Here is a 57,671-nt window from a genome sequence, read left to right on the forward strand (position 1 = left end):
CCGAACTAATCATTCTCGATGAGCCGACCAACCACCTTGACCTGGAAATGACTGAATGGCTGGAAGGTTACCTGAGCCGTGCCAACATCAGTATCCTGATGGTTACGCACGACCGTTATTTCCTGGACCGTGTCTGCAGCGAGATTATCGAAATAGACCGTCAGCAAATTTACCAGTATAAAGGTAATTACAGCTATTATCTGGAAAAACGTCAGGAACGGATGGAGACGATGAACACAGAAGTGGAACGTGCCAACAACCTGTTAAGGAAAGAGTTGGAATGGATGCGTCGTCAGCCGCAGGCACGCGGTACGAAAGCTAAATATCGTATCGATGCTTTTTATGAGCTGGAAAAGAAAGCCAAGCAGCAACGGGATAACGGTAATGTGAACCTGGATGTGAAAGCATCCTATATCGGATCAAAAATATTTGAAGCGGAGCATGTTACGAAAAGCTTCGGCAGTATCAAGATTGTAGAAGATTTCAATTATATTTTTGCCCGTTACGAAAAGATGGGTATCGTAGGTAACAACGGGACAGGGAAGTCTACCTTTATTAAAATGCTGATGGGCGAAGTAGAACCGGATAGCGGACGCTTCGATGTCGGCGAAACAGTCCGTTTCGGCTATTACAGTCAGGATGGTCTGCAGTTTGACGAGCAGATGAAAGTGATCGATGTCGTGCAGGATATAGCTGAATATGTCGATCTTGGAGACGGTAAGAAGTTGGGAGTTTCCCAATTCCTGAATTATTTCCTGTTCACTCCCGAAAAGCAACATAGCTATGTCTACAAGCTGAGTGGTGGAGAAAAACGCCGTTTATATCTATGTACCGTCCTGATGCGCAACCCGAACTTCCTGGTACTGGATGAGCCGACCAATGATCTGGATATCGTGACCCTGAATGTATTGGAAGAATATCTGCGTAACTTTAAGGGTTGTGTAATCGTTGTTTCGCACGACCGTTACTTTATGGATAAAGTAGTCGATCACCTGTTGGTATTCCGTGGTAATGCCGATCTGAAGGATTTCCCCGGCAATTATACTCAGTACCGTGACTGGAAAGAGGTACAGGATCAGTTGGAGAAAGAGGCTGAAGCAGCTCGCCAGCCCAAACAAACATCGGCTCCTGAAAAGAATAACCGTCCACAGCCTGAGCAGAAAAAGAAACTTACCTTCAAAGAACGGAAAGAGTTTGAAGCACTGGAGGTGGAAATACCGCAGCTTGAAGCCGAAAAGGCAGAACTGGAAACAGCAATGAGTAGCGGAACACTTAGCAACGATGAGCTGATGGTTAAGTCGGAACGAATTGCGAAAGTAATGGAAGAAATAGACGAAAAGACAATGCGTTGGCTGGAGCTGAGTGAACTGGCTTAAAGATATGAACGAAGCGAAACCTGTGCTTTGGAACCGGAATTTCATTCAGTGTTGTATCTCTTATTTCCTGATGAACTTCTCTTTCTACATGTTGATGCCAACTATGCCGGTCTATTTGGTGGAAGTTTTGAAGATCGATCCGTCGGAAGTGGGAATAGCTCTTTCCAGTTATTCGATCGGTTTGTTATGTGTTCGTCCGTTCTCCGGATATCTGGTGGATTGTTTTTCCCGCAAGCCATTATATTTGTTAGCTTTTATGGTTTTTGCCTGTATGTTTACCGGTTACCTGTTCGCAACGACAGTATTGATGATTATGGCTGTCCGTTTTATTCAGGGTGGGTTTATGGGAATGACTTCCGTTGCCGGAAATACCATAGCGATCGATGTGATCCCTTCCAAACGAAGAGGAGAAGGAATGGGCTTTTATGGATTGACGATAAACCTGGCGATGTCGCTGTCGCCGTTGGTGGCCGTGTTTATCTATGACCGGTTCGGTTTTCATCCGGTGGTATTTGCAGGACTGGCAATTGCTTTGGTGGGTGTCGGTTCGGTTTGCCTGATCCGTTATCCGAAGCGGGAGAAAGTGCCGAGACCGGCATTCTCGCTCGATCGTTTTATCCTGGTGAAAGCTTTGCCGACGGCTTTGGCTTATCTGTTGAGTGCAATTCCTTATGGGATGGTGACTTCTTTTGTGGTATTGTACGGGAAGGAGATCAATGTCGCCAATCCGGGTTATTTCTTTATTTTTATGGCGATAGGAGTGGGTACGGCCCGTCTTATTTCCGGGCGTTTGGTCGATCATGGGAAGATACATCTTGTGTCGATCAGTGCACTGACATTCCTGACGCTTTCATTTGCCGTTTTCGCTATTTTTCATAATGAGATTGTATTCTTCGCTTCTGCCTTGGCTATCGGTATAGGATTTGGTGTTTGTGTACCGGCCATTCAATGCCTTTTTGTGAATGTGGCTCCGCATCATATGCGTGGGACGGCTACTTCCACTTATCTGACTTCTTTCGATTTCGGGGTGGGGATCGGCATGCTTGCGGCTGGTTTTATTGCTTCGCATGCTGATCTGGCAACTGCTTATTTAGCCGGTTCGGGGTGTTGCCTGATATCGCTCCTGGTTTATTTGCGATGGGTGAGACCTTCATATGAGAAATATAAATTATCTGTTTGAATATTAGAGTTTATAGAAATGAACAGTTTCTAATGTACTTCGATGGAATATTTCTTTACATTTGTGCATTGATTTTGATTTATACCTGAAAAACAAATCTATAAGAACTATATGAAAAAGAATTACTGTTATCTGTTATCGCTGTTGCTGCTTTTCGCTTGTTCCGGTAATCAAAAGAGCGTGAAGAATGAATATAAAGGGAAGTTGAAGGCTGTTAAGCAGTTGGTGGAGACAGGCGAGAAACGTTTCCGTTTGGATACGGAGACAAAGGTTAAGCCTCCTTATATTCAGTATTGTTCCGACCATACGGGGAATGATCTGCTCACCTTCCTGAATCCTCGGAAAAATGCGATTTATTTCTACAATTATTCGGATACTGCTTATCTCCGACAAATCGCTTTCGAACGTGAAGGAGCGAATGCCGTTATGAGTATAGGAGCTTATTATATCAAAAGTCCGGATTCTATTTATGTATTCAACCGCCCGTTGATAGAAATCGCTTTGGCTGATAGTGCTGGGGTGATACATAGCCGTGTTACATTATTAAATAAAGACGATAAAGAATGGGCAATGCATAATCCGCAGTATGTTTTTTCTACAGTTATGCCGTTGATGTTGATAGATAATCATTTACAGTTACCCGGTCTTGCTCCTTTCCCGGAGATATTAGCCGACAGGGAGAATTTCCGGTTCACAACCTCTATTGATTTGGTTACTGATAAGGCTGAGAATCATCATCTTTATCCGGAAGAGTTATTCGGAAATAATTATAATTGGGGAGGTGACCTGATTCAGTTTGTGTATCCGGCAATAACACCGGAAGGGAAGATGGTCCACAGTTTTACAAATTCACACGATCTGTATATATCGGATTGGGACAGTGATGCAGCAATGAAAGTATACGGAGGTAGCAATGAAGCCGGAACGATTACTTCTATCGGCCATGAGGAGGTAAAGACTACACCTGACGAGTTGGTTTATACCTCTTATATGGAACAGGACTTTTATGCAGCTGTAATTCATGATCCGTACCGTAAAGTATATTACCGTTATTTGTTACATGGCATGCCGGATGCGAATTTGAAAACACCTCTCGACAGTAAGCCGCTAACGATTGTCATGATGGACGAACAGTTTCATTACCTCGGTGAAACAATGATAGGAACAGGGCAGGAATGGAACTGGACGAACTCTTTTGTCACTAAAGAGGGATTGAATATAGAACGTATCGGAACAGAACCGGAGGATGACGATTATCTGACTTTCGGTTTGTTCAATATACAGGATTTGTAATAGGAGGATGGTTTAATCATATATAATATAGTATGGTTTGGCAGGAGAAATCGATTAATAACCCGATCAATGGAGATAGACCGTAAAAATTTAGTTGAACAATATGGGAGAATGGTTGCTACCATTGCTCATCGTATGATCCAGAACAAAGAGATAGCGAAAGAGGCGGCACAGGAAGTCTGGTATGAAATCTTTAAAAGCCTGTCCTCTTTTAATGGTAATTCTGAATTGTCAACGTGGATATATACGATTGCGAAACGGACTATTTTACGGTATGCCCAAAATGAAAAGGTAGTCACTTTGCTGAACTTGGAACAATTCAGAGGTTTGGAGGAAATTGAGTATTCCGGTTCTGACGAGGATCGGAAAGAATGGGTAAAGGAACGGTGTGACTGGTGTTTGACTGCATTGAATCACTGTTTAAATAACGATGCCCGTTTGATCTTTATATTTAAAGAAAATATAGGTCTTTCCTATAAACAGATCAGTAGTATTATGGAAATGTCGGTAGAGAATGTCCGGCAGATATCCTCTCGTTCAATAACTAAGATCAGTCATTTTATGAATGATACCTGTCCGTTATATAATCCTGTCGGGACTTGTAAATGCCGGATCTGCAAACAGGTTTACCGTATCGATCTGGAGAAAGAATATTCAACCGTTTTGAAAATGATACGGCTGGCTGATCTGTATCATAAATTTGAAAAAGATTTACCGAGAAAGAATTATTGGGAAAAATTTTTGGACTGAGTTGTCACATATCCTGCTCTTTCGTTCACTAATGATTAATGTATAACTTAAAAAGTAAACATTATGAATCGAATTGAATTTTTGAGAGAGCAGATCATTGAATCAAGAAATTTTGTCAATCGCCTGGTTTCGGAACTCCCGGAAGATTTATGGTTTGTCATACCGGAAAATACGGATTCAAACTTTGCCTGGCAGATCGGACATCTGATCGTTGCCCAGAACTTTCATGCAATTACTGTGATAACAGGATGGAATGAAAAAGTCAACCGGGTGATTCCAGTGACACAGTATAATAAACTGTTTAACGGGATGGGTACTTTACACCGGTCTGTCAAAGAGGAGGTTGTAACTGCTTCCGTATTGAAAAATCAGTTGGACGCAGTTCATGAAATTTGTATTGAAAACCTGTTGGCTTTAAGTGATGGTATTTTATATACTCCATTGGAACCTATTCCCTTTAAACATCCGGTCGCAAATAACAAATATGAGGCATTGTCCTGGTGCTTCAAACATGAAATGTGGCATAGTGCGGAGATGGAAGATATCAAGCGGAGACTGGGATATCCGATCATTTGGCTGAATAAATAAACCTGCTCGTGAACAATGTTATAAAACATACTGTTATATATTTGAAAGCAAAAAGATAAAAGGAGATAGAGAGGCAGCGGCCTCTGAGTTTAGGTTATTAATTTAATGTTTTTAGGTATTATGAAACGTTTAGGTATGGCTGTAGCAGCCATTTTATTATGTGCAACAGTAGGTTTTGCACGCGAGAACCGGAACAATGTGAGTAAAGAACCGTTTGCTATTAACTTTGAGAAACTGAGTTATTATTTACAATTAACCCCCTCTCAGGTGAATGAAGTAGCAAACATTAATGAATACTTCCTTGATATGCAACGTGAAAGTCTTCGTTCGAGCGAAAGCAAGCAACAGAAGAAAATGCACCAGGCTGTCTATGGGAATTTGAAATTGATGAAAAAGGTTCTGACTCCCGACCAGTATCGTAAATATGTAACATTGTTGAATGTGACAAATAATAATAACCGTGCATTGAGCCTTTAATAATAAAAGGCGTCGGGATTGTTTGATCCCGTATCGCGGTTGTTGAAAATAGATAGAGGAGATTACACAATTTGTTTGTGTAGTCTCTTCTTTTTTTATCTATCTTTGCGACACTTAAAAGAACAAATAATGATTTAATCTTATCATGAAACAACTAGGTTTTCCTTCTAATGCTACATTAAGAAGTAATGCTTTCGACTATTCGCTGATCGTTGTCGGAGCTTTTCTCCAGGCACTGAGCTATGTGCTTTTTCTCGCCCCTTATAAAATCGTACCGGGCGGGGTTTATGGTATTTCCATTGTTTTACATTATGTCACGAAAGGGCTTTTCTCCATTTTTCCGGATGGTTTGCCGATGGGGGCTACCGCTTTGTGCTTCAACGTGCCGTTGCTGATACTGGCGATGAAAAAGATCGGACTTTCTTCCGGACCGAAAACAATAGTGACATTTGTACTGATCTCTGTTTTTACAGATACTTTATCTTATTTCTGCGGAACGGAACCGCTGGTAGAAAACGATACTTTTATTGCCTGTTTTTATGGCGGTGCGATATTAGGTCTGGGTGTGACTTGTGTCTTTAAGGCACAAAGTACAAGTGCGGGAACCGATGTGCTGGCCCGTGTGATTGCCAATAATTCCAATCTGAAAGTTAGTAATATGATCATATTGCTTGACTCTGCCATCGTAATGCTCGGTTTGATCGTATTTCAGGATTGGGCAGTGCCTTTGTATTCCTGGTTTGCCATCTTTGTCTATGGGAAGGTCGTGGAAATGTTCCAGACAGAGAATCCGAATCGTGCCGTATTCATCGTATCGAAGAAAACACAGGAAATAAAAGACCTGATTGTCGGCAAGATGGGGATGCGCGGAACTTTCCTGCATGGACGCGGAATGTATGAAGGACAGGAGAAAGAGATCATTTTTACGATCGCTGAACGTAAAGATATGCCGCGTTTGAAAGACGAGATTAAAGATATTGATCCACATGCGTTTATCTCGACGATGCATGCAAGCAAGGATTCACCTCGGCCGGGAATTTGAGGATTTGAAAATGGAGAATTGAAAATTGAAAATTAAATGAGCCGAAAACATGCAAACCGATATTAATTTTCAATTTTCAACTTTCAATTTTCAATTATTTCCTATCTTTGCCGAACTTTAAACTAACATATAGAAAAAGTAATGCCTAATATCTCACAGCGGGGTGTCAACATGCCGGCTTCCCCCATTAGAAAACTTGTTCCGCTAGCCAATAAGGCTAAGGCAAAGGGTACCAAGGTGTACCATCTGAATATCGGTCAACCGGATTTATCTACTCCTGAGGTCGCGATGGAGGCGATGCGCCGTATTGATCGTAAGGTTTTGGAGTATTCACCCAGTGAAGGGATTCGTAGTTTCCGTGAGAAATTGGTTAAATATTATGCGAAATTCAATATCAATGTCGATGTTGACGATATAATCATCACTACCGGTGGCTCGGAAGCTGTGTTCTTCTCTTTTATGGCTTGTCTGGATCCGGGGGATGAAATTATTGTTCCCGAACCTGCGTATGCAAACTATATGGCGTTTGCCATTTCCAGCGGGGCTGTGATCAAAACGGTTCCGTCTACTATCGATGAAGGTTTTGCCCTTCCTTCGGTAGAACGTTTTGAGGAACTGATCACACCGCGTACGAAAGCGATCCTGATCTGTAACCCGAACAATCCGACCGGCTATCTGTATACACAGAAAGAAATGGATCAGATTCGTGATATTGTGAAGAAATACGATCTGTTCCTGTTTTCGGATGAGGTATATCGCGAGTTCTGTTATACGGGAGCCCCTTATATCTCTGCTTTCCATTTGAAAGGGATAGAGAATAACGTGGTGTTGGTCGATTCTGTTTCTAAACGTTACAGCGAATGCGGTATCCGTATCGGTGCGCTGATCACGAAGAACCAGATGGTGAAGGAAAATGTTATGAAATGGTGCCAGGCCCGTTTGAGTCCTCCATTGATCGGACAGATTATTGCCGAGGCTTCATTGGATACACCTGAAGAGTATATGTTGGAGGTGTATAACGAATATGTGGAACGTCGCAAATTCCTGATCGACGGTCTGAATCGTATTCCGGGATGCTATTCTCCGATCCCTATGGGAGCTTTTTATACGGTTGCCAAGCTGCCTGTGGATGATGCCGATAAGTTCTGTGCCTGGTGTCTGGATGAATTTGAATATGAAGGACAGACAGTCATGATGGCTCCGGCTTCCGGTTTCTATACAACACCGGGTTTGGGTAAGAATGAAGTACGTATTGCTTACGTATTGAAAAAAGAAGATCTGGCAAATGCGTTGGTTGTGCTGGCTAAAGCATTGGAAGCTTATCCGGGAAGAGTCATTTAACGAATTATAAAGTGATTTGAACTTAGAATTATTTATAGCACAAAGAATTCATTTCAGTAAGGAGGGGGACCGTCAGGTAACACCTCCTGCTGTTCGTATTGCCATAATTGGGATTGCGCTCGGACTGGCGGTAATGATTCTTTCGGTGGCTATTGTAATCGGGTTTAAAAAAGAAGTCCGTAATAAGGTGATCGGTTTCGGTTCTCATATCCAGATCACCAATTTCGATAATAACAGTTCGTACGAAACGACACCGATTGCGGTGAGCGATTCCTTGCTTCAGGCTCTTCAGGAGTTTCCCGGAATCAAACATATAGAAGCATATGCCACTAAGATGGGGATTCTGAAAACAGATAGCGATTTTCAGGGGATTGTATTGAAGGGTGTCGACACGGATTATGATTGGAGTTTCTTCCGGAATAATCTGAAAGAGGGTGAAATCCTTACGATAAACCCGGATAAAAGTTCGATAGATATCATTATTTCCAAATATTTATCCGATTTATTAAATCTGAAACTGGGAGATTCGGTTCGGACTTATTTCGTTCAGGAAGATGTTCGTGCACGCAAATTCAACATAGCCGGGATTTACGAGACTGGTTTTATGGATTACGACAAGTTGTTTGTCCTGGCGGATATCAAGCAGATACGTCGTTTGAATGGCTGGGATAAAGACGAAGTCAGCGGACTGGAATTGCTTGTCGATGACTATAATGATCTGGATCAGATAGCAGAAGACCTGTATTTCAATTTGGTTGAACAACAGGATCGTCATGGAAATACCTATTTTACCCGTTCGATCAAAGAGATGAATCCGATGATATTTAACTGGCTCGATGTGTTGGACGTGAATGTGGTCGTTATCCTTATCCTGATATTTTCTGTTGCCGGTTTTACAATGATCTCCGGTTTGCTGATTATTATTCTGGAGCGGACTAATATGATCGGTATCCTGAAAGCGTTGGGAGAAAACAATGCCAGTATCCGTAAGATATTTCTCTATATCTCTTTCTTCCTGATAGGGAAAGGGATGCTTTGGGGAAATGTGATCGGGATTGCCATCTGCCTGATCCAGTCTCATTTTCATATAATAAAACTGGACCCGTCCACCTATTATCTGGATGCAGTGCCTATCGATCTGAGTGTACTCTCTTTAGTTCTGCTGAATATCGGAACGCTGTGTGCATCCATGTTGATGATGCTCGGCCCGTCTTACCTGATCACAAAGATCGATCCCGCCAAAAGTATTCGGTTCGAGTAATCTTCCATTAATTTTCAATTCTCAATTTTCAACATTCAATTATTCACAGTCTGAACGTATAATCGTTCTTCCCTCTGAATATACGGTATATTCTTACATACAGATTGAACAGTGGTAAGATCAACTCCAACAGAAATAGCCAGCCTGTGACCGGTTTCTGTTGCAGGAGCTTGGCCGATTTGTGTAGGATGGCAGCTTTACAGGAAAACCGGATTATGTAAAGTAAGCCGGCCAGTATGGAGATCAGCCAGTTTCCGAGGATACCCAATACGATACTGGTAATAACCGCGATGAAGAACAGGAAGTAGCTGATGCTCTCCGTTCTGAAAAAGGTCAGATTCCAACCTTTATAATAACGCTGGGTTGCAGCACGTGATACTTTCATTTCTTTCCACATACTGAAACGGTCTATCTTGGCCATTTCGGTGATGCTATCCGGAGAATATTCCACCCACGTGTTATCTTTGGTGGCGGATTCATTGATGAACAAATCATCGTCTCCGGCATGCAGGCTGAGCGATTTGTAATAACCCTTATGAGCAAAGAACAAGTCTTTCCGGTAGGAGAGGTTACGGCCGTTTCCGGTATAGGGATTTCCGGTAAGGGCAGACGAAATGTATTGCAGTCCGGTCATCAGGTTATCGTAAGCGACCAGTTTGTGGAAAAATCCTTTATGGGGACCATACGCACAGAAACCTAAAACAATGCTTGTCTTGGATGTATAGTTGCGTGCCATAGCAGATACCCAGTTTTTACCCATCGGTTCGCAATTAGCCTCGGTGAAAAGGAGGATATCGTATTTGGCTGCTTTGATTCCGACGGTGAGTGCCAGTTTTTTGCGGCTCAGGTATTTTACGTCTTCCGGAATATAGGTGTGATAAAGGTGATCGTATTCGTTTTTGAAGGTTTTTAAAACCTCGTCACTCTCATCCGTGGAGCCGTCGTTGACGACGATAATTTCGTATTCCGGATAGTTCTGGTTCAGTAAAGCCGGGAGATGTTTCCTTAGATTCTCCGATTCGTTCTTGGCATAGACAATCACGGAAACGGCGGGTTTGGCCTGTCCTGCCTCCATTAGTCTCCTTTTTGCCTGTCTCAACGGACGGGCATAAGTAACAAGATAATACAAAAGCTGGATGATGAAAAGACCGGCAGTTGTAGCCGCCAGGATCAATTCTATATGGTTGAAAATAAGTAAGTCGTTCATTCTTGAATATGTAAATTTTAAAAACGTACAAATGTACATGTTTCCTGCCTAATAACCACACTCATAAAAGAAATATCCCGTTTCGTTTATTCTACTGAAAAATACTATATTTGTAGATGGCGAATAAAAATAAAAGAAAAGAGGTGGTTGGTGTGCTTGCTGGTGTTCTGTTCACTGCCTGTCTGCTGGTTGGTATTGTGATACTATCCTGCCATGTTCGTATTCGTAATTATGCAAAGGAACTCGTTTATGACGATACGGAACAAATCCCGGAAAATAAAGTCGGTTTATTGCTGGGAACTACACCTATGTTGAAGAACGGACGGAGTAACCTGTATTTCGATTACCGGATCGAAGCCGCTGCCGAATTGTATAAGTCCGGAAAGATAAAATATATCCTGATCAGCGGGGACAACCGTCGACGAAATTATAACGAGCCGGAAGAGATGAAAAAAGCTCTTCTGATGTACCATATTCCCGATTCGGTCATTGTCCTGGATTATGCAGGACTGCGTACCCTGGATTCGGTTGTCCGTGCCAGGGAGATATTCGGGCAAGATCGTTTCACCGTTATTTCTCAACGATTCCATAATGAACGGGCTTTGTTCCTGGCTGGTAAGCATGGGATTCAGGCTGTCGGTTTCAATGCACGCGATGTGGATACCTATGCCGGATTCAAGACACGTATCCGCGAGTTGCTGGCGAGGGTAAAAGTCTTTATCGATCTGGCGACACGGAAGCAACCGCGCCATCTGGGTGAACCGATCCCTATTCCCTGAAAGTTCCTGTTTATACCAGTAAATGTGCAATTAATGTAAAAGACGGACGGAAAGAAGGAAGTACTTTTGTCGCGGTAATTTTAATAGGTATAATGTGATGAATAGAAAAATGGGAATCGTGGTTCTGGTCCTTTCCTTACTGGCGGCTCTGGAACCTCTGAGTATAGACCTTTATCTTCCTGCTTTTACAGATATTGCTGAGAGCCTGCAGGTTTCTCTGGGTGAAGTACAAATTTCCTTATCCATCTTCCTGGCGGGTTTTGCCCTCGGACAATTGTTCTGGGGATCGCTTTCCGATTATTACGGACGGAAAAATCCGATTCTGCTGGCAACTGCTTTATACACTGTAAGTTCGTTTGCTTCTATCTATGTGACTTCGATAGAACAACTTTGGGTAATCCGTTTCTTTCAGGCTTTCGGAGGGTGCGCGGGTGTAGTGGTCGGACGTGCAGCCGTGAACGACCTGTTTGTGAATGAACAACGGACAAAGGTTTTCTCTTTACTGGTGATTATTTCTGGTATTGCCCCTGTTATTGCACCGACTATCGGTAATTTACTTTTGAAACAATGGCATTGGCACGGGGTGTTCAATACAATGGCATTGTTAGGCGCTTGTACCATTTTGCTGACCTGGGTATTTCTTCCGAAAAGTAAACCGATACCTTTATCTGAGGGCGTAATTGCAAAGAAACCTTCGTTGAGGGAGATGACGAAAGGATATGTGCGAGTGATGAAAGTATGGCCGTTTGTGGTTTATACGATTATTGGCTGTATGGCTTACGGCGGTTTGATGGTGTATGTTTCCAATGCTCCGTTCCTGATCATGGAGAAGGGAGGAATGTCGGGAGATACGTTTGCCATTATTTTCGCAGTCAATTCGTTAGGTTTGATGTTCGGTACCTATATTATTAATTTCTTCCTGAAATATATGACGTTGAAGAAGCTGGTGAGATATACGCTTGTCTTTCAGTTGTTGATCGGGATATTGTTGGTGGTGACTTCGTTGGTGTCGACTTCCGTCGTTCCTTTGCTGGTGCTGGTTTTCCTGAATCTGATTCCGATCGGGTTGCTGCTTCCGGCAACGACTTCGCTTGGATTGGCTTATTTTAAGGAAGATAGTGGGGCAGCTTCGGCATTGATGGGATTCTTGCAATTATTGTTTACCGGGATATTGTCGGCGGTAGTCAGTTTCCTGCAGAACAATTCGGTGGTACCGATGATGTGCGGATTGTTTGTTTGCGGACTGACCTCTTTCGTGCTGTTGTTTGTCGATACACGGCGACGGTTGGCAGTGATCAAAGTCCGTTCATGACAGGTCTTTCTTCAGTAACGACCGGAATTGTTCGGGGGTACAACCACTTTGCTCCTTGAAGAAGCGGGTGAAATAAGAAGCTTCGCTAAATCCCAGGCTGAACGCTATTTCCTTGAAGCTCGAAGCTCCGGAACTGATCATGCGTTTGGCTTCCAGTAATAGCCGTTGGTCTATCAGTTGTTTGACTGTGTGGCCGACGGCCTTTTTTGTAAGCTCGTTCATCCGTTTGTTGCTGAGGTTTACTTCGCGGGCATAGAAGTCTGTCGTACGTTCGTTGATGTAGTGCTTGTCTATCAGGGATAAGACTTTGCCGACACGTATATCCTGGTTGATCCGGGTGTCGGTATATAATAGCAACAGATGGGTGATTAAAGCGTGCATGTATGAGTTGAGCAGGCTTTTCCGGTGTAGCCCTTCATGTTCGCAGTAGATCAGATGAACGATCTGGCGGACGGCAAAGATTTCTTTCTCCGGGAGAAGAAGCATATTCGGAAATGTATGATCCGCATACCTCTCGATATGAAGGCAGAGGCGCTCGAAATAATCGGGATTGATAGCGAATAGGAATCCTTTCTGATCTTTTAGTTTCAGTGTATGTACTTGTCCGGGACGGAGTAGGTAAAGCTGGTTGGCTTGCAACGGATATTCGACGAAGTCGATGCTGTGGCTTTCGTTTGTCCCCGTTTCCGTAAAGAATTGCAGTTCGTAGAAATTGTGCCGGTGCGATCCCTGAAAATTCAAGGGCGCACAGTTTTCGATCCGTTCGACGACAAAGAAGTCCGTTTCATCCAGGTTATGTACGGGAATATTATCTAAGAACATTTCACTCTGTTTTATCGCAAAGATAGCTTTTTAATCCTTATTTTTGTATGGCATATCCTCCTAAAATATGAATGAAACTGTTCTCGAAAAACTGAAAATATTAGCAGAATCAGCTAAGTATGATGTATCCTGCGCGTCAAGCGGTACTTCCCGTTCCGGAAAGAAAGGAATGGTCGGAAGTGCGGCAGGGTGGGGGATTTGCCATAGTTTTGCGGAAGACGGGCGATGTATTTCCTTACTGAAGATCATGCTGACCAATTATTGCATGTATGATTGTGCCTACTGTATCAACCGCCGGAGCAATGATCTGCCCCGGGCGACGCTTTCCGTAACGGAGCTGGTCGATCTGACGATCGAGTTTTACCGGAGGAATTATATAGAAGGTCTCTTCCTGAGTTCGGGGGTGGTGCGTAGTCCGGACTATACGATGGAACGTTTGGTCCGTGTCGTGAAAGATCTGCGGCTGATACACCGTTTCAACGGTTATATCCATATGAAGAGCATTCCCGGAGCCAGCCAGGAACTGGTAAATGAAGCCGGATTGTATGCCGACCGTCTCAGTGTGAATATCGAGATACCCAATGAGAAAAGTTTGCAGACACTTGCTCCGGAAAAAGATTTCAAGAGCGTGTTTGCTCCGATGCGCTATATTCAGCAGGGCGTGTTGCAAAGTGCGGAGGAGAGGAAGCGTTTCCGGCATGCACCCCGCTTTGCCCCTGCCGGGCAAAGCACGCAGATGATCATCGGAGCGACAGCCGATACGGACAAAGATATTCTCCGTTTGTCGTCAGCCCTCTATCAGCGTCCGACGATGAAACGTGTCTATTATTCGGGGTTTATCCCGGTGAATGATTATGATAACCGGCTTCCGGCATTGAAGCAACCTCCTCTGGTGAGGGAAAACCGTTTGTATCAGGCAGATTGGTTGTTGCGTTTTTATGAGTTTAAGGTGGACGAGATCGTGAATGATGCTTACCCGGAACTGGATCTGGAGGTTGATCCGAAGTTATCGTGGGCACTGCGGAATCCGCATATGTTTCCGGTCGATATCAATAAGGCGGATTATGAGTTACTTCTCCGTGTACCCGGTATCGGGGTGAAATCGGCGAAGATGATCGTTGTCTCCCGCCGCTATTCCCGTCTGGGATCGGAACAATTGAAAAAGATCGGGGTCGTGATGAAGAAAGCGCAATACTTCATCACCTGCCATGAATTGGCGATGCGGACGGTAAACGAGCTGACCCCGGAGAATGTGCGCCATATCCTGACTCAGAAAAAAGGCAGGAAGCTGGACGACCGCCAACTAACAATTCAATTTCAGGACGTATTGTGATTGCTTTTATATATGACAAAACTTTCGAGGGATTACTGACTGCCGTCTTCGACGCTTATGTCCGGAAGTCTTTTCCCAATGTGCTGCTTGCGGAGGGCGAGCCGTTACCTCTGTTTTGCGAGGAAACGGTGACGATTTATTCCGACAAGAAAAAGGCGGACCGGGTTTGGAAAGGGCTTGAAAAGAAAGTTTCGAAACTATCCCTGTCGGGGTTGACAGTCTCCTGGTTGTCGGAACTGCCGGAGGTCGATATGTTGTTGTTCCGTTATATCCGCAAGGCGCTCGATCATTCCAAGTCCATCGAGTTGAATTTCGGTGATCCCGATGTGCTGCAGATCTCCAAAGTCTGGAAGAAAGTGAGTAACGAGCGCCTCCGCATCATGCAGTTCCTCCGTTTTCAGAAAGCATTGGATGGCACTTACTTCTCAGCCGTCGAACCTATATATAATGTTTTGCCGCTTGTCCTGCCGTATCTGAACGATCGTTTCGGTGATCAGAAATGGCTGATCTATGATATGCGCCGGGAGTACGGCTATTATTATGATCTGAAAGAGACGATCGAGGTCCGTTTTGAACAGAAGGAAGAGCATCTGTTATCCGGTTTCCTCAATGAGAGTCTGATGGATAAGGATGAGAAATTGTTCCAGCAGATGTGGAAAGAGTATTTCAAGACGATTGCTATCAAAGAACGTATCAACCCGAAGCTGCACCGCCAGCATATGCCTGCCCGTTTCTGGAAATATATGACGGAAAAACAATAGCATCCTATCTTTTTTGTCCGACTAAAGCTGTTTTTTTTCGCAGGAATCGCTTGTACTTCTTGTTCAGATCCCCATTTTCCCATCTTTTACACCCGGATGTGAACAATGCTAAGACCCGGGTGTGAAGGGTATAGAGACCCGGGTCTCAAGAAAGATATCTAACTATATTGTTAATAATAAGATATATACATCACCAACTTTGTCGGGTAGTTTTGTGATAGTATGATGGTTGAAAATAGTACTATCATAACAACTGTCATAGGTCTTGTCCTTTAAATATCAAAACATTTTGGCAATTTGTGATAGTATGATAGTTGTTTTTTAGTTTTTTATTTCTGCCATATCTCCCAGGCTGCGAACGCTTGCAACAACAGCATCTCAAGACCGTTTTTAACGACGGCTCCTTTTTCTTTTCCTTTCTTCATAAAAAGTGTCTCATCCGGGTTATACAGCAGGTCGTATAACAGATGGTCTGGGGTGAGCAGATCGTAAGGAATATCCGGGCAACTGTTGATGTTAGGGAACATTCCGAGCGGTGTGGTATTGACAATGACCGTGTATTGTTCCATCGTTTTGGCTGTGATCTCTTCATAGGTAATGCAAAATTCTTTCGGCTTGCGTGAGACTAAAGTTGCGCCAACTCCCAATTGTTTCAATCCCTGGAAGACCGCCTTTGAAGCTCCCCCCGTTCCGAGGATCAGGGCTTTCCGGTGCGTTTCGTTCAGGAAAGGTTCGATCGATTGCTTGAAACCGATGATATCGGAATTGTAGCCGACCAGCTTTGTTCTTCCGAAAAGACCTTTTGTAAACTTGATCACGTTGACGGCACCGATCAGGCGTGCATCTTCATCCAGTTCGTCCAGATAAGGGATCACCTGTTCTTTATAAGGGATCGTAACGTTCAAACCATTTAATTCGGGATTCTCTTTCAGAACATTCTTTATCTCTTTGATGTTCGGAATCTCGAAATTTACATATTGAGCATCTATCTTTTCCGCCTCAAACTTCTGGTTGAAATAAGTTTTGGAAAACGAGTGCCCGAGTGGATATCCCAATAAACCATATTTCTGCATAACCTTCTTCTTTTTTATGTTTAAATTGTAAGGGCAGTTCGCGAACTGTCCTTACTGGCTGTATATAATGAACAAATCCCAAAGGTAAAGGTACGTGCTTTCGCCTGTGTAAAACCTTGTCGTGCGAGTAGTTTCTCCATAACCTTTCCTTGAGGAACGACCTTGATGGATTCCGGTAAATAACTGTATGCCGCTTTTTCCTTTGAGAACAACCGGCCTATAAATGGAATGATCGTCTTTGAATAAATGCGGTAGAGCTGTTTCATCGGAAAATGTTCCGGGGTGGAAAGCTCCAGGATCATGAGATGGCCACCGGGTTTCAGGACCCTGAACATCTCTGCTATTCCTTGTTCTATATTTTCAAAGTTACGTACTCCGAATGCGGCAGTAACGGCATCGAACGAATTGTCCGGATAGGTGAGCGCCGTACAGTCTTGTTGTTCGAACGAGATATGCTCCGAAAGACCGGCACGGGCTACTTTTTCACGTCCGACCTGCATCATGCCTTCTGAAATGTCGGCGCCGATGATCCGGTCTGCCTTCAGTTTCTTTTGCATGGAGATGGCCAGGTCGCCTGTTCCGGTTGCGATATCCAGTATCGACTTCGGAGAAAAAGGACGCAGGAAAGCAATACCTTTCCTGCGCCATATTTTATCAATTCCGAACGAGAGCGTATGGTTCAGCAGATCATAGGTGCCTGCAATCGAGTCGAACATACGTCTGACTTGTGTGCTCTTTTGTTCTTCCCTGTTGTAAGGTAAAATCTGTTCCGAACCGTACTTCATACATTCTTATTTATTGTTCAGATAATCTGTAACATTCTTTTCGATACGTGCAAGCAAGTCGTCTGTATCGCCTTTCACGAATTTTTCGCCGGTGATGTGTTCGAATAACTCGATGTAACGGTCGCTGATACCTTCGACGATAGCCGGAGTCATTTCAGGAACAACCTGGCCTGCTTTACCTTGGAAGCCGTTATCCATCAACCATTCGCGAACAAATTCTTTAGACAGCTGTTTCTGCGGTTCACCTTTGGCGAAACGGTCTTCGTAACCTTCTGAATAGAAATAACGGGAAGAGTCCGGTGTATGAATCTCATCGATCAGGTAGATCTTACCGTCACGGTGACCGAATTCATATTTGGTGTCGACCAGGATCAGTCCGCGTCCGGCTGCGATCTCTGTACCACGTTTGAACAGCTCCATTGTATATTTTTCAAGAACGGCGTAGTCGGCTTCAGAAACAAGTCCCTGTTTCAGGATTTCTTCTTTGGAGATATCTTCGTCGTGAGCACCGATGGCAGCTTTCGTTGTCGGGGTGATGATAGGTTCCGGGAAACGCTGGTTTTCGCGCATACCTTCCGGCAGTTTCACACCACAGATTTCGCGTACACCGCTTTTGTAAGCACGCCATGCGCTACCGCAAAGGTAACCGCGTACGATCATTTCAACAGGGAAACCTTCGCACTGTACACCAACGGTAACCATTGGGTCGGGTGAAGCCATTTTCCAATTCGGGCAAATGTCGGTGGTCGCGTCAAGGAATTTGGCAGCAATCTGATTCAACATCTGGCCTTTGTAAGGAATACCTTCCGGCAATACTACGTCGAAAGCTGAAATACGGTCGGTTGCGACCATCACCAATACTTCGTCATTGATATTGTACACGTCGCGTACTTTACCATGATAGACACTCTTTTGTCCCGGGAAATTGTAATCTGTTTTAACTAACGCCTTCTTCATGACCAATTTATTTTTAATTGTTTTCTGATAGTTTGTTGTTCTTTTCTATTGTTGTTTTAGGCGAGTGGGCCTTTGTCTCACTGCGTCGTTTATCGTCGAATTTGTCGTACGCTTCCACTATACGTTGCACCAGTTTATGTCGTACGATATCTTTCTTATCGAATTCAATTTTGCCGATCCCTTTTACGCCTTTCAGTATCTGCATGGCCTGCACGAGTCCGGAAGTTGCTGTGGGGGGAAGGTCGATTTGCGTTACGTCACCGGTAATAATCATTTTAGCGTTCATACCCAGGCGGGTGAGGAACATCTTGATCTGGTGCGTAGTCGTATTTTGTGCTTCATCGAGGATAATAACGGCATCGTTCAGCGTACGTCCGCGCATAAAAGCCAGCGGGGCAATCTGAATCACATTATTTTCCATATACTCTTTGAGTTTCGCTCCCGGTATCATATCCTGCAGGGCATCGTACAACGGCTGGAGGTACGGATCGAGCTTGTCTTTCATTTCTCCCGGAAGGAATCCCAGCTTCTCGCCGGCTTCGACGGCGGGACGACTTAGGATGATCTTTCTTATTTCTTTGTTCTTTAATGCTTTTACGGCCAGGGCGATGGCTACGAATGTCTTACCTGTTCCGGCCGGGCCGGTGGCAAATACCAGGTCGTTATTTTCGAATGCCTTCACCAGTAATTGCTGGTTTTCGGTACGGGCAACGATCGCCTTACCGTTCATCCCATGAATGATCAGGTTCTCCTGTTTAACGACAGTCGGGGCTTTGCCTTTAATAATGTCGAGTATGACATCTTCTGTCAGGGAATTGAACTCTTCGCAGTATTTCTCAACTTCCCGGATTTTCTTCAGGAACAGTTCGGATTCATCTTCGTCTCCGATTACTTTCATCACATTTCCTCGGGCAACGATGCGAAGCTTGGGAAACAGTGTTTTGATAAGCTGCATGTTCGCATTGTTCACTCCGTAAAAAATAACCGGGTCTACACTTTCCAGAATATATATTCGTTCTATCATCCGTTCTTTTCCTTTTTCCTTATAATTTTTATGTTTTTATCCCATCTATTATTTAGGTACGCAAAATTAGTAATATTCTTTGTCTCCTAAATAGATTCGGGCTTTTTTTTGAGATATAACTATCGGAACATTTCTTTAAGCTTCCAGTCGTCTTGCCTGCAATCCCATATGGCATGTATTTCGATGAGGTCGGGACTGATCGTATAGATCAGCTTGTAATGTTTTTCGACAACAAACGAATGAAAGTTTTGTGGAAAATCCTTTAATGAAGGTTCGAGAGGTCCTGCGTGAGGAAATGTCTTTAACAAGTCGGCAGAATCAATAATTCTGTTATATAAGCGAACGGCAGAGCATTCGCTCTTCTTACTGTAATAATCGTAAATATTTTCAAGTAAGGTAATAGCTTGTGGTAACCACTTTAATCTTGTTGGCATAGAGGGTGTCTTTTTCGTAATTCATCGGAAGTCATACCTAACCCTTGTTTGGATTCTTCTATAGATTTTTTCAACACCTCTTTCAGCTCATCTACCGTCATTTGTGCTGGCAGGCGTTCGACTTTCTTGCCTGTGTGCTGGCTGATAAGATTTTTGATCTTATGCAACAACTGCTCGTCATCGATTTGCTTTAATTGTTCAATCAGTGAAAGTTTTAGTTCTAAAGTACTCATATCCATATTCTTTTATTTATACTGTTTACAAAAGTACGAAATCTTTTTTCTCTTGTCCTGTTAAGTCTGTTATTTTTCTTATTTTTGTTTCCCAAAATCAAAAGGGATGAAATTATTTATAAATACAATAAGTTTACTGGCCGTATTGATGGCTGTTTGTGCTTTTTCTTCTTGCAAGGAAAAGCGGGGTGAGTTGAAAACCATTTGGTATAATGGTAGTTATAACCGGGACTTTAATGACTTGAATGATGTTCAACTGGCGGTAGCACAGAAAATAGGAATAGAACCTATCAGTAACCGGGATGATGCCGAACATGCCTCTAAGAAAATGAAGGAGATCAAGACCTGCGATTATTATGAAGTGGAAGAATTGAAACATTCCATCCCTTATCTGATCCCCGAAGCTGCTACATTGCTGGAAGATATCGGACGGAATTTCCAGGATTCCCTTTATAACCTGAATGCTTCCATCTATAAAATAAAGGTGACGAGCGTTACCCGTACGGTCGATGACGTGAAGAAATTAGGAAAACGCAACTATAACGCTTCTATGAATTCTGCTCACCGCTATGGTACTACTTTTGATATATCCTGGGTTCGTTACACTAAAATAGACGAAAAGGATACCTTGAATATCGATAACGACCGTCTGAAAATGGTACTTGCGTCTGTGCTCCGCGATCAGCGAAAGGCTGAACGTTGTTATATCAAGCACGAACGCAAGCAAGGCTGTTTCCATATTACAGTCCGTAAATAACGGAGTGTAATGACTCTTATTTCAGGATATTTTCTTCAATGATCTTTTTTAACTCGTGCTTGGGCATTGTTCCGAGCATGAATTCTTTTGTCCCGTCTGGTTTGCAGATAAGGAGTGTAGGGATAGTACGGATGTTGAATGCCGTTTCCAAAGCTTCCTCATCGTCTACATTTACTTTATAGATATCCAGTTTTCCGTCATACGTTTCGGCGAATTCATCCAATATCGGGTCCAAACGTTTGCAGTAACCACACCATGGTGCCTGGAAATCTACGATACAAGGTTTATCTCCTATATATTTCCAATCTTTCGGGTCAGCTTCGAAATTACCTACTTTCTGAATGAAATCTGCTTTTGTCAATTCTACTGGTTTCATATGCTTATTGTTTTTATTTACAGTGCAAAGTTACACAGGATAAAAAATCAATGACATAGCAATATGGCTAATATACTTGTCAATTTTTCCGTATGTCCGTTTTAAAAGTTACTGCCGACTATCCTTAAAATAATTGTATAAGAAGTAGTCCAAGCAATACAGAAACTCCGGTTGCGATCAATCCGGGGATCATAAAAGAGTGATTCAGGATATATTTCCCGATATGGGTAGTTCCTGTACGGTCAAAATTGATTGCAGCAACGACTGTCGGATAATTCGGTATGAAAAAGTAACCGTTTACGGCAGGGAAGAGGGCGATTAACATATAAGGAGATATTCCCAGCGCCAATCCTAAAGGAAGTAAAGCACGTACGGTTGCTGCCTGGCTGAACAGCAGAATAGACATCAGAAACAGGGCGATCCCGAATAACCAAGGCATTTCGGTAACGATCTGTTCAATCGAGCCTTTCAGCTCCGCCATATTCCCGCCGATAAAAGTGTCGCCCATCCAGGCAATACCGAAGATGGCGACAACAGCCTGCATACCGGCAGAAAAGACCGAACCCTGAACGGCTTTGATCCCGTCCGTCCGGGTTGCCAGTAGGATGATGGCAGCAGCCGATAACATCAATATCTCGATAATGTAAGCCATCGACAGAGACTGGCCGTTGAATGTCGGACGGATACTTTCGATAGAACCGAACAGGATGATACCGATAGTCGCCAGGATAAATATGATGACCGACCAGCCGGCCGCTTTCTGATTCTTTACATCTTTCAACTCATACTTCTGGGTTGTGAATTCTCCTTCAGCAATACGTCTTTTGAATTCAGGATCGTCTTCCAGCTCTTTACCGACACGTAGGGAATAGAAAGCACCAGCCAGCACACCTGCCAGCGTACAAGGCACGGAGATCATCAGAATATCGAATAGAGTCACATTGAACCCTTGTCCTACCAGCATACTCAACAGAGCCACGGTAGCAGCAGAGATCGGACTGGCTGTAATAGCCTGCTGTGAAGCGATCACGGCAATACCCAGCGGGCGTTCCGGACGTATTTTCGTTTCGGTCGCCACTTCCGCGATAACCGGTAAAACCGAGTAGGCTACATGTCCTGTCCCGGCAATGAATGTGAAAACATAGGTAACCAGCGGACTTAATATTGTAATTTTGGAAGGATTCTTACGAAGAAGTTTTTCTGCCCATTTCACCATCAGGTCCAGGCCACTGGCTGCCTGCATGCAACTGGCTGCAGCGATGACGGCTACGATCATCAACATTACGTCGATAGGAGGAGAAGTTGGTTCGAGCCCGAAGACAAAAGTCAGTACGGCAAGCCCGAGTCCACCTAAAACACCAAGCCCGATACCACCAAGACGGGCTCCGATTATAATTGCAATTAGTACAAACGCTAGTTGAATTAACATATTCAGTAACTTGTTATTGTAGATTTAGTTTGTGAAAGCTGCAAATTTAGCTATTTTTGCTGCGCTAAGAACTACAAAAACATTAAAATGCGCATGAAAAGATTCAATTTAGTTATTTTAGTCGCGTTATTCGGACTGCTGACCAACCTTTCAGCACAAGTACGTAGTGAGTTCCTTCTGGAGAAAAACTGGAAGTTCACCCGTGAGGATAACCCCGACTTTATCAAACCCGCTTTCGACGACAGTAAATGGCAATCGGTGACAGTGCCTCACGATTGGGCGATATACGGTCCGTTCAGTTCCCAGAACGACAAGCAGGAAGTAGCCATTTCACAGGATGGTCAGAAAGAGGCAATGGAACACGCCGGACGTACAGGTGGTCTGCCTTTTGTTGGTGTCGGTTGGTACCGTACCGAGTTTGAAGTCCCCCAGTTCGCTGAAGGTAAAAAAGCATCCATCCTGTTCGATGGAGCGATGAGCCATGCGAAAGTGTATATTAACGGAGAAGAAGTAGGGTATTGGCCTTACGGATATAACTCGTTCCATTTCGATATTACGAAGTATCTGAAACCGGGACAGAAAAATACATTGGCTGTCCGTCTGGAAAACCTGCCGGAATCATCCCGCTGGTATCCCGGAGCCGGTCTGTATCGTAACGTACATGTGATTGTTACGGAAGATGCACATATCCCTGTTTGGGGAACGTATGTGACAACTCCTATCGTAAAGAAAGAATTTGCCAAAGTGAATGTAAACACGAAGGTGAACCTGCCGGCAGGAGCTGACCCGAAACAATATGCAGTAAAAACAAGCCTTCGTAATCCGAACGGACAGATGCTGGTAGAGACAATGCTTCCATTGACCGACATTAAATATAATAACGGTTCGGTCGACCAGGAGTTTATTGTTCATACTCCGACACTTTGGTCACCGGATATGCCGGCCCTATATGTGGCAGAAAGCCGTTTGTACCGGAACGGAACCGAGTTGAAAGACGAATACACGACCCCGTTCGGTATCCGTTCTATCGAGATCATTCCGGGTAAAGGCTTTTTCCTGAACGGTGAAAAGACCGTGTTCAAAGGCGTATGTAACCACCATGACCTGGGGCCGTTGGGAGCAGCCGTGAATGATGCCGCTATCCGTCGCCAGATTCGTATCCTGAAAGAGATGGGGTGTAATGCGATCCGTACTTCCCACAACATGCCTGCTCCTGAACTGGTGAAGGCTTGTGATGAGATGGGTATGATGCTGATGGCTGAAAGCTTCGACGAGTGGAATGTCGCTAAATGTAAGAACGGCTACAATCTCTTCTTCGATGAATGGGCGGAAAAAGATATGGTAAACCTGGTTCACCATTTCCGTAATAACCCAAGTGTGGTGATGTGGTGTATTGGTAATGAAGTTCCGAACCAGTGGATTGAAGGAGATGCCAAGATCGCCCGCTTCCTGCAGGACATCTGCCACCGGGAAGACCCGACTCGCCCGGTAACGCAGGGTATGGATGCGCCGGATGCTGTCGTAAACAATAACTTTGCTGCGGTAATGGAGGTTGCCGGTTTCAACTACCGTCCGTTCAGATATCAGGTTAATTACAAGAAACTACCGCAGGAAATTATTCTGGGAAGTGAGACGGCTTCAACGGTAAGTTCACGCGGTGTCTATAAATTCCCGGTTGAACGTAAGGCGATGGCTGTCTACGATGATCATCAGAGTTCTTCTTACGACGTAGAGCATTGCGGCTGGTCAAACTTGCCGGAAGACGATTTCATCCAGCATGAAGACCTGCCTTATTGTATCGGCGAGTTCGTATGGACCGGTTTCGACTATCTGGGTGAACCGACTCCGTATTATACCAACTGGCCGAGCCATAGTTCCCTGTTCGGTATCATTGACCTGGCCGGTATTCCAAAGGACCGCTACTATCTGTATCGCAGTCATTGGAACAAGGCTGAAAAGACGTTACATGTCCTGCCTCACTGGACATGGCCGGGACGCGAAGGTGAAGTGACTCCGGTGTTTGTTTACACCAACTATCCTTCTGCCGAGCTGTTCATTAACGGAAAGAGCCAGGGCAAACGTACGAAAGACCTGAGTATCGGCATCGACAGTAGCTATACGGAAGCGGCTCAGAAGAGTTTCGAACGTCAGAAACGCTATCGCCTGATGTGGATGGATACCAAATATGAGCCGGGTACGCTGAAAGTGATTGCTTACGATAAGGATGGAAACGCCGTTGCCGAAGAGGAAGTACATACAGCCGGTAAACCTCATCATATCGAGCTTTCTGCTGATCGCAATAATCTGACAGCCGATGGCAAAGACTTGTCTTTCATCAATGTGCGGGTAGTAGATAAGAACGGAAACCTTTGTCCGGATGCCACCAACCAGATCAAGTTCAATGTTCGTGGAGCCGGTACATATAAAGCGGCAGCCAACGGTAATTCGGCAAGCCTCGAATCTTTCCAGGCTCCGCAGATGAAACTGTTCAGCGGACAGCTGACCGCCATCGTACAAACGGAAGAGACTCCGGGAACGATCTACTTCGAAGCATCTTCACCGGGAGTCAAGAGTGCACGGATTGAGTTGATAAGTAGATAAGATTATTTAATGTATAAAGAAAATCCCTTTCGCAGAATGATGTGCGAAAGGGATTTTTTTATGGATAGATTTGGATATTGTCAGATGTGAACTATCTTATCAATAAATGAACTATCCCGCAGTCGAAGTGACTTAGCTATTACAGGTTCATTTGCCGTTGGTTTTAACCAACGGTCTACAGATTGTATCCCTTTTTGGGCTTTAGCCGCATTTCTCTTAAATAGCGAGACTGTATAAAATGGGACTAAAGTCCAATGAGATAGATTATTTACCAATCCGTCAGCTGAAGCTGACGGCAAATGAACCTGTAACTAGGCATGCCTTATGTACGATTGATGGCTTATAGCCGGATAGGTTTAATTATTTCTAAATACGAACCTTACTCATTGTACGATATTTCCGATCGCATCGAACGTTACCTCCGTGCTCTGTCCATTATGATTGACAGTAAAGGTATAGAATGTGCCGTTTGCATCGATCTTTACATTGATAGACTCTATTGTGTCTCCGGCATAGCCCGTAGACTGGAAACTATCCATGATAATCTCCGGTACATTCTGCTCCGCGATCTGGTAGGAAGTGCTTTGCCATAAATAATTCTTATTCAACTGAGCAATCTTGTACACCTTTCCATCCAGCATATTCAGGATATACCCGTCGGCATTACTCTGTATATCCAGCAAGTCGCAGGTAGCAAAGGTGAATGCCATCAATGTATGTACCTCTGCCGGTATCACGATCGGGGCATCCTCATTCCCTTCGTCATTTACAGCCTTGATAAGATTGCCGTACGGGGAGTAATACAGATCCATATCACTGTTCCCTTTTTCGGCATCGATCTTATAAACGACTGCCATACTATCCCGGTTGATCGTATAGGAATCATCCACTTTCCAACCGGCATAAAGTCCGTTATCGAATGCGGCGGTCACCGCTTCCGGAAGCTGGTTGAAAGGTGTATCCGCTTTGTCCATCATCCACTTGCCCTGTTCGGTTAGCCACGCTTCGGTAGAGACACCGTTGTTCGTGAATTCCGCTACGTAGTAATTACCCTCTATCGTAAAGATCGGGTTGGAGGCATTCGGATATTTCTTGTTGAAAGCCTGCATGACCGGTTCGGTCGGTTCGATGGCATTTTTGTGATCGTCGTCGTTATTGTCGCAACTGGCGAGAAATAATCCCAAAACGGCGAAAAGGGATAAAAAGATTGACCTGATGTTCATATTCTTATTGTTTTAGCGATTAATAAGTGCATATTTCTATTTGTCGATAAAGAACAAGCCAGACGTAGGGAATGTTTTCCGTAAAACCGAACACACTGTCCGATATTGAACACCCATTCATCCTTCCTTTTTGCACATAATCAGCTGTTTAGCTTTTTGGCACGGAGTTTGCCCCTAGGAGGACAGAAAATAAAAACAATACTAAATATGGACAGAGAGATATCGAAAGAGGTTCGGAGAAAAGAACAACGCAAACAGATCATCAAGATCGGGGCAGGGGTAGGGAGCATCGTTCTCGTCGTTGCCGTTGTCATCTCTTTTCTGCAAACCAGCCTGAATCGTAAAGACATTACTATTTCGAAAGTGGATAAAGGGGTGATCGAAGTATCGGTCAGCGCATCCGGGAAAGTGATTCCCGCCTTTGAAGAAATAATCAACTCACCGATCAATTCCCGCATCGTCGAGATCTATAAAAAAGGCGGCGACTCCGTGGATGTCGGTACCCCCATCCTGAAACTGGACCTGCAAAGTGCAGAAACCGAATACAACAAACTGCTGGATGAAGAACAGATGAAACGCCTGGAACTGGAAAAGCTGAAAGTCACCAACCAAAGCAAGCTGTCTGAAATGGAAATGAAACTGAAAGTGTCCCGCATGGAACTCGACCGGAAAGCCGTGGAACTCCGTAACGAACGCTATCTCGACAGCCTCGGTGCCGGAACAACCGACAAAGTGCGCCAGGTAGAACTCGATTTCAACGTCAGCCAGCTCAAACTGAAGGAAGACGAACAGAAATACATCAACGAACAAGCCCTTTCCGAGGCTGACCTGAAGGTAAAAGAACTCGACCTCAATATCTTCCGCAAAGGTCTTTCCGAAACGAAACGTACCCTCGACGATGCCCAGATCCGTTCGCCGCGTAAGGCTATCCTGACGTATGTGAACAACGAGATCGGTGCCCAGGTGCCACAGGGAACGAAAGTCGCCATCGTCTCCGACCTGTCCCATTTCAAGATCGAAGGAGAGATAGCCGACACGTATGGCGACCGTATCGCCGCAGGCAGTAAGGCGGTCGTTAAGATCGGCAGCGATAAGCTGGAAGGTACCGTCAGCGACGTCACCCCGCTTTCAAAGAACGGCGTCATCTCCTTTACCGTACAGTTGGAGGAAGACAACCACCGCCGCCTCCGCTCCGGCCTGAAGACAGACGTATATGTGATGAACGCAATAAAAGACGACGTTTTGCGTATCGCTAATGCCTCTTATTACGTTGGCAAAGGCGAATACGAACTGTTCGTCATCAACGGCGACCAACTGCTGAAACGCAAAGTCCAGCTGGGCGACAGCAATTACGAATACGTGGAAGTGATCAGTGGCCTGCAACCCGGCGACGAAGTCATCGTCTCCGACATGAGCAGCTACAAGGACAAAAACAAGCTTAAAATCAAATAACCGTCCCTACCCAACAATAATATGATCAAACAATATATAAAACAAGCCCTGAGCATGCTGCGTGAGAGTCCTCTCATCAGCGTGATATCCATACTCGGAACGGCACTGTCTATCGCAATGATCATGATCGTCATCCTGGTCTTTCAGGTACAGCTGACCAATTTTGTACCAGAGGTGAACCGCGACCGGATGCTCTATGTGGAACAAGGGACCGAGGTAAAGACTAAGAACAGCTGGAGCAGAGGAAACATGTCTGTCGAAGCTGTCCGCGAATGCTTCTATTCGTTGAAAACACCCGAAGCCGTGTCTGCCTGGTTCACGATGTCATACCCTTTGTCGTTGCCCGGTAGGCAAATGTTTAAGACATATAAGATCTTTTATACCGATCCGGGTTTCTGGAAGGTCTACGCCTTCTCTTTTCTGGAAGGCAAGCCGTTCACGGAGGCAGACTTCACATCCGGCATTCACCAGGCTGTTGTCTGCGAGAGTGTTGCGAGAGTGTTGTATGGCACGACTCAGGTAGTAGGAAAGCCGGTCATCATCGACCGTCAGCCTTTTACGATTTGCGGGGTGGTGAAAGATGTCAGCCGTGCCTCCGACTCTTCCTACGGACAAGTCTGGACACCTTACACGACCAATCCGATGGTACTCAATATGGCATACATCGAGAATATGTCGGGTGCTTTCAATACCTGCCTGTTGGCTCGCGATGCATCCGACTTCGATACCATCCGCCAAGAACTGAAGGGGCAGATCGCTCGTTATAACTCAACGAAGCAGGAAGCGGAGATTCATTTTTTCCACAACCCGATTACCCGTTTCGACAAGGCGATCGGTACAATCGGGCAGGTCAAAGTCGAACTGAAAGATTTCCTCGCAGAGATGGGTGGCCTGCTGCTTTTCCTACTGCTCGTTCCGGCGCTGAACCTGATGGGCGTGACGCAGTCAGCCGTACAGAAACGCCGCGGGGAGATGGGTGTTCGTAAGGCATTCGGGGCAACCTCCGGTGTACTTGTACGCCAGGTTCTTTATGAGAACAGTGTGACGACCCTGCTGGGCGGTGTGATCGGACTGATCCTTTCGTTCCTGCTTCTGACTGTCTGTCGCGACTTCTTGTTGCCCAATGCCGATACGACGTTGCAAGGCGATATGCTGTTTAAGCCCGGTATCTTCTTCATCGCCCTGTTATTCTGCTTGTTGCTCAACCTGCTCTCAGCCGGGATACCTGCCCTGCGCATTGCCAATGAACAGATAGCCGGCTCGTTGAAAGGAGAAGACTCGATAGATAAATAACAAGATAAAAGACGAAACGAAGATGATAAAGCATATACTAAAGATAATCTGGAACCAACGACGCAGCAATGGCTGGATCTTTGCCGAACTTCTGGTTGTAGTCGGCATTCTATGGGTCATGATGGATTCACTGCTGGTGGATAAGTACACCTACTACCAACCGTTGGGTTTCAATATCGATAATGTTTATAAGGTGCAGTTGGGAGTTATTATGCCGGGTACTTCGGGGCATGTGGAAGACTCGTTACTCACCACCCGACAAGGTGAGGACGTACTGCGTCTGGTCGACAACATCCGTCAGGAAGACAAGGTGGAAGAAGTTTCATTGTCCCACGTCGGCTGTGTCTATACGGAGAACCGTTCCTGGTCGACACTCTTCCGGGCAGATGCGGATACGTTTATCAAGGCAGGTTTCCGACAGTCGACCGTCACTCCTGAGTATTTTACCGTATTGCGGATAAAAGAAAAAGAGGGAAAGGATCTTTCAACGCTTATCGGACAACGAACCGGGATCGTTATTTCCGCCGATATGGAGCGTGCTTTCTACGGGGAGAAAGGTTCGGCTCGTGGGCAGTTTGTCAAGTATTATCCCGAGAGTTCGGATGAGCTGCTCGTCCTGGCGGTTTCCGGTTCCGTCCGCGAGTCGGAATATAAAGAGAGCATACCTTTCTTTTACCAGATACCCACCCGGGAGCAGCTGCTCGGGGAAATTGAAGAGAATCAACCGCAGGCTGTCGACTGCCTGGTGCGAATGAAACCCGGTTTCCGGGCGGAAGACATGGAAGCACTCCTGCAAGGGATGGGAGACCGGCTGACGGTGAACAATGTCTACGTTTCGAGTGTCGTCCCGCTCAGTGAAATGAGAAGCCAAATTCTGAAGAGCCGCGAAGACAATATGAAGAAAAAGACCGCCCTGGTGGGTTTCATGCTGATCAACGTCTTTTTCGGTATCATCGGAACCTTCTGGCTGCGTACGCAGGCACGGCAGGGGGAGATGGGATTGCGTGTCGCTCTCGGCTCGAACCGCCGTCAACTCAGCCGCCTGATGAACCTCGAAGGACTTATTCTGCTGGCTCTCACTATTCCCTTTCTGCTGGTATTCATCGTGAATATGCTTTACTTCGATATGCCTGACACCTATCGTCTTCCGTATACTTGGTGGCGGTTCGCGGCGACCTTTGGAGGGGCTTATCTGCTGATGGGGGGAATGATCACCCTCGGTATTTGGTTCCCGATCCGTAAAACGATGAAGATGAAACCGGCGGAGGCACTACATTATGAATAAGAAAATAAATATAGAAAGATGTGAGCCTATTAAGGTATAAGCCATCAGTCATAAATAAGACATGCCTAGTTACAGGTTCATTTGCGAAGTCACATTGATAAGAGAATAGTTACCTCTGACTTTGATAAAGAGAGAACTTAAAACTTGTAAATAACGAATTAATCAATAATAACAATTAAATATCAAACATCATGATCAAGTTAACAAACCTCGAAAAGATCTACCGCACGAAGGAGATCGAAACAGTTGCTCTGGAAAATGTAAATCTGGATATCCGGAAAGGTGAATTTCTGAGCATCATGGGACCCTCCGGTTGTGGAAAGTCGACCTTATTGAACATTATCGGCCTGCTGGACGCTCCGACAGGCGGTATGGTGGAAATTGCCGGTACGGATACGAGCCATATGAACGACAAGCAACTGGCAGCTTTCCGTAATAAGACGCTGGGCTTTGTCTTCCAGTCGTTCCACCTGATCAATTCCCTGAATGTCCTGGATAATGTGGAGTTGCCGTTACTTTACCGCAACGTCTCTTCCTCCGAACGCCGCAAGGCAGCCGAAGCCGTTCTCGAAAAGGTCGGTCTGAGTCACCGTATGCGTCACTTCCCGACCCAGTTGTCCGGTGGTCAGTGCCAGCGTGTAGCCATTGCCCGTGCGATCGTCGGTAATCCCGAGATCATCCTGGCGGATGAGCCGACCGGTAACCTGGACTCAAAGATGGGTATCGAGGTTATGGAGATACTTCATAAACTGAACAAGGAAGACGGACGCACCATCGTAATGGTAACCCACAACGAAGCACAGGCACAGCAAACCAGCCGCACGGTGCGTTTCTTCGACGGACGCCAGGTTCAATAGGTCGTTACTTTTGGCTTGATCCAAAAGTAACCAAAAGATCAAGGCTGCACCCGCTTCGCTACTCCGGTGAAAGACTACGCTGTCGTCTGTGAACTCGCTTCGCTCAAACAGCACAGCCTCCGGACGCTTCGTCTTTCACCTTCGTTTAACGCTCACCGGCTGAGGCCTTTCCCGGAACGCTTCGCGTTCCCTTAGGATGGCCGATACCGTCCGTTTCAATGGCGGGAGTAATCTTTCCCTTCTTGAGAGGGGGCAGGGGGGGGGCACAGGCAGGGCTGACAGAGGCAGTGTACTAACCCTACACCCGTTAGAGAGTAGTGTCGATAGCCTAAGGCGAGGCAGTACCGCACCCTGATGCAGTAGACTACCGCACCCCGATGCGGTGAAGAGCCGCACCCGGATACAGTTAGTCACCGCGTCCCGACGCGGTAGTGTCGAGTACAGTAAGGGTGACCATCCCCACACGAGGCTTTTGATAGAGGCGGTAGCTAGGATTGTACTGACTATGCACCTCCGCCACCCACCTGCCCGGTGTCAACGGCTCGGGCAGCATAAAGGCCAGGTGTGTCGACTCATTGATAAAAACCATCCGGGGATTGATGAAATACTTTTTCTCGCCCTCTTCCTGTCTGATGATGATGCCTACTTCCGGATGATCGCCCATCAATTTGAGACGGCTGCCATGAATGAAGAGCGGAAGAGTATAGTTGGCTGGGATAACGCAGAACTCGCGATCCTCCTGTTGACGGTAGCAGTCATTATGGATGCTGACTTCGTTGGGTAGCGGTGCGTTGCGGTAGTAAGGGATGACCTCCGCCGGAAACCAACCGGCCAGTTGATTAAGCCGGGGCGAAGGACGGAGTTTGATGCAAATCGCATGCCGTTCGCGGTCGAACTTCTCGTATTCAGTCTTGAAGCGGCCCTTGACGGTCATTTCTGTCCGCCCCAGTCCGAAGTCGACGTTGAAGCCGTCTTCGATGGCACCATATATCTCTTCCACCATCGTGCGGAAGGAAGCAATGAGCGTCCCGCGCGAATAGGAAGAACGATTCTTCACTGCGCGTTCGGCGATATCCTCGAGGGTCAGTGAAGGATGAAAGGGAAGTGTTCCTTTATAAAACGGTTCCTGTCCGGGAAGCTGGCTTTTAGTCAGGTTGACGAATAGTTTGCCGGGTTTGACGGTCATCTTCGATTGGGGAAGTTCTTTATCCATAAGACTTATAGGTTACTATTGAATGCAAAGATAGGTAATATGTCCGGACAATATATCATACCGGACACCGCAGTGTTCGAAACCGTGAGCACTGTTCGTTATTGAACACTTCCGGATTTGGCATTCATGCTTACTATCAGCCGGTTACATTTATGGCACGGCATTTGCCTTTGCAGAAACAAAACAAATAATATAGCACCATGTATAAACAATACTTCAAACAAGCCTGGAACCTGATGAAGCAAAACCGCTTCTTCAGTACCGTTTATATTATCGGTACGGGACTAGCCATTTCGATGGTAATGGTGATGGCGGTGGTTTACCATATCCGGACAGCGAATATTGCACCGGAGGTCCACCGTGACCGGATATGTTATGTAAGATATGTTTCTTACCGGATGAACGATGATAAAGGCTCGTTGAACAGTAGTTGCGGTCCTCGGTTCCTAAAGGAAGTGATTTATAACCTGAAGACGCCTGAGGCGGTGGCTGTCACTACCGATCCCTCTATTACACGTTTTATGTTGGGGGATATTTTTGTACAGGTTCCTGGGCATGAAGAAATGCCGAAGGTCAACCTACTGGGGTGCAACGACCAGTTCTGGAAAGTCTATTCGTTTAACTTCCGGGAGGGGAAACCGTTTACCGAAGCAGATTTCGAGTCTGGCCTTCCGCGTGTGGTGTTGGCCGGATCGTTGGCCCGCCGCCTGTTCGGGGAAAACGAGGCGACCGGGCAGACCTTATTGATTAATGAGGCGAGATATACCGTAAGCGGGGTAGTGGCCGATGTGTCCGGCATTACTTCCGATGTCTATGCGGAAGTTTGGGTTCCTTACTCTTCTTTGAATGCTATAATGAAAGAGATGACGAGTGAGGATGAGGGTTCGGCCGGACCTCTGATCGCTAAGATTCAGCTTCGTGACGCGAAAGATATCGGTACGCTGACGGATGAATTGGCGGAGTCGGTGAAACGTTATAATACGGGTTTGGCCGGAGGGCAGGTTACATACGGCAAGCCTGTGTCTTATGCGGATTATATGATCGGCAGCTTGTTTTATAAGGACAGGAATCAAACCTATTTCATTCTTGCTGTCGTACTGCTGCTTTTCCTGCTGGTCCCGGCGTTGAACCTATCGGGGTTGAATACGTCGCATATGCAGGACCGCATTCCGGAAGTCGGCATACGGAAAGCCTTCGGGGCATCGCGTTCGACCCTGTTGTCGCAGATATTTGCCGAGAATATGATACTGATGTTACCGGGGGGAATAGCCGGGTTGCTGTTCTCGTATGTGCTGGTGTTCCTTTTCCGGAATATCCTCTTGTCTTCCGGATTCTTTGCGATGCAGATGGGGACAGGTAACACGATAGCTCTTTCACCGGGGATGCTGTTGAATATGGAGGTGTTCTTTTACGCTTTCCTTATCTGTCTGGTGCTGAACCTGCTGTCTTCGATGGTCCCGGCATGGCGGGCTGTCCGGGTGAATATAACAGATGCGTTGAACGGATAATAAAACGATAAGACAATGGTAACACATATATTGAAATTGATTAAGGCACAGTTCCGTAGCAATAGCTGGGTGCTGGCAGAACTGCTGGTCGTATTTGTCGTACTGTGGTTCATGGCGGATTATTTCCTGATGCAGGGTATTCAGATGAACCGTCCGATAGGTTTCAAGCTGGATAATGTTTATCAGGCAGTCGTTTCGATTCGCCCGGCGGAAAGTCCTTCGTTCATCCGGTATGAGGAGGGAAGCGAGGAGCCGTTGCATAACTTCGAACGCATCATCGAACGCATCGAGCGGCATCCGGATGTGGAAGTAGTGGGGGTATCGTATTATTCGCTGCCTTATACGCACTCCAATATGGGAGACGGGATAAGGAGGGATTCTACTCATTTGGATGTACGGTCTATGCTGGTATCACCCGGCTATTTACAGGTATTCGGTATTCGTTCGGCTACAGGGGAGTCTTCGGAGGAGCTGGGAAAGAAGTTGCCGGATATGCTGAACATGACAGATATGGCAATCTCTGCCGGAATAGCAGAAGAGCTTTTTGGACGTACTGATGTGATCGGAGCGGAACTGTATGGATATGGCGATTCGATACCCAGGCATGTAGTGGCCGTAACAGAACAGCTACGTAACGATGAATACGATCTGATACATCAGAATACACTCTTTACCCGTTTGGATTTGCCTTTGTTTCAGAGGAAAATGGGTGAAAGTGATTTTACGCGGATACAGGTTACATTCCGGACGCGTCCGGGGATCTCTTCTCCCGACTACGGACAGCAGTTCCTGAAAGAGATGAAACGTCAGTTGACAGCCGGGAATTATTGGGTGTCGGACGTGGTAAGTTACCGGGATATACGTGCCGACTTCCTGGCTAACTCGAAGGAAACCAACAACCGGAAGCTATTCTCCGCACTGGGTGTTTTCTTCCTGGTAAACGTCTTCCTGGCTGTGATCGGTACTTTCTGGTTCCGCGTGAACCGCCGGCGCAGTGAACTAGGATTACGTATGGCGGTCGGTTCCACCCGTTCGGGCATTCAGACGCTGATGATCGGGGAGGGAGTGGTTCTGCTGACACTTGCCGCACTCCCGGCCTTGCTGGTCTGTGCGAACCTGGTCTGGATGGATCTCCTTTCCGCTACGGTGATGCCTGCCGGTACGCTACGTTTCTTTGTCGTCAGCCTGATTACCTGGGCGACGTTGGCATTAACGATCATCCTGGCAACCTGGTATCCGTCGCGCAAAGCGTCGCATCTGGAACCTGCCGAAGCCCTGCACTATGAATAAATCTTGTTCAAAGTCTATATTAGGGGACGCAGACGACGCAGATAACGCAGAGTTTCGCAGACTAATTAATATTCTTATCAGCGTTCTTCTGCGCTCTGTCTGCGTCGTCTGCGTTCCCTAATACGAACTGTATATACAAATATAAACAACAAAAGCTATGTATAAACAATACTTCAAACAAGCCTGGAACCTGATGAAGCAAAACCGCTTCTACAGCGCGGTCTATATCATCGGTACCGGACTGGCTATCTCGATGGTGATGGTCATGGCGATCGTGTACCATATCCGTACCGCCGATATCGCTCCCGAAGTGCATCGCGGCAAATATCTGTATGTCGACCAAATGAAATATGAACGGGGGAAAAGCAGCTCTACTTTCTTCTGGGGCATCCGTTCTGCTAAAGAATGCCTGATGCCGTTGAAGTCGGCGAAGGAGGTGGCACTGATGACCAACACGGCCATTACAAGCATGCTTCATGGCGATACTTATGTACAGATTCCAGGGGGAGACGACCCGCAGAAGGTACAGGTGATGGGGACGAACAATAGCTTTTGGCGCCTCTTTTCTTTTTCATTTATCGAAGGGAAGCCGTTTAGTGAGGAAGAGTTCCAGTCGGGTTTCCCCCGCGTGGTCGTTTCCGAATCGCTGGCACGCCGTATTTTTTCGATGGCGACCGGTGTGACGGGAAAAAGCATCCTGCTCGATGATACCGAATATTCCGTCAGCGGTGTGGTGAAAGATATCTCTGCCGTTACACCGTCCGTTTATGCCGATATGTGGATGCCTTATACTTCCATACCGCTGGTTATGGCGGCCTCCAACGAACGCGATGTGTCGGTCGGCTTGCTGACGGTCTGTATTCTGCCTGTCGACGGGATGGGAGCCGATGAGGTGAGCCTTGAACTGGAAGAAATGATCGACCGTTATAATACGACCCTGGCCGACGGAAAGCTAAGTATGATGAACGGGGTGGAGACGCATCTGACGCATGTGGTCCGCCAGTTTGTGATGGGTGGCTCCGTGACTGCGGTTTATCTGATACTCCTGTTTCTGATCCTGCTTTTCATGCTGATCCCGGCTCTGAACCTGTCCGGTCTGAACGCTTCACGGATGCAGGACCGTATTTCCGAACTAGGTGTGCGGAAGGCTTTCGGGGCACGTAAGAACCGACTGTTGACACAGGTACTGATAGAAAACTTGTTGCTGATGCTGCCGGGCGGATTGGTTGGACTACTGGTCTCTTATGGGATGGTCGCGCTTTTCCAGCAGTTGCTGCTTACTCCGGGTATCATTGCCATGATACAGGGCAGTGTGCAGATGGAACTGACATTCGGAATGCTGTTGAGTCCGGCCGTGTTCGGCTATGCCTTCCTGGTTTGCTTCGTCTTGAACCTGATGTCGTCGATGATTCCTGCCTGGCGTGCGATCCGTGTGAATATAACTGAGTCATTAAACCACAATTAAAGAGATAGATATGCTGTTACATATACTGAAACTGATCAAGACACAACGCCGCAGCAATACCTGGGTGTTTATCGAACTACTTGTCGTCTTTGTACTGCTTTGGTACGCCGTCGACCGGATGATGATGAACCGGATAACACAGGCGCAACCGATGGAATATTCATTTGAAAATGTCTATAAGGTGACGCTGGCAGTGCGTCCTTCAAGCAGCGCTTCCTATATTGCCTACGAAAAGGGAAGCCAGGGGGCGGGAGAGGATTTCATGCGTATCATCCGCCAGTTGGAGGCACATCCCGACGTGCAGGTGGTGGGCATGGCAAACGGGGCTTCGATGCCTTATACCTATATGTCCAATTCGGAGACTTACTTTCAGGAGAAAGATTCTCTTTTCCGGAATGCCTTTGACTTCAACGTTACACCCGGTTATTTTCGTGTATTCGATATACATACGGCTGATGGCGGTTCATCGGATGAGCTGGCATCTGCTATTCAGGAGGGTATCCTTATCAGTGAGCCGATGGCGATGGAATGTTTCGGTTCGACGAAGGTGGACGGCGAGGAGTTGCTTATCCTTCAGGATGATACCTTTCGTTTTCGTGTGAAGGGAGTGACGGGGGCTGTGAAACGCGAAGAGTTCAGTCAACCGCCTTCGATTGTCTTTAAAGAGATGAAGGAACGGAGTATCCTCAGGATGGGTGAACAGGAGCTGGGGAAGATGCAGATCTGTTTCCGGGTTCGTCCGAATGTCGCGGCGGAAAGTGCTTCCGAATATGCCGTCCGTTTTAAGAAAGAGATGAAACACCGGCTGGCGGCGGGAAACTTCTGGCTGGCGAATGTTCAATATTATCCCGATGTACGTACGAACTATCTGGCGACCTCGATGAATACGGGTGGGCAGAAGTTGGACGTTGCCATTAACCTCTTCCTGCTGATCAATGTCTTTTTGGCTGTGATCGGGACATTCTGGTTCCGTGTGAACCGCCGCCGTAACGAGCTGGGGATTCGCATGGCTGTCGGTTCTACCCGTCTCCGCCTGCAGCAGTTGCTGATTGGTGAAGGATTGATGATACTGACCATTACTGCCGTACCTGCCTTGCTGATTTGTGTGAATGTGGCCTTCGCCGGCCTGCTGAGCACGGAAGTCATGGAGGTGACTGCCGGGCGCCTGTTGCTTGTCAGCTTGCTGACATGGCTCTTGCTGGCTGTTATTATCATTTTAGCTGTCTGGTATCCGTCCCGCAAGGCAGCACATCTGGAACCGGCGGAAGCATTACATTATGAGTAAATTATTTTAAGAGTAGAAACCATGTATAAGCAATATTTTAAACAAACGATACAAATGATGAAAGAAAGTCCCTGGCTCACTTTCATCTCCATATTCGGTACGGCCTTGGCGATATCGTTCATTATGACGATCATCATCAGCCATCAGGCAATGTACAAGAATATAGCTCCGGAGACCGCCCGCGAACGGACGCTTTATGTCAAATGGGTCGGCGTGCAGGATAAACTGACTGAGAGTACCCAGGCGAACGGTTATCTGTCGCTGAAGACGATCCGCGAGTGTTTCCAGTCGCTGGAGATACCGGAAGCGGTGAGCATCACTTCGCCGGCACAGTCACGCCTGGCAACGGTTCCCGGTAATCCGGGTGAACGCTGTTTCGTGCTCTTTACCGACGATGTATTCTGGAAAATCTGTTCCTTCAACGTGCTGAGGGGAAATCTCTATACCAAAGCCGAGTTTGATGCCGGTATCCGGAAAGTGGTGATCAGCGAATGGCTGGCACGCCGGATGTTCGGTACGATCGATCAGGTGGTGGGCAAGACCATACAGTTTAGTTTTATTACCTATACGGTCTGTGCCGTGGTGGCGGATGTCACGCCCCGTACTACTTTCTCCTATGCCCATGCCTGGGTGCCTTTTACCGCTGCCGGTATTCCGGAGATAAAAGGTTCGGAAAATATCATGGGGCATTACAAATGTATGATCGTTGCCCGTTCGTCGTCCGACTTCGATGAGATACGCGACGAGATCACCCGGCAAACGGAACAGTATAATAATACGCTGGTTGATCATAAAGTCTATTTCTATGACCAGCCCGATACGAAATATGTGGAAGAGATGCGCTTCGGACCGGGGATGCCCAATATGCAGTCTATCTATCTCAGTGCCATCCTCCCGATTCTGATCGCCTTGTTGGTACCTGCCATTAACCTGTCGGGATTGACCTTGTCGCGGATGCAGGAGCGGGTGAGCGAACTGGGCGTACGTAAAGCTTTCGGCAGTACACGGGCGGGATTGCTCGGACAGATCGTGTACGAGAATATCGTGGTGTCGGTGATCAGTGGGATGCTGGGGTTATTGCTCTCTTATTGGTTCCTTTATCTGCTGAAAGATTCGATGTTCACATCGTCTACCTATTTCGGCATGGATGTGACGGCGGAGGTTCCGGTATCGGCTCTGATCCGTCCGGAGGTGTTCCTGATCGCCTTCCTGTTCTGTTCTTTTCTGAACCTGCTGAGTGCCTGCGTTCCCGCGTGGCGTGTGTCGTCGATACCTATTGTTGAATCGTTAAAAGGAGAATGAGGAGGAACATATAATGATCAAACACCTGTTTACAATCATATGGAATCAGCGCAAGAGGAATATCTGGATCCTGACGGAACTGATGTTAATATCTGTCTGCCTGTGGTACGTCATCGATTATATGAGTGTGCTGTCCACGATAGTCCGTACCCCGCTGGGATTTGATATTGCGGATACCTACCGCGTCGATATCAAAGAACGTACCCCGGAAAGCGACGGCTATATCGATCCCGAAACGAAAGAAACGACTACCGGAGCTGACCTGCTGACAATCATGGAGCGTATCCGGCAGTATCCGTCCGTAGAAGAAGTATCTATGTCGATCGGCTCTCAGCCGTATGCTTCGACGGGATATACCAGCCAGGTCTATTACAGCCGCCTGTTCTATAAAGATACGGTGGGGGTGACTATGCAACGATATAAAGTGACACCTTCTTTCTTCCGTGTTTTCCGTATAGAGCGCGAAAGCGGGAACGGTCCGGCGTTGGCGGATGCACTCGACGTACATTCTATCATCTTGTCTGCCAATGGCGCCGAAGAGTTGCTGCCGGGAGAAAGTGCTACGGGTAAGAGCCTGCAGATCGGGAAGGATGGTTACTTTAAAGAGGTGAAGGCGCTCTGCATACCTATCCGCTGGACGGAATATGAGAAGAGCAGACCTTGCTATTACTCCTTATTGTCGGAAGATGAGATAGCCGGTGAGCTTGGTTCGGGCAACCTGGAGAATATGGAACTGTGTATCCGTATCCGTCCCGATGCCGCGGCCCGTTTCAGTGAGGATTTCCGCCGGGATATGGGAGCGCAACTGTCGGTTGGAAACCTTTACCTGATGGATGTCCGCTCTTCTTCGCTGATAAGGGAAGCAATAGTGAGTCCGGTGGGAAGTGATATCCGGATGCGTCTGAACTTGTTGATTTTCCTGAGTATCAATATCTTTCTGGGAATCTCCGGTACATTTTGGTTCCGCACGCAGCATCGCTGGGGAGAGATGGGGTTACGTGTAGCCCTGGGCTCCACCAGGCATGGCCTACGGGCATTGCTGATAGGTGAAGGGCTGGTCATGCTTGCTTTGGCTATGCTACCCGCCGTTGTTATCAGTTTCAACCTGGGGATAGCCGAACTGGTCAACCTTAATTGGGCGGACTTTACCGCTGTCCGTTTCCTGACGGGGATTGCTCTGACCGGCTTGCTCATGGCATTGATGATCATCTCGGGTATCCTGTATCCGGCATGGCGTGCCGTGAGAATGAAACCGGCGGAAGCCTTGCGTTATGAATAAACTATCTCGTACGGGCGGTTCGCGAACCGCCCTTGCATAAACAACAATAACGACTATGTATAAACTCTATTTCAAACAAGCCCTGGCCATGCTGAAGGAGAATAAACTCCTCAGCCTGATCTCCATTCTGGGAACAGCTTTGGCTATCTGTATGATCATGGTGATGGTGATCACTTACGAGGTGAGGGTAAATAACTATTCGCCGGAGGACAACCGCGACCGGACCATGTATGTGCGGTGGGGCGGACGTGACTTTAAAGGTGCAAATCATGGTAACGGTTACCTCTCCCTGAAAACGATCCGGGAATGTATCCAGACAATGGAAACGCCGGAAGCCGTCGCCATCGTTTCCCCTTGGCGTAGCCAGCTGGCTTCCATCCCGGGAGGGCAGGAGAAGAAAGATTGCCTGATGCTGTTTACCGACGATGTGTTCTGGAAGATATTCGACTTCGACTTTGTGGCCGGTAGCCCGTATACGAAGGAAGAGGTGCAGTCGGGTATCAAGAAGGTCGTTATCGCGGAGTCGCTTGCCAATCGGCTTTATGGTACTTCTGATGCGGCTGGCAAGACGATCATGATCAGCTATAAACCCTATACCGTCAGTGGCGTAGTGAAGGATGTGTCTACGATTGCCAAAGCATCGTATTCCGAAGTATGGGTGTCTTATTCGGCGCAGCCTTTCCCCGACGATACCTGGGCTGAGAGTATAACCGGGTGGTATCAGGCCATTATCCTGGCACATTCCTCTTCCGATTTCGAAGCCATCCGGCAGGAACTGGATAGACAGCTGGTTCGTTACAACAGTTCGCTGGCCGACTACAAACTCACCCTGTACGACCAGCCCGATACCCATCTGGAATGGGAGATCAAAGGGTTGGGAGCTATGGGGCCTGACAAGACAAAGACCATCCTGCAATATATGCTGGTGATCGTTATTCTGTTGCTCGTACCTGCCATTAACCTGTCGGGGATGACCTTGTCGCAGATGCGGAAGCGCATGTCGGAGATCGGTATCCGTAAGGCATTCGGAGCTACCCGGGGAACGCTGATGGTACAAATCCTTTCGGAGAGTATGCTGCTGACCCTGCTGGGAGGTATCATCGGATTGTTTATCTCTTATATAGCTATCTGGCTGATGCGTACCTGGTTATTGAGCAACAGTTTTGCTTCTATCTCTTCTGTCTTTGGAGGCACGCCGGCGTTGTCGGTGACGGAGTTGCTTAACCCGGTGATATTCCTTTATGCCTTTGTGTTCTGTCTAATACTGAACTTGTTGTCGGCGGGAATACCGGCTTACCGGATGGCCCGGAAGAATGTGATGGAAGCGTTGAACGAATACTAAACTCATACGAAGATGATCAATCATATATTAAAACAAATATGGAACCAGCGGAAGAGTAACGGCTGGTTGTTCGGTGAACTGTTGCTTGTTGCCGTTAGCTTGTGGTACATAGTCGATTTTTTGCTGGTGACACTGTATGCTTTCAATGCTCCTATGGGGTTTGATATCGACCATACCTATAAGCTCCAGTTCAGTGCACGCGAAGAAGGTGCCGAAGGGTATCTGTCCCCCGAAGAGCATCCAGCAGTTGTAGGCGAGGACCTGTGGGATGCGATGAACAGACTCAGGCTGCATGCGGGGGTGGAAGCTGTTACTTTGTCGAGATTCGGTGTACCGTATAACAATATAAACAATTATATGTCTTTGGGACGTGATACGGTAGTGGAGAAGACGGCTTGCCGCATCTATTACGTAACACCGGAGTATTTTGATGTCTACCGTATCCCTGCGGCACCGGGAAGTAACCGGCAGCCGGGAGAGGGGGTGACTGCCAATAGCATTGTCCTGACAAAAGATGCAGCCGATAAGATATTCGAGGGGGAGGATGCCTTTGGAAAGATTGTCTATTCCGGTGATAATACCTGGACGACTAAAGTAGGAGCCATCTGCGGGACTGTGCGTGGTTCGGAATTCAAGCGACCCAGACCGAATGTTTATCTCTGTATGGGGGAAGGGGATATAAAAACGATAAATGCCGATTTCCTTCCTTGGGCCGAAGTCTCGGTAAGGGTAAAACCGGAAGCGGACAGGGATTTTGCCGATACCTTTATGAAAGAGAATAGTAATCAGGTGGAGATTGGAAATCTTTATCTGCAGAGTATCACACCCCTGTCTGTTTTACGGGAGGACGGCATACGTGACGGCAAAGGAGAGATGAATACCCGTTTGTCTATCCTGCTCTTCCTGCTGATCAATATATTTCTGGGGATAGTCGGTACGTTCTGGTTCCGTACCCGTCAGCGGCAGGGGGAAATGGGACTTCGCATGGCATTAGGTTCTACTCGCAACCAACTGCGGAGCACTGTCCTGGGAGAAGGCATCTTGTTGCTGACTCTTGCCTTTATTCCGACGGTAGTGATCTGTGTCAATATCATGTTGGCGGATCTGACGAATACGGTGCTGATGGATAACACGGTCCTCCGTTTTGTCGTAGGCATGCTGATCACTTACCTGTTGATCGTAGGGATGATCATTGCCGGAATCTGGTATCCGGCCAATGAGGCAGCACGCCTTCAGCCGGCGGAGGCTTTACATTACGAGTGATTATTTCTCATATAAATTACATTAGCCACGTAGAGCTAATAAAGCCCGGATCTGTAGCGAATACATGTCCGGGCTGTTTTTTGTCTGTGCCGTGTGGCGTCAGAAAGTCATCGAGGCATAAATACCGAAATGCTTGTCACCGGCAAGCGGGCTGAGTGTCAGGTTGTGCTTTTGGGCGAACGGACGGGTAAAGATATAGGCACTGCCGATACCCATAGCGGCTCCGGCTGCCACGTCCCACCAGTCATGTTTCTTGGCATACGTACGGCTCCAACCTACATAGGTAGCTACGGCATATGCCGGAATTCCCCATTTCCAACCATATCTGCGTTGGATAAAAGCTGCTCCGGTAAAAGATACCGAGGTGTGCATGGAAGGGAAGGAATGGTTGTCGCTGCCGTCCGGACGTTCTTTCTTGATAAGATACTTCAGGGCATACGTCATTCCGACGGTACTTACACCAGCCAGTGCTCCTTGCTTCAATCCTTGCCAGTCCTGTAAGATCAATACCGTCGCCAGGCTGGCTGCCGGAGTCAGGCAGGCAAGTACGTCGCCCGAGGTGCGGACGGCTTTCCGGCTACCGCTTAACTTGACTTCTTGTGCATGACCGTTGAAACAGGCGATAAAGGCCAGGAGGAAGACAAAGAGATAGGTTGTACGTTTCATATATTTATTGTTAGTGCAAATATAGAAACGGAGGTTACCAGAACTTATTGTTCTCGGCACTGTACTCAAAGCCGGCAATTGCCAACTTGTGGACAAGCATATCTTTGTCTACGTCCATTTTACTACATAATTCATCGAGTGATGCATAACGGTCGCGCAGTTTCATGTTGACTACGCTGAAGAGCATCATCGGATCTTCGGGAAGTTTCATTGTTCTCATCATTTAAATTAAATAACTGTTATTGATTCTATTTTGTTTAAAACGCCTGGTTTCAGCATAAAGCGATTAGTTTAGGGAAAAAGATAATTCCGCCTACGATTGCGGCGGCAATAGCTATGATCAATACGGCTCCCGCCGCCAGGTCTTTGGTTCGTTTAATGGCTTCACTGTATTCCGGCGAAACGAAGTCCGCTATCGCTTCCAGTGCCGAGTTGACTGCTTCGGCAGCCAGTACGGCCCCGATCACGATCACGACAGCGATCCACTCCATTTCTGACAGTCCCAGCAAAATACCGGCAACAACCACACAAACAGCAACAAAACAATGTATCCAGGCATTATGTTCCCGGGTAATCAATAAACGTATCCCATTGAAAGCATACCGGAAACTCCGTAGCCGTTTGCGGAAAGTAAAACCGTCGTTTTTCATCTGTTTATCCTGTTGAGGTGACAAAGATAGGTATTTTTTATGATTCAGTATCCTCTTCCTCTGTCAACGGTCCCAATTCCGGAATGATCGCACGAGCTTCGCGGTCGCTCAATGTATCGACATCTTTCAGCTTTCGCTGGATAGCGCGGGTACGGGTACCGAGAACTTCTTCTATCTGGCCGCTGGCCGTTTGCAGGTTCTTTTGTGCTTTCTCCAGCATGCCGCTCACCTTTTCGAACTCCTTTTTTACGGCACCGAGAATGGTCCATACTTCTCCCGAATGTTTCTGGATAGCCAGTGTGCGGAAACCCATTTGCAAACTGTTCAGGATGGCGGCAAGCGTAGTAGGCCCCGTTACAACCACTTTGTAAGTACGCTGTAACTCTTCCATTAAAGCAGAACGGCGTACCACTTCGGCATAAATACCTTCGAACGGCAGGAACATGATGCCGAAATCGGTCGTCGCAGGCGGAGCCAGGTATTTGTCGGAAATATCTTTAGCCATCTTCTTGATCGTCGTTTCCAGTAACTTCCCGGCAGCCTCGATCGCCTGCGGATCGGCATTGTCGTAGGCATCCAGCAACTGTTCGTAGATATCTTTCGGGAATTTGGCATCTATCGGAAGATAAACGTATTCGCGTATATCATCCCGTCCCGGCAACTTGACGGCAAATTCGACGACAGCATCCGAACCTTTACGGGTATGAACATTGGCCTCATATTGTTCCGGAGCCAGTATCTGTTCCAGCAACATACTCAGTTGTATCTCTCCGATATTCCCCCGTGTCTTGACATTGCTCAATACCCGTTTCAGGCCGCCTACATCCTGTGCCAGTGTCTGCATTTCCCCGAGTCCTTTCTGTACACTCTCCAGTTGTTCGGTGACCAGGCGGAACGACTGACCGATCCGGTCGTTCAATGTTTTTTGTAATTTCTCGTCTACCGTAACACGGATCTCCTCCAAACGTTTTTCGGTGTTTGCTACCAACATGCGCTGCTGTTCGTCCAGGTTGGCGAACTTTTCCCGTTGCAGGTTGTTAAAGGAAGCGATCCCCCGGTCGAAAGCTTCCCGAAATTCGTTCATGGAACGGGTCAGCTCTTCCCTGTTATCGCGGGCAACGATGCGGCCTTCTTCGCGGTTCAGGCGGAAGTCCTCCCGGAAGTTTTTTTCAATGCGTTCGAAGGAACGCTGCATTTCATCCAGCAGGCGTTTCAATTCGTTTTGTGTATCGGTATTGTCCTTTTTAGGACGGAATAAGATCTGTAAAACAATGATGATAAGTAATGTACAAATAATCAACCAATCCATGTCATTCAATTTTGCGTCAAAGATAGAAAAACTGTTCTCTGAACAAGTAATTAAAAAGAGTTAAAAGGAAAAACATTATTCTTTAACTTTTGTTTTAGTCATACAAAGCCGCTTATATTTGTGAGCCGCTTTTAACGTAAAACATAAAATACTACAAAGATGGCAAAAATAACATTTAAAGGTAATGAAGTAAATACCAACGGTACATTACCGGCAGTTGGAGCAGAGGCTCCGGATTTCAAAGGAGTAAAAAGTGATCTATCGGAATTATCTCTCAAAGAATTGAAAGGTAAGAATGTTGTAATTAACGTATTTCCCAGTCTGGACACTGCTGTGTGCGCCGCTTCGGTGAGACGTTTCAACAAAGAAGCCGCTTCTTTACCCAACACTGTGGTACTTGCCGTATCAAAAGATTTACCTTTTGCACATGGACGCTTCTGTACGACGGAAGGCATCGATAAAGTGATCACACTTTCTGCATTCCGGTGTTCATGTTTTGAAGATAAGTACGGGATGCTGATGGTTGACGGTCCGCTGAAAGGTCTATTGGCCCGTGGCGTGATAGTTGTCAACGAAGCAGGTAAAGTGGTTTATGAGGAACTTGTTTCCGAAATTACCAACGAACCGAATTACGAAGCCGCAATCGCTTCGCTAAAAAACTAATTAAGTAGATTATTGTTTTTCATTGGTTAAAGTTAAGGGTTAGTGTAGAAGGCTGTCGGATGTGAATCCCGCAGCCTTCGTTTTTTTAGAGTTTGGTATCTCGGAATTTATTCGTATCATTGCATCAAATTAAATCATCTTATGTGTTCAATAACTTCTAAATTTGGTTTCGTTTACTTTGTGTAACGATAGATAAGAGCCATCTTATCTTTTGAACCTACGTTTCGATTCCCTGTCATGGCTATGGGGAACCCTCTTTTCTACATATTTTATTTTAATTAAAAAGAAGTTATGAATAACTGGAAAAAAGTATTCGCTATTATATGGATCGGTCAGTTCTTTTCTATCCTGACCAGTTCGATCGTTAATTTCGCTATCATCTTATGGCTTAGTTTTGAAACTAAATCGGCTGAAGTATTGGCTTTTGCTGCCATAGCCGCCATGCTTCCGCAGTCGGTACTCGGGTTGTTTGCAGGTATATTTGTCGACCGCTGGAAGAGGAAACGGGTCATGATCATGGCGGATAGCTTCATTGCTTTCTGTACGCTGATCCTTGCCGTCCTGTTCTATCTGGATGTAGCGAAGCTCGGACATGTGTATATCCTACTGGCTTTGCGTTCGGTAGGATCGGCATTTCATATGCCGGCGATGCAGGCTTCCGTACCTTTACTGGCTCCTAAGTCGGAACTGATCCGTATAGCCGGGATCAATCAGATCATTCAGTCGGCCTGTAATATTGCTGGACCTGCTCTGGCAGCACTTTTTATTTCCTTTATGGAGATGACGAATATATTGCTGTTGGATGTGATCGGGGCGGCATTGGCTTGTACTTCGCTTCTGTTTGTAAAGATTCCCGATCCGGAGAATGAAGAGAGAAGTCAAAAGGTACAACTATTGAAGGAAGCCAAAGAAGCCTATACGGATGTGCGTGCGCAGAATGGATTGTCGTGGTTGTTTGTCCTGTCTATCCTGGCTACTTTCTTTATTATGCCGGTCGGTGTGTTGTTCCCTTTGATGACACTGAATCACTATTCGGGGAATGCTTATCAGATCAGCTTGGTCGAGGCAGCTTGGGGGATAGGTGCTTTGCTGGGAGGAGCCTTTCTGGGGATCAAGAAGTTTAAACTGAACGAGATCTCATTGATAAACTGGATGTATCTTCTGCTCGGATTTACATTCTTGTTGTCTGGTGTCCTGCCTGTTTCAGGATATCCTTTGTTTGTCGGGTTGACGGCCATTGGCGGCATATCCGGTTCTCTTTATATGGCTTCCTTCACTACCGTACTGCAAACCCGTATCAATCCGGTAGTGATGGGGCGGGTATTCTCGTTTTATATGAGTGTCAGCCTTCTTCCTTCGATGATAGGATTATTGAGTACTGGTTTTCTGGCTGATAATATCGGAATAGGGAATACTTTTATAATTGGCGGTGTACTGGTCGGGATGATCGGGGTAATTTCATTTTTCGTACCGTCGATAAGAAAGTTGCGAGATAGCTTTATTCCATAACTTGTCAGAGAAGAATCAAAAATACTTATTGTATAAAATGGCATTTATTGTAGATGGTGAATATCTATAATAAATGCCATTTATGACATAGTTCTGATAGAACTAGTGCAAGCCGTACACCAATAAAGACCAGAAATACAATAAGATAAACAAAAAGGAATTGAAAACTACCGCTACTTAAGATTAACTTATTTTCTTAGATTAATTATTAACATTATCCAGCTTAAATATTGACTATTATTAATTTAATTGTTTCAATAAGCTATTTATAATAAAAAATATACTATATTTGCAGCATAAATATAAAATAGTTCTATCAGAACTATGTTTGGTGGTTTAAATCCTTAGAGACGTGAGAATCTGAATGCCATAGAAAATATGTAATCTATAAGTAGTGGTGAGTTTCAGCTCCTTGGATCTAATTCATATAGTTACTAGTATTATTATTAAACAAAAAGCAATTGTTATGTTGAAAATCGCAAGACCAGTCAGCCTTATGCTATTGTCTGTTGCATTATGCTCCGGGGGAGCTTATGCATCCGGTCATACAGCAATTCCCAAAGTTGACATTTCTCAGCAACAAAAAAGTTTGAAAGGGACAGTGAGTGATGATTTCGGCCCTGTTGCCGGAGCTTCTGTTGTCGTAAAAGGTACGACGAACGGAACAGTTACCGATATGGACGGTAATTTTGTTCTGGACGTCAGAAACGGAGATGTGATCCAGATTTCTTTCATCGGTTATCTGACTCAGGAGATTAAGTATACGGGGCAATCTTCTCTGAAAGTCAGTTTGGTCGAGGATACACAAAAACTGGATGAAGTTGTAGTGGTGGGTTACGGAACACAGCAGAAAGCCAACCTTTCGGGAGCCGTGGCATCTGTGGCCAGTGACGAGTTGACCAATCGCCCCATCTCTAATGTATCATCCGGATTGCAGGGATTGATGCCGGGTGTAACGATCACAGCCGGTGAGGGTCGTCCGGGACAGGATGGTAGTAATATCCGTATCCGTGGTGTCGGAACCCTGAACAACGCTTCCCCTTATATCCTGATCGATGGTATCGAAAGCGGTTCGATGGACAGTGTCGACCCTAATGATATCGAAAGTATCTCTGTCCTGAAAGATGCATCCTCCGCAGCCATCTATGGTTCGAAAGCATCTAACGGTGTAATCCTGATAACCACCAAACGAGGTAAATCGGGTGCTCCCCGCATCTCTTACAACGGCTATGTCGGTGTATCGAGTCCCACTGCCGTTATCGACCGTGTAAGTTCGGCCGAATATGCTATGCTGTATAACCGGATCGACGATAACAACGGGCAACCGCACCGGTACAGCGATGAAGATATCCGTCTGTTCCAGGATGGTTCCGACCCATACGGACATCCGAACACCGACTGGAATGATGCCGCTTACCGTACGGGAGTATTGCATAAACACAATGTGAATGTGAGCGGTGGTAATGAGAACACGAAGTATATGGCCTCTGTCGGCTATCTGGGACAGACCGGTATTCTTCCCAATTCGGAACGTAAGCAGTTTAACGGCCGTACGAACCTGGATATGAATATCACCAAGAGACTGACCGTCCGTTTGAATATGGCTTATATCAAGAATGACTATAAAGACCCGAACTCCAACTACGGCGGCGGTTGGTCCGACCAGATCATTCGCCAGTTGAATATTCTGAGTCCGATGATCCCTATTTATAATGAAGACGGAACTTACGGTTCTACGAATGACGGAAACCCTATTGCCTGGCTGAACTCGGGGCAGACGGTCGATAAATACAACCAGAACTTCACTGGTTCACTGGCTGTCGACTATCAGATCATAGATGGCTTGAAAGCAACCTTGTCCGGCTCGTATGTAAATGATGACCAACATTTCAAGACATTTGTTATGAAACTGGCCGAAGATCCGGCGCAGGCAAACCGTCCGAACAGTCTCGAAGAACGTTTCACGAACTGGACACGTTATAACTTCGATGCTTTGTTGAACTACGACAAGACATTCGGTAAACACGGACTGAAAGTAATGTTGGGATACCATACCGAACAATACGATGTACGTTATAATGATATGTATCGCGAAAACTTCCCGAACAATGAACTGGACGATATGAATGCCGGTGCTACCGCAACGCAAACCAACTCCGGTTTTACCCGCGAACTAGCCATGCTTTCCTATTTCGGTCGTGTGAACTACGACTATGCCGGAAAGTATTTGTTGGAAGCCAATTTCCGTTCGGATGCTTCTTCCCGCTTCGCTCCCGGACACCGTTGGGGCTATTTCCCTTCTTTCTCTGCCGCATGGCGTATCAGCGAAGAGAGTTTTATGGAAAATACGAGAGACTGGTTGAACAGCCTGAAGATCCGCGGATCGTGGGGTATGCTCGGTAACCAGGATGCATTGAGTGACGGAACACCTACCGGCGGTGACTTCTATCCCTGGCTGAATACCTATAACCTGGGGGCAAATTATCCGATGGGCGGTTCGCTGACAACCGGTTATTATCAGGGAAGTTATAAGATCGAAGACCTTTCATGGGAAAAGTCGACCACCTGGGGGCTGGGACTGGATGCTATAATCAATGATAAGATCAGCTTCACTTTCGATTATTACGATCGTAAGACGACGGATATTATCATGGAAGTACCTGTGCCGACCGAATTTGCATTGGGAGCTTACAAAGACAATGTCGGTGCTATGCGTAACCGCGGTGTTGAAATCCAGTTGGGTTACAACAATACCTGGGGCGACTGGAAACTGGGCGTTGTCGGTAACTTTGCCTACAATAAGAACAAGATTGAAAACCTGGGCGGTGTAAACCGTATGGCAGACGGCGACTTCATGCGCCAGGTCGGTTCGCCGATCAATTCATGGTATGTGTACAGAACCGACGGTTTCTTCCAGTCGGATGACGAAGCACAGGCCTGGATGGATAAATATGCCGGACAGGACGGCTATCCGTTCGGTCTTAAGTTCAAAGGCGGCGACCTGAAGTATGTGGATACGAACGGCGACGGTAAGATCACGGCTGAAGACCGCGAACTATATAAGACAAAAGACCCGGTGATGACTTTCGGTCTGAACCTGAACGCCGGTTATAAGAACTTCGACCTTACCCTGAACTTTACAGGTGCTGCGAATGTCGGTTTTGCTTATACAAAAGAAGCTTTCGGTGAATTCTCAGGGAGTGCCGGCCACCCGTCGACAGCCTGGTTGGACTCATGGACACCCGAAAATAAGAACGCAAGTATGCCTCGCGTTGCGGAAGCCCGTATGTCACCGAGTGAAGCATCCGTCGTTTTCTCCGATTTCTGGGTAATGAACACAAGCTATCTGCGTCTGAAAACGGCCCAGTTGGGATATACTTTCCCGAAAGGACTCCTGGAAAAAGCAGGTATCCAGAACCTGAGAGTGTATTATTCGGCAGAAAACCTGTTAACATTCGACTCTATGCCGTTGAATGTAGACCCGGAAACTGTAAGTACGCGTTTGTCGAGCTATCCTTTATCGACAACCCATTCATTCGGTGTTAATGTTACCTTCTAAATGATTAATGATTATCTAATATAAGTTGAATTTTATGAAACGATTATCTATATATTTATTGGCCGGAGTAGCTCTTTTGTCTGCCTCCTGCTCTGACTTTTTAGATACAGCTCCACATGATGCCCTGTCGCCTTCCACTACCTGGAAGACAGAGGCCGATGCCGAAAGCTTTGTGGTAGGATGTTATAACGGTTTGTGGGATCCGGGCTCGATCCTGTATCTGGATTGCGGTTCCGATCTGGGGTATAACAACTTCTCCTGGGAAGGATGGCGTCCGTGGGGAGACGGCTCTTTGTCAAGCTCCAATACAGGTGCTTCGTTCTATAGTTTTACCATTATCCGCCGTTGTAATACGGTACTCGATAATATCGATAACGTAGAGTTCAAATCGGAAGAAAAGAAAAAAGACCTGATCGCACAAGCCAAGGCGATCCGTGCTTACAAATACTTCCTGATGAACTGGTGGTATGGCGGTGTGCCTATCATCGACTCTTACCTGACGGCCGAGGAGGCCCAGGTGCCCCGTAATACGGAAGAAGAAGTGCGTAAACAGATCGCTCAGGACCTGGATGATGCCCTGGCCGGTATCAATACGGTTCCTTCCGAACGCGGACGTATTGCCAAAGGTGGCGTTTTAGCTATTAAAATGCGTGAAGCCTTGTATTATGGCGAATGGCAGAAAGCCAAAGAGGCTGCCCAGGCTATCATCGACCTGAAACAGTATGAGCTCGATCCTGATTTCTCCAACCTGTTCAAACTGACCGGTGTCGACTCGAAAGAAATTATCATTGCCGACCAACGTATTCCCAATACCTTCGGTCTGGGTACGATAGGCCAGATGTATAACAACAAGGATGCCGGCTGGTCGTCTATCGTTCCGACTCAGAACCTGGTGGATATGTATGAAATGACGGACGGTAAAACGAAGGAAGAGTCGAGCCTGTACGATGCGGCTCATCCGTTCGCCAACCGCGATCCCCGTATGGAAATGACCATCCTGTTCCCGGGACAGGACTGGAGAGGTGAGGTATTGAATACACTGGACGAACTGACACCGGAAGGCGGGAAGAACATCAACTATCCGACCTATACGGACAATGCTTCCAAGACGGCTCTTACCTGGGCGAAATACCTGGACCCGTTTGAACAATATCCCAATGTATGGAATACCGGAGCTTGTGTGATCGTATTCCGTTATGCCGAGGTATTGCTTTCTTATGCTGAAGCCGAAAACGAGTTGAACGGTCCTTCGGCTCAGGTGTACGACTATCTGGATCAGATCCGTACCCGTGCAGGTATGCCGGTGGTAGACAGGGCGAAGTATGCATCTAAAGACCAATTGCGTGAACTGATCCGCCGCGAACGGGCTGTCGAGTTTGCCGGTGAGGGTTTGCGTCGTGCTGATATTCTGCGTTGGAAAGATGCCAATAATAAAATGCTGGCTGAGACAGTATTGAACGGTACATTGAACCGTATTTCCGGTACTATCGACTACAATGAAACGGATTCTTACAAACGTGCTGTCGTAAAAGGCTCGGAGTTCATCGAAAACCGCCAGTTCTCCGCAAAGAACCGTTACTTGCCGATCCCCCAGAGTAGCATAGATAAGAATCCGAAACTGGAACAGAATCCGGGCTATTGATCTGTGTGATTCTGCGTGCCATTTAATACTTGGAACGCCTTTATATATAGCGGAGGAAGAGTTTTAACCGCTGTCATTTCTTTGACAGTATGGCTGAAAAGCTCTTCCTCACTGTTTATTAGAAAGAATACTACCGAAAACTATTGCTTTTCTCCCGATATTTTATATCTTTAGTCCTGACTTAGTAAAGCCATCCTCTACACCTCGGCAGACCACGGTGTACACTTTATCCGATTATCCTATACACCATAATCGACTATCCTGTACAGGCTGATATTACCGGATTGTAACCTTTGATATAGAAGGTGGTAAGCTATGATATAACTAGTAGTAATATTAAATCTAAAAGAAAGGGAACCGCATGGCTGTAAAGTACAAACTCACGAAAATCAATGACAATATTACCAATAAAGAGCAGGTGAAGTACTCAGTAACCACCGTAAGCAACGGTAATGTTAATCTCGACGCCCTGGCAGAACAGATGGCCGATGCCAGCACCTTCAACTATGGAGAAGTGAAAGGAATGATCGAAAACCTGACCCGTATGATTGCATTTCATCTGAAAGATGGCTATACCGTTACAATAGACGGTTTGGGTACGTTCAGTATCACCGCCCAACCGAACCGGGAAGTGGAAGTTCCTTCTAAAATACGTGCCGAATCGATCAAATTGAAAAGTATCAGCTTTAAACCCAGTCCGAAACTGAAAGAAAAGCTGAGTGATATTGAATTCACGAAGCTGAAATAATCGTTTATACATAAAGTTTTGGGAATTTATCTGTCATCTGCCACTATTGTTGGTAGATGGCTGAAAGATATTTTATTAGGTGTGGCAGATGATGAGGTGCTATCTGCAACAGCATCTGTTATCTGTCACACACCTCAAATAAAATAAAGGGTATTTATGAAAGTAACACAAATGAAAGGTGATGGAAAGTCGCTGAAAAATATAGAGTTGGATGCTGTAATGGCAACGATGGCCAATGAAGAGTATAGCAGAGAAATAGCATTGTTGAGAGAGTCACTGAAAAGCATAATGCCTGGTCGCAAAAATGTCCATGCCGATAAGATCCCTGTTTTACTGTTTGCTGCTAAGTTCAGGAAAAAAGAGAATGAACTGTATTTCAGCTCGTACAATGGAGTCGTTTTGGTACAGGTCAATAATCTGGCAGATCGCCGGGAAGTGGAAAAGATAAAGAAATTAGCTTCTGAAGCTCCGCAGACGCTGGCGGCTTTTACCGGATCAAGTGGGAAAAGTGTGAAAATACTGGTTCTGTTTACCCTGCCGGATGGTTCTTTGCCGCAAACGAAAGAGTTGGCAGAATTGTTTCATGCAGCAGCCTGCCGGCGTACGGTGAATTATTACCGTGGTCAGTTACAATGTGATATTCCGTTTGAAAATCCGTCTTTGGAGCAAGGGTGCAGGTTCTCGTATGATCCGGAACTTTATTATAATCCTTCGGCTATCCCATTGACATTGGAGCAACCGATGCAGCTGTCTTCTGAAATTACCTACAGGGAGGCGGTTGAGAAAAATGAAGACCCATTACTGCGATTAATGCCGGGTTATGAGCGTAGCCATATTATTTCCCGTTTGTATAATGCCTGTGTACAGGATGCGTTGGACAAGACCGGAGGGCTGGATGAAGGGAGAGAGGTCAGGCCTTTTCTGATCCGGTTGGCTGAAAACTGTTTCCATTCGGGTATCCCGGAAGAAGATGCTGTTCGTTGGACGATGATATACCAGGATCTGACCTTTTTTGAAGAGGAAATAAGGGAAACGATACATACGGCTTATCAATTATCCAGGAATTTCGGGAAGAAGTTTATTGTATCCCAGGAACAATTGATGGCTGTTAAAACGGCTGAGTTTATGAAGCGGCGTTATGAATTCCGGCGTAATATGCTGACCGGGGAGGTCGAGTTTCGTGCCCGCGGATCTTATTATATTCAGTTTGCTCCGATAACAGATACCGTATTGAATAGTATCGGGTTGAATGCTCAGGCGGAGGGGTTGGCATTGTGGGACAGGGATGTGAAACGGTATGTTTATTCGGATCGCGCACCGGTCTTTCACCCATTGGATGATTTTCTGGATCATTTGCCTGTCTGGGACGGAAAGGATCATATTCGTGCTTTGGCAGATACATTGCCGACTGCTAATCCGGATTGGCGCGATTTGTTTTATATTTGGTTTCTGAGTATGGTTATGCATTGGCGCAGGCGCGAACATTTGCATGCGAACAGTTCGTTGCCATTGTTGGTAGGTCCGCAGGGATGCGGCAAGTCTACCTGGTGCCGGAATTTGTTACCTCCTTCCCTGCGTCTATATTATACCGATAGCATTGATTTCGGGAACAAGCGAAATGCGGAGTTGATGTTAAGTCGTTTTGCACTGATCAATATCGACGAGTTCGACTCGGTTAGTTCCGCTTATCAGAGTTTTTTGAAGCATGTCCTTCAAAAGCCGGTAGTCAATGCCCGTCAGCCTTATAAGCGGAGTGTCGATGCGCTGCATCGTTATGCTTCTTTCATTGCGACCTGCAATAATTACGATTTATTATCCGACCCGACCGGAAGCCGGCGTTTTATTTGTATTGAAATAACAGGTACGATCGATCATTCGTCTACGGTAAATTACGAGCAATTGTATGCACAGGCATCAGCCGCTTTAGCTTCCGGAGAGCGTTACTGGTTTACTTCCGAAGAAGAGTTTTCGACGACAAAGAATAATGAGGCTTTTCAGCAAATGCCTGTCGAAGAACAATTGCTTTTGCAATATTTCCGTCCCGCTTTGCCGGATGAAGATTGTGAATGTTTTTCTCCGATTGAAATAATCCTTTATCTGCAAAAGATGAGTGGTGTGAAGTTGGGGAATAAACGGTTATCTTATTTCGGTCGCCTGTTACAGAAAAACAAGTATCCTTCCCGGCGTACCCGACGCGGTACTTGCTATTCTGTCGTAAAAATAAAGTAAAGGGGTGACAGGTGGCAGATGCGGTTGCAGATAAATAGTTGAGTCTGCAACCGTAAATTCGTTGTTCAATAGTTTGTTATGTGTATTTGTTGCAGATGACAGATGAGATAAGTGAAACATTTGTATGAAAGCTGTTCGGCATTGTTGTTGCAGATGATACAAATCTGATAAAATGCAAACAAATCTGTATCTTTGCATGTCAATATAAGGATGTAATATGAACAAAAAGATACTTCAACTAGCAATACCCTCTATTGTCTCAAATATAACCGTTCCTCTATTGGGACTGATCGATGTCGCCATTGTGGGGCATCTGGGATCGGCTTCCTACATCGGAGCGATCGCAGTGGGAGGGATGCTGTTTAATATAATCTATTGGTTGTTTGGTTTCCTGCGGATGGGGACGAGTGGGATGACTTCGCAGGCATTTGGTAAACGTGATCTGAACGAGGTGACCCGTGTTTTGTTGAGGGCGGTGGGAGTAGGACTTTTTATCGCTTTATGCCTGTTACTGCTTCAGTATCCGATTCGGAAAGTCGCTTTTCTTTTGATAGATGCTACTGCCGAGGTTCGCGAGTTGGCTACGGTTTATTTTAGTATCTGTGTATGGGGAGCACCCGCTGTACTGGGGTTGTATGGTTTTGCCGGGTGGTTTATCGGCATGCAGAATTCCCGTTTCCCGATGTTTATCGCGATTACACAAAATATAGTGAATATCGTGGCGAGTCTGGCTTTTGTCTATCTGTTGGATATGAAGATCGAGGGTGTGGCATTGGGTACGCTGATTGCCCAATATGCCGGACTATTTATGGCTTTACTGCTTTGGCTACGTTATTACGGAAGATTGAAAATTCCTTTTCGCTGGCGGGAGATCCTGGGCTGGACAGCTATGCATCGTTTCTTCCAGGTAAATAGCGATATCTTTTTCCGTACGTTGTGCCTGGTGGCTGTCACAACCTTTTTCACGTCGACAGGGGCGCGGCAGGGAGATGTCGTATTGGCTGTCAATACCTTATTAATGCAGTTATTCACCTTGTTTTCTTATATTATGGATGGCTTTGCCTATGCCGGCGAAGCGATGACAGGGCGTTATGTCGGTGCACAGAACCGGAATGGATTACAAAGGATGATCCGGCTATTATTCCGTTGGGGATGGGGTTTATCATTATCCTTTACAATTCTGTATATGATAGGCGGTCAAGGCTTTCTGGGTTTATTGACCAACGACACGACAGTCATAGAGGCTGCCGGAACTTATTATTACTGGGTGCTGGCTATCCCATTGGCCGGTTTTGCCGCTTTCCTTTGGGATGGCATCCTGATCGGGGCTACGGCTACCCGCCTGATGCTTTATTCGATGCTGGTCGCTTCAGGAACATTCTTCGTTGTCTATTATCTGTTTTACGGAATAATGGGAAACCATGCATTATGGATGGCATTCCTGATTT

General features: G+C 46.2%; 49 protein-coding genes and 2 pseudogenes (2 of these 51 running past the window's edge). 35 read left to right on the forward strand and 16 right to left on the reverse strand.

What is annotated here, in order from left to right:
• From IEY67_RS20615 to IEY67_RS20655, 10 genes and pseudogenes are all read left to right on the forward strand, one after another.
• Nucleotides 1-1,101, forward strand: a pseudogene (locus IEY67_RS20615) (ABC-F family ATP-binding cassette domain-containing protein); its annotated part reaches 508 nt to the left of the window's first position; the annotation flags it as partial.
• A 65-nt stretch (nt 1,102-1,166) separates the two neighbouring features.
• Nucleotides 1,167-1,376, forward strand: a pseudogene (locus IEY67_RS25460) (ABC transporter C-terminal domain-containing protein); the annotation flags it as partial.
• A gap of 4 nt (nt 1,377-1,380) precedes the next feature.
• Complete coding sequence (locus IEY67_RS20620; RefSeq protein ID WP_122352363.1) at nt 1,381-2,556, forward strand: MFS transporter; 1,176 nt, start codon at nt 1,381-1,383, stop codon at nt 2,554-2,556.
• Between the two features lie 111 nt (nt 2,557-2,667).
• Nucleotides 2,668-3,849: a DUF4221 family protein gene (locus IEY67_RS20625; RefSeq protein ID WP_183672237.1), complete on the forward strand. Its 1,182-nt coding sequence runs from the start codon at nt 2,668-2,670 to the stop codon at nt 3,847-3,849.
• Nucleotides 3,850-3,918: 69 nt separating this feature from the next.
• Nucleotides 3,919-4,599, forward strand: a complete 681-nt coding sequence (locus IEY67_RS20630) for an RNA polymerase sigma factor (protein ID WP_183672238.1) — start codon at nt 3,919-3,921, stop codon at nt 4,597-4,599.
• Between the two features lie 63 nt (nt 4,600-4,662).
• Nucleotides 4,663-5,187: a DinB family protein gene (locus tag IEY67_RS20635; protein WP_183672239.1), complete on the forward strand. Its 525-nt coding sequence runs from the start codon at nt 4,663-4,665 to the stop codon at nt 5,185-5,187.
• A gap of 120 nt (nt 5,188-5,307) precedes the next feature.
• The gene (locus tag IEY67_RS20640; RefSeq protein ID WP_122375549.1) at nt 5,308-5,664 is read left to right on the forward strand and encodes a hypothetical protein; all 357 of its coding nucleotides are present in this window, start codon (nt 5,308-5,310) and stop codon (nt 5,662-5,664) included.
• A 145-nt stretch (nt 5,665-5,809) separates the two neighbouring features.
• Nucleotides 5,810-6,706 carry a YitT family protein gene (locus tag IEY67_RS20645; RefSeq protein WP_122352285.1) on the forward strand — a complete coding sequence of 299 codons (897 nt, stop codon included), beginning with the start codon at nt 5,810-5,812 and terminating at the stop codon, nt 6,704-6,706.
• A gap of 141 nt (nt 6,707-6,847) precedes the next feature.
• Entirely contained in the window at nt 6,848-8,047 is a 1,200-nt protein-coding gene (locus tag IEY67_RS20650) for a pyridoxal phosphate-dependent aminotransferase (RefSeq protein WP_122352286.1), read from the forward strand.
• Nucleotides 8,048-8,063: 16 nt separating this feature from the next.
• On the forward strand, nt 8,064-9,308 hold the full coding sequence (locus IEY67_RS20655) for an ABC transporter permease (protein ID WP_122352287.1): 1,245 nt from the start codon (nt 8,064-8,066) through the stop codon (nt 9,306-9,308).
• A gap of 43 nt (nt 9,309-9,351) precedes the next feature.
• Here the strand turns inward: IEY67_RS20655 and IEY67_RS20660 are convergent, their stop codons facing one another.
• The gene (locus IEY67_RS20660; protein ID WP_183672240.1) at nt 9,352-10,515 is read right to left on the reverse strand and encodes a glycosyltransferase; all 1,164 of its coding nucleotides are present in this window, start codon (nt 10,513-10,515) and stop codon (nt 9,352-9,354) included.
• A 116-nt stretch (nt 10,516-10,631) separates the two neighbouring features.
• Between IEY67_RS20660 and IEY67_RS20665 the strand changes: the two genes are divergently transcribed.
• The gene (locus IEY67_RS20665) at nt 10,632-11,294 is read left to right on the forward strand and encodes a SanA/YdcF family protein (RefSeq protein ID WP_122375517.1); all 663 of its coding nucleotides are present in this window, start codon (nt 10,632-10,634) and stop codon (nt 11,292-11,294) included.
• A gap of 97 nt (nt 11,295-11,391) precedes the next feature.
• Nucleotides 11,392-12,606, forward strand: a complete 1,215-nt coding sequence (locus IEY67_RS20670; RefSeq protein WP_183672241.1) for a multidrug effflux MFS transporter — start codon at nt 11,392-11,394, stop codon at nt 12,604-12,606.
• Here the strand turns inward: IEY67_RS20670 and IEY67_RS20675 are convergent.
• Nucleotides 12,601-13,428: a helix-turn-helix domain-containing protein gene (locus IEY67_RS20675; protein WP_183672242.1), complete on the reverse strand. Its 828-nt coding sequence runs from the start codon at nt 13,426-13,428 to the stop codon at nt 12,601-12,603. The genes IEY67_RS20670 and IEY67_RS20675 overlap by 6 nt on opposite strands.
• A gap of 67 nt (nt 13,429-13,495) precedes the next feature.
• On the opposite strand from IEY67_RS20675, the gene IEY67_RS20680 reads away from it, so the two are divergent.
• Nucleotides 13,496-14,761, forward strand: a complete 1,266-nt coding sequence (locus IEY67_RS20680; protein WP_122352292.1) for a putative DNA modification/repair radical SAM protein — start codon at nt 13,496-13,498, stop codon at nt 14,759-14,761.
• Complete coding sequence (locus IEY67_RS20685; protein ID WP_183672243.1) at nt 14,758-15,522, forward strand: TIGR03915 family putative DNA repair protein; 765 nt, start codon at nt 14,758-14,760, stop codon at nt 15,520-15,522. The genes IEY67_RS20680 and IEY67_RS20685 overlap by 4 nt, the downstream gene beginning before the upstream one ends.
• Nucleotides 15,523-15,851: 329 nt before the next feature.
• Here IEY67_RS20685 and IEY67_RS20690 read toward each other — a convergent pair whose 3' ends face one another.
• The 6 genes from IEY67_RS20690 to IEY67_RS20715 all read right to left on the reverse strand — a co-directional run bounded on the left by IEY67_RS20690 (nt 15,852) and on the right by IEY67_RS20715 (nt 20,028).
• A complete protein-coding gene (locus IEY67_RS20690) occupies nt 15,852-16,595 on the reverse strand; it encodes a shikimate dehydrogenase family protein (protein ID WP_183672244.1) in 744 nt (247 codons plus the stop codon).
• A gap of 20 nt (nt 16,596-16,615) precedes the next feature.
• Nucleotides 16,616-17,380 carry a bifunctional demethylmenaquinone methyltransferase/2-methoxy-6-polyprenyl-1,4-benzoquinol methylase UbiE gene (ubiE, locus tag IEY67_RS20695; protein WP_183672245.1) on the reverse strand — a complete coding sequence of 255 codons (765 nt, stop codon included), beginning with the start codon at nt 17,378-17,380 and terminating at the stop codon, nt 16,616-16,618.
• Nucleotides 17,381-17,386: 6 nt separating this feature from the next.
• Nucleotides 17,387-18,337 (reverse strand): phosphoribosylaminoimidazolesuccinocarboxamide synthase, encoded by a 951-nt coding sequence (locus IEY67_RS20700; RefSeq protein WP_122352296.1) that lies wholly within the window; start codon nt 18,335-18,337, stop codon nt 17,387-17,389.
• Between the two features lie 13 nt (nt 18,338-18,350).
• Entirely contained in the window at nt 18,351-19,361 is a 1,011-nt protein-coding gene (locus IEY67_RS20705) for a PhoH family protein (RefSeq protein WP_122352297.1), read from the reverse strand.
• 119 nt (nt 19,362-19,480) lie between these two features.
• Nucleotides 19,481-19,795, reverse strand: coding sequence for a type II toxin-antitoxin system RelE/ParE family toxin (locus IEY67_RS20710; RefSeq protein WP_122352298.1), 315 nt, complete (start codon nt 19,793-19,795; stop codon nt 19,481-19,483).
• Nucleotides 19,780-20,028 (reverse strand): hypothetical protein, encoded by a 249-nt coding sequence (locus IEY67_RS20715; RefSeq protein ID WP_122352366.1) that lies wholly within the window; start codon nt 20,026-20,028, stop codon nt 19,780-19,782. The genes IEY67_RS20710 and IEY67_RS20715 overlap by 16 nt, the downstream gene beginning before the upstream one ends.
• Nucleotides 20,029-20,134: 106 nt before the next feature.
• On the opposite strand from IEY67_RS20715, the gene IEY67_RS20720 reads away from it, so the two are divergent.
• A complete protein-coding gene (locus tag IEY67_RS20720) occupies nt 20,135-20,785 on the forward strand; it encodes a DUF5715 family protein (protein WP_183672246.1) in 651 nt (216 codons plus the stop codon).
• Between the two features lie 16 nt (nt 20,786-20,801).
• Here the strand turns inward: IEY67_RS20720 and IEY67_RS20725 are convergent, their stop codons facing one another.
• Nucleotides 20,802-21,161, reverse strand: coding sequence for a thioredoxin family protein (locus IEY67_RS20725; RefSeq protein ID WP_122352300.1), 360 nt, complete (start codon nt 21,159-21,161; stop codon nt 20,802-20,804).
• Nucleotides 21,162-21,285: 124 nt separating this feature from the next.
• On the reverse strand, nt 21,286-22,590 hold the full coding sequence (locus IEY67_RS20730) for an anaerobic C4-dicarboxylate transporter family protein (RefSeq protein ID WP_183672247.1): 1,305 nt from the start codon (nt 22,588-22,590) through the stop codon (nt 21,286-21,288).
• A 93-nt stretch (nt 22,591-22,683) separates the two neighbouring features.
• On the opposite strand from IEY67_RS20730, the gene galB reads away from it, so the two are divergent.
• On the forward strand, nt 22,684-25,191 hold the full coding sequence (gene galB, locus IEY67_RS20735; protein ID WP_183672248.1) for a beta-galactosidase GalB: 2,508 nt from the start codon (nt 22,684-22,686) through the stop codon (nt 25,189-25,191).
• Between the two features lie 383 nt (nt 25,192-25,574).
• On the opposite strand, the gene IEY67_RS20740 is transcribed toward galB, so the two are convergent.
• The gene (locus tag IEY67_RS20740) at nt 25,575-26,414 is read right to left on the reverse strand and encodes a PepSY-like domain-containing protein (protein ID WP_183672249.1); all 840 of its coding nucleotides are present in this window, start codon (nt 26,412-26,414) and stop codon (nt 25,575-25,577) included.
• A 207-nt stretch (nt 26,415-26,621) separates the two neighbouring features.
• Here IEY67_RS20740 and IEY67_RS20745 point away from each other — a divergent pair, with 207 nt between their 5' ends.
• The 4 genes from IEY67_RS20745 (at nt 26,622) to IEY67_RS20760 (ending at nt 31,301) form a co-directional block, all read left to right on the forward strand.
• Nucleotides 26,622-27,866, forward strand: a complete 1,245-nt coding sequence (locus IEY67_RS20745; RefSeq protein WP_122352303.1) for an efflux RND transporter periplasmic adaptor subunit — start codon at nt 26,622-26,624, stop codon at nt 27,864-27,866.
• Nucleotides 27,867-27,887: 21 nt separating this feature from the next.
• On the forward strand, nt 27,888-29,159 hold the full coding sequence (locus IEY67_RS20750; protein ID WP_183672250.1) for an ABC transporter permease: 1,272 nt from the start codon (nt 27,888-27,890) through the stop codon (nt 29,157-29,159).
• Between the two features lie 22 nt (nt 29,160-29,181).
• Nucleotides 29,182-30,444, forward strand: coding sequence for an ABC transporter permease (locus IEY67_RS20755; RefSeq protein ID WP_183672251.1), 1,263 nt, complete (start codon nt 29,182-29,184; stop codon nt 30,442-30,444).
• Between the two features lie 191 nt (nt 30,445-30,635).
• Nucleotides 30,636-31,301: an ABC transporter ATP-binding protein gene (locus tag IEY67_RS20760; protein ID WP_122352306.1), complete on the forward strand. Its 666-nt coding sequence runs from the start codon at nt 30,636-30,638 to the stop codon at nt 31,299-31,301.
• A gap of 406 nt (nt 31,302-31,707) precedes the next feature.
• Here the strand turns inward: IEY67_RS20760 and IEY67_RS20765 are convergent, their stop codons facing one another.
• Nucleotides 31,708-32,514, reverse strand: a complete 807-nt coding sequence (locus IEY67_RS20765) for a DNA-binding domain-containing protein (RefSeq protein ID WP_183672252.1) — start codon at nt 32,512-32,514, stop codon at nt 31,708-31,710.
• Between the two features lie 200 nt (nt 32,515-32,714).
• Here IEY67_RS20765 and IEY67_RS20770 point away from each other — a divergent pair, with 200 nt between their 5' ends.
• From IEY67_RS20770 to IEY67_RS20805, 8 genes are all read left to right on the forward strand, one after another.
• Complete coding sequence (locus IEY67_RS20770; RefSeq protein WP_183672253.1) at nt 32,715-34,022, forward strand: ABC transporter permease; 1,308 nt, start codon at nt 32,715-32,717, stop codon at nt 34,020-34,022.
• A 15-nt stretch (nt 34,023-34,037) separates the two neighbouring features.
• Nucleotides 34,038-35,312 carry an FtsX-like permease family protein gene (locus tag IEY67_RS20775; RefSeq protein ID WP_183672254.1) on the forward strand — a complete coding sequence of 425 codons (1,275 nt, stop codon included), beginning with the start codon at nt 34,038-34,040 and terminating at the stop codon, nt 35,310-35,312.
• 157 nt (nt 35,313-35,469) lie between these two features.
• Complete coding sequence (locus tag IEY67_RS20780) at nt 35,470-36,777, forward strand: ABC transporter permease (protein ID WP_183672255.1); 1,308 nt, start codon at nt 35,470-35,472, stop codon at nt 36,775-36,777.
• 10 nt (nt 36,778-36,787) lie between these two features.
• The gene (locus IEY67_RS20785) at nt 36,788-38,062 is read left to right on the forward strand and encodes an FtsX-like permease family protein (protein ID WP_183672256.1); all 1,275 of its coding nucleotides are present in this window, start codon (nt 36,788-36,790) and stop codon (nt 38,060-38,062) included.
• A gap of 54 nt (nt 38,063-38,116) precedes the next feature.
• The gene (locus tag IEY67_RS20790) at nt 38,117-39,364 is read left to right on the forward strand and encodes an ABC transporter permease (RefSeq protein ID WP_229801152.1); all 1,248 of its coding nucleotides are present in this window, start codon (nt 38,117-38,119) and stop codon (nt 39,362-39,364) included.
• Between the two features lie 13 nt (nt 39,365-39,377).
• Nucleotides 39,378-40,643, forward strand: a complete 1,266-nt coding sequence (locus IEY67_RS20795; protein WP_183672258.1) for an ABC transporter permease — start codon at nt 39,378-39,380, stop codon at nt 40,641-40,643.
• Between the two features lie 55 nt (nt 40,644-40,698).
• Entirely contained in the window at nt 40,699-41,985 is a 1,287-nt protein-coding gene (locus IEY67_RS20800; protein WP_183672259.1) for an ABC transporter permease, read from the forward strand.
• A 12-nt stretch (nt 41,986-41,997) separates the two neighbouring features.
• The gene (locus IEY67_RS20805) at nt 41,998-43,248 is read left to right on the forward strand and encodes an ABC transporter permease (protein WP_183672260.1); all 1,251 of its coding nucleotides are present in this window, start codon (nt 41,998-42,000) and stop codon (nt 43,246-43,248) included.
• A gap of 99 nt (nt 43,249-43,347) precedes the next feature.
• Here IEY67_RS20805 and IEY67_RS20810 read toward each other — a convergent pair whose 3' ends face one another.
• From IEY67_RS20810 to IEY67_RS20825, 4 genes are all read right to left on the reverse strand, one after another.
• Nucleotides 43,348-43,914, reverse strand: a complete 567-nt coding sequence (locus IEY67_RS20810; protein ID WP_183672261.1) for a phosphatase PAP2 family protein — start codon at nt 43,912-43,914, stop codon at nt 43,348-43,350.
• A 34-nt stretch (nt 43,915-43,948) separates the two neighbouring features.
• A complete protein-coding gene (locus tag IEY67_RS20815) occupies nt 43,949-44,125 on the reverse strand; it encodes a DUF4250 domain-containing protein (RefSeq protein ID WP_122352368.1) in 177 nt (58 codons plus the stop codon).
• Nucleotides 44,126-44,186: 61 nt separating this feature from the next.
• The gene (locus IEY67_RS20820) at nt 44,187-44,564 is read right to left on the reverse strand and encodes a diacylglycerol kinase (protein ID WP_183672262.1); all 378 of its coding nucleotides are present in this window, start codon (nt 44,562-44,564) and stop codon (nt 44,187-44,189) included.
• A 37-nt stretch (nt 44,565-44,601) separates the two neighbouring features.
• Nucleotides 44,602-45,873 (reverse strand): DNA recombination protein RmuC, encoded by a 1,272-nt coding sequence (locus IEY67_RS20825; protein WP_183672263.1) that lies wholly within the window; start codon nt 45,871-45,873, stop codon nt 44,602-44,604.
• A 159-nt stretch (nt 45,874-46,032) separates the two neighbouring features.
• Here IEY67_RS20825 and tpx point away from each other — a divergent pair, with 159 nt between their 5' ends.
• From tpx to IEY67_RS20860, 7 genes are all read left to right on the forward strand, one after another.
• Nucleotides 46,033-46,536, forward strand: coding sequence for a thiol peroxidase (tpx, locus tag IEY67_RS20830; protein WP_122363330.1), 504 nt, complete (start codon nt 46,033-46,035; stop codon nt 46,534-46,536).
• Between the two features lie 291 nt (nt 46,537-46,827).
• Entirely contained in the window at nt 46,828-48,045 is a 1,218-nt protein-coding gene (locus tag IEY67_RS20835) for an MFS transporter (RefSeq protein ID WP_183672264.1), read from the forward strand.
• 466 nt (nt 48,046-48,511) lie between these two features.
• Nucleotides 48,512-51,604 carry a SusC/RagA family TonB-linked outer membrane protein gene (locus IEY67_RS20840; RefSeq protein ID WP_183672265.1) on the forward strand — a complete coding sequence of 1,031 codons (3,093 nt, stop codon included), beginning with the start codon at nt 48,512-48,514 and terminating at the stop codon, nt 51,602-51,604.
• 34 nt (nt 51,605-51,638) lie between these two features.
• Nucleotides 51,639-53,246, forward strand: coding sequence for a RagB/SusD family nutrient uptake outer membrane protein (locus IEY67_RS20845; RefSeq protein ID WP_183672266.1), 1,608 nt, complete (start codon nt 51,639-51,641; stop codon nt 53,244-53,246).
• A 361-nt stretch (nt 53,247-53,607) separates the two neighbouring features.
• Entirely contained in the window at nt 53,608-53,994 is a 387-nt protein-coding gene (locus IEY67_RS20850) for an HU family DNA-binding protein (protein WP_183672267.1), read from the forward strand.
• A 156-nt stretch (nt 53,995-54,150) separates the two neighbouring features.
• Nucleotides 54,151-56,223, forward strand: coding sequence for a BT4734/BF3469 family protein (locus IEY67_RS20855; protein ID WP_183672268.1), 2,073 nt, complete (start codon nt 54,151-54,153; stop codon nt 56,221-56,223).
• Nucleotides 56,224-56,440: 217 nt separating this feature from the next.
• Nucleotides 56,441-57,671: the 5' portion of an MATE family efflux transporter gene (locus IEY67_RS20860; RefSeq protein ID WP_122376358.1), read on the forward strand. Its footprint extends 53 nt past the window's final position; 1,231 of the gene's 1,284 nt are visible here — the first part of the coding sequence; it begins with the start codon at nt 56,441-56,443; its stop codon lies off the right edge, out of view.

Origin of the sequence: Parabacteroides faecis, assembly GCF_014647375.1 — a bacterium.
GTDB classification, from domain to species: Bacteria; Bacteroidota; Bacteroidia; order Bacteroidales; family Tannerellaceae; genus Parabacteroides; species Parabacteroides faecis.

What these genes read in the sequence shown, in the direction of transcription:
- IEY67_RS20815 (WP_122352368.1), bottom strand. Translation starts at nt 44,125, where the DNA reads ATGAAACTTCCCGAAGATCCGATGATGCTCTTCAGCGTAGTCAACATG.
- IEY67_RS20770 (WP_183672253.1), top strand. Translation starts at nt 32,715, where the DNA reads ATGTATAAACAATACTTCAAACAAGCCTGGAACCTGATGAAGCAAAAC.
- IEY67_RS20650 (WP_122352286.1), top strand. Translation starts at nt 6,848, where the DNA reads ATGCCTAATATCTCACAGCGGGGTGTCAACATGCCGGCTTCCCCCATT.
- IEY67_RS20820 (WP_183672262.1), bottom strand. Translation starts at nt 44,564, where the DNA reads ATGAAAAACGACGGTTTTACTTTCCGCAAACGGCTACGGAGTTTCCGG.
- IEY67_RS20840 (WP_183672265.1), top strand. Translation starts at nt 48,512, where the DNA reads ATGTTGAAAATCGCAAGACCAGTCAGCCTTATGCTATTGTCTGTTGCA.
- IEY67_RS20715 (WP_122352366.1), bottom strand. Translation starts at nt 20,028, where the DNA reads ATGAGTACTTTAGAACTAAAACTTTCACTGATTGAACAATTAAAGCAA.
- IEY67_RS20665 (WP_122375517.1), top strand. Translation starts at nt 10,632, where the DNA reads ATGGCGAATAAAAATAAAAGAAAAGAGGTGGTTGGTGTGCTTGCTGGT.
- IEY67_RS20700 (WP_122352296.1), bottom strand. Translation starts at nt 18,337, where the DNA reads ATGAAGAAGGCGTTAGTTAAAACAGATTACAATTTCCCGGGACAAAAG.
- IEY67_RS20660 (WP_183672240.1), bottom strand. Translation starts at nt 10,515, where the DNA reads ATGAACGACTTACTTATTTTCAACCATATAGAATTGATCCTGGCGGCT.
- IEY67_RS20850 (WP_183672267.1), top strand. Translation starts at nt 53,608, where the DNA reads ATGGCTGTAAAGTACAAACTCACGAAAATCAATGACAATATTACCAAT.
- IEY67_RS20630 (WP_183672238.1), top strand. Translation starts at nt 3,919, where the DNA reads ATGGAGATAGACCGTAAAAATTTAGTTGAACAATATGGGAGAATGGTT.
- IEY67_RS20725 (WP_122352300.1), bottom strand. Translation starts at nt 21,161, where the DNA reads ATGAAACCAGTAGAATTGACAAAAGCAGATTTCATTCAGAAAGTAGGT.
- IEY67_RS20800 (WP_183672259.1), top strand. Translation starts at nt 40,699, where the DNA reads ATGTATAAACTCTATTTCAAACAAGCCCTGGCCATGCTGAAGGAGAAT.
- IEY67_RS20705 (WP_122352297.1), bottom strand. Translation starts at nt 19,361, where the DNA reads ATGATAGAACGAATATATATTCTGGAAAGTGTAGACCCGGTTATTTTT.
- IEY67_RS20765 (WP_183672252.1), bottom strand. Translation starts at nt 32,514, where the DNA reads ATGGATAAAGAACTTCCCCAATCGAAGATGACCGTCAAACCCGGCAAA.
- IEY67_RS20640 (WP_122375549.1), top strand. Translation starts at nt 5,308, where the DNA reads ATGAAACGTTTAGGTATGGCTGTAGCAGCCATTTTATTATGTGCAACA.
- IEY67_RS20810 (WP_183672261.1), bottom strand. Translation starts at nt 43,914, where the DNA reads ATGAAACGTACAACCTATCTCTTTGTCTTCCTCCTGGCCTTTATCGCC.
- IEY67_RS20750 (WP_183672250.1), top strand. Translation starts at nt 27,888, where the DNA reads ATGATCAAACAATATATAAAACAAGCCCTGAGCATGCTGCGTGAGAGT.
- IEY67_RS20730 (WP_183672247.1), bottom strand. Translation starts at nt 22,590, where the DNA reads ATGTTAATTCAACTAGCGTTTGTACTAATTGCAATTATAATCGGAGCC.
- galB (WP_183672248.1), top strand. Translation starts at nt 22,684, where the DNA reads ATGAAAAGATTCAATTTAGTTATTTTAGTCGCGTTATTCGGACTGCTG.
- IEY67_RS20845 (WP_183672266.1), top strand. Translation starts at nt 51,639, where the DNA reads ATGAAACGATTATCTATATATTTATTGGCCGGAGTAGCTCTTTTGTCT.
- IEY67_RS20710 (WP_122352298.1), bottom strand. Translation starts at nt 19,795, where the DNA reads ATGCCAACAAGATTAAAGTGGTTACCACAAGCTATTACCTTACTTGAA.
- IEY67_RS20780 (WP_183672255.1), top strand. Translation starts at nt 35,470, where the DNA reads ATGTATAAACAATACTTCAAACAAGCCTGGAACCTGATGAAGCAAAAC.
- IEY67_RS20760 (WP_122352306.1), top strand. Translation starts at nt 30,636, where the DNA reads ATGATCAAGTTAACAAACCTCGAAAAGATCTACCGCACGAAGGAGATC.
- IEY67_RS20755 (WP_183672251.1), top strand. Translation starts at nt 29,182, where the DNA reads ATGATAAAGCATATACTAAAGATAATCTGGAACCAACGACGCAGCAAT.
- IEY67_RS20795 (WP_183672258.1), top strand. Translation starts at nt 39,378, where the DNA reads ATGATCAAACACCTGTTTACAATCATATGGAATCAGCGCAAGAGGAAT.
- IEY67_RS20690 (WP_183672244.1), bottom strand. Translation starts at nt 16,595, where the DNA reads ATGCAGAAATATGGTTTATTGGGATATCCACTCGGGCACTCGTTTTCC.
- IEY67_RS20855 (WP_183672268.1), top strand. Translation starts at nt 54,151, where the DNA reads ATGAAAGTAACACAAATGAAAGGTGATGGAAAGTCGCTGAAAAATATA.
- IEY67_RS20680 (WP_122352292.1), top strand. Translation starts at nt 13,496, where the DNA reads ATGAATGAAACTGTTCTCGAAAAACTGAAAATATTAGCAGAATCAGCT.
- IEY67_RS20775 (WP_183672254.1), top strand. Translation starts at nt 34,038, where the DNA reads ATGGTAACACATATATTGAAATTGATTAAGGCACAGTTCCGTAGCAAT.
- IEY67_RS20670 (WP_183672241.1), top strand. Translation starts at nt 11,392, where the DNA reads ATGAATAGAAAAATGGGAATCGTGGTTCTGGTCCTTTCCTTACTGGCG.
- IEY67_RS20805 (WP_183672260.1), top strand. Translation starts at nt 41,998, where the DNA reads ATGATCAATCATATATTAAAACAAATATGGAACCAGCGGAAGAGTAAC.
- ubiE (WP_183672245.1), bottom strand. Translation starts at nt 17,380, where the DNA reads ATGAAGTACGGTTCGGAACAGATTTTACCTTACAACAGGGAAGAACAA.
- IEY67_RS20635 (WP_183672239.1), top strand. Translation starts at nt 4,663, where the DNA reads ATGAATCGAATTGAATTTTTGAGAGAGCAGATCATTGAATCAAGAAAT.
- IEY67_RS20740 (WP_183672249.1), bottom strand. Translation starts at nt 26,414, where the DNA reads ATGAACATCAGGTCAATCTTTTTATCCCTTTTCGCCGTTTTGGGATTA.
- IEY67_RS20835 (WP_183672264.1), top strand. Translation starts at nt 46,828, where the DNA reads ATGAATAACTGGAAAAAAGTATTCGCTATTATATGGATCGGTCAGTTC.
- IEY67_RS20790 (WP_229801152.1), top strand. Translation starts at nt 38,117, where the DNA reads ATGATGAAAGAAAGTCCCTGGCTCACTTTCATCTCCATATTCGGTACG.
- tpx (WP_122363330.1), top strand. Translation starts at nt 46,033, where the DNA reads ATGGCAAAAATAACATTTAAAGGTAATGAAGTAAATACCAACGGTACA.
- IEY67_RS20720 (WP_183672246.1), top strand. Translation starts at nt 20,135, where the DNA reads ATGAAATTATTTATAAATACAATAAGTTTACTGGCCGTATTGATGGCT.
- IEY67_RS20745 (WP_122352303.1), top strand. Translation starts at nt 26,622, where the DNA reads ATGGACAGAGAGATATCGAAAGAGGTTCGGAGAAAAGAACAACGCAAA.
- IEY67_RS20620 (WP_122352363.1), top strand. Translation starts at nt 1,381, where the DNA reads ATGAACGAAGCGAAACCTGTGCTTTGGAACCGGAATTTCATTCAGTGT.
- IEY67_RS20825 (WP_183672263.1), bottom strand. Translation starts at nt 45,873, where the DNA reads ATGGATTGGTTGATTATTTGTACATTACTTATCATCATTGTTTTACAG.
- IEY67_RS20645 (WP_122352285.1), top strand. Translation starts at nt 5,810, where the DNA reads ATGAAACAACTAGGTTTTCCTTCTAATGCTACATTAAGAAGTAATGCT.
- IEY67_RS20785 (WP_183672256.1), top strand. Translation starts at nt 36,788, where the DNA reads ATGCTGTTACATATACTGAAACTGATCAAGACACAACGCCGCAGCAAT.
- IEY67_RS20625 (WP_183672237.1), top strand. Translation starts at nt 2,668, where the DNA reads ATGAAAAAGAATTACTGTTATCTGTTATCGCTGTTGCTGCTTTTCGCT.
- IEY67_RS20675 (WP_183672242.1), bottom strand. Translation starts at nt 13,428, where the DNA reads ATGTTCTTAGATAATATTCCCGTACATAACCTGGATGAAACGGACTTC.